This window comes from Cryobacterium shii, assembly GCF_004402595.1.
Lineage (GTDB): Bacteria > Actinomycetota > Actinomycetes > Actinomycetales > Microbacteriaceae > Cryobacterium > Cryobacterium shii.
In genome coordinates, this window is sequence record NZ_SOFY01000082.1 from 1 (window position 1) to 40,570 (window position 40,570).

Genomic DNA, 40,570 nt, shown 5'->3' on the forward strand with positions numbered 1-40,570 from the left:
CGCCACCCTCGACGACTTCGACCTCGCCGCCGCCTCCGGCATCGACCGCAACCTGCTCGCCGAGCTCGGCACCTGCCGCTACCTCGAGACCGCGACCAATGTGCTGCTGATCGGACCGCCCGGAGTCGGGAAGACCCACATCGCCACGGGCCTCGGCCATGCCGCAGTGCAGGCCGGCTACCGCACCTATTTCACCTCCGCGGCCGATCTCGCCGCCCGCTGCCACCGCGCCGCGATCGAGGGCAAGTGGGGCACGATGATGCGATTCTTCGCCGGCCCGACGCTGCTCGTAATCGACGAGCTCGGCTACCTGCCGCTGCCCGCCGAGGCCGCATCAGCACTGTTCCAGGTCATCAACCAGCGCTACCTGAAAACGTCGATCGTGATCACCACGAACCGGCCCGTCGGCGCCTGGGGCGAGATCCTCGGCGACACCACCGTCGCCGCCGCGATGCTCGACAGGCTCCTGCACCGATCCGTCGTCGTCACCCTCGACGGCGGCTCCTACCGGCTCCGCAACCACGCCGCCCAATCCAACGAGCTCCGCCGCNTGATGGGTGAGAGTTTCGCGAAGGTGCTCGACGGCGTTTGACGCGGGCAGCGCGTCGAAGGCCTCGTGGCTGATGGCCAGTTCCCTGGTGCCCAGTCGGGTGAGAAGCGCACTGGCGCTGATGCCGCGTTTTCAGGCATAGATGCTCTCGGGGCGCTCGGCGTCGGCGAAGACAGCGACCAGGCGTTTGAGCCGGAGGTCCGGGGGAGTGTTCGGTTGGAGGGTTGCGGTGAGGTCGGCGCGGAGGACGCAGCGAATGCAGTTGCCGTTGCGAAATCGTTCGGCTTCATCTCCGCAGTTGTCGCAGTGCAGGAGTGTGGTGATGCCCGCTCAGTCACGGCAGGTATTGGCGCTGTCCGCGTCTTTGCCAGGCAGTAGGCGTGTGTCGCCGCAGGTGGCGCAAGGGCCGCGGGTGTGTGTCGCTGTGGTGAAACAGATCCCGCAAATGGCGCCGTCTGGCCAATGCACTCGAATCTTTGGCACCTGGCGGCCGCAGCGGTCGCAGAGCAGGGTGCCTGGGGTTCGGGGTCGTCCGCGGGGCCGGTGCTCAGTCCTCATCGTCGAGGATTCGGGCGCGGACGGGTTTGTATGCGTCGGCGAAGTTGACGATATTCTCACCGGAGGCGATCGCTCGTTCTTGACGTTGGCTCTTGGCGTTCGCTGCGGTGAAGGTGACGAGCTCGTTCGCTTCAACGTTGAAGATGTCGCAGAGAGCGGTCAGGACTTTGAAGGAGATCCGTTCGGGATCCTGGGCGACGAGTCGATAGATCTGCGACTCCGAGAGCGTGATGCCGCGTTCTCGGAGCGGGGCAACGAGTTCTCGGTGTTCTTCATGCCGTGGCGCGCCATGAGCTCGCGGGCGCGCCAGCGGTACTCGATTTCTCGTTTCATGGTTTTTCCTCCCACGGGGTGCTGCTGGTGGTCGCGTTGATCGTGCGCTCGAGGACGCGGTTCAACGCCCGGGTTTGGTAGTCGCTGGAGACTGCCGTGTAGATGGATGTGGTCGACGCATGGAGGTGGCCAACTTGTTGTTGGACGAACGTGTGCTCGAAGCCGTGGAACTCGAACAGGTGGGTGACGTAGGACCGGCGAAGGGAATGCATGTCCAGGCCAGCCGGGAAGCCCAGCTCGTTGACGTAGGCGCGGAAGCGTCGACGCAGATTCGACTTCGGCACGATAAGGCTCTGGCTGGTGGGGAACAGGTCGGTCGGTTGAGCGGCAAGGTGAGGCAGTCCAGTGCGGATCCACCGGTGAACGGCCTCAGGCGACCACTCGAACACGGTCAGAACGGAGCGGCGCTTGGGCGCAGACCCCTTCTGGGCCTTCCCGTAACGGACGTGGAGGACACCGAAGTCGCCGAACTGGGGCGAGTGCGGGTTGCGGGAGAAATCGACCAGCTGCAGGTGGGTCACCTCATTGGCGCGAAGTCCCCAGGCGTAGGCGGTCTTGAACGCGATGGCATCGCGGTAGGCGGCGATGGCGCCCTTGCGACCCGAATTGATGACACGCTCGACCTCGACGTCGGCCAGATCGAAGAAGTCCTGCAGCTCACGACGCGAGAACGGTCGTTTCGTCGCCTGCTGTTCATTCTGTTGAGTGTCGGTGGCGCGGTTGAACTCAGTGATGATCTGAGTGACCGGCCGGCCAAACGAACGCCCGCAGACCTCGCTCCAGTCGTAGGCCGGATCGGTCAGGAAGTCGCAAAACAGTTTGAGGTTTGTTTGATACGCCCGGACGGTGGCCTGGGACAGATTTGATACCGAGCGGGTGTACGCGAAGTAGTCCTCGACATCCGCGAACGTCCATTCCCACGGGAAGTGCCCGGTGAAGTCCGCGAACTGACGGATCGTCCGTTCACGTCCAGAAATGGTCTCGTGCCGGAAATTGCGGGAGAGCTATTGGCGGCGCCAGCTGTCGACCATGTCGGTGCAAACGGCATCCGGGCTGCTCGCCTCCGGGCGCAGAGGCAGATGGGTAACTCGGCCCGATGCAACGCTCATAAGTACCCTCAACCTTTCTGCGAATTATGCTCTTCAAATGCAAAACATGCAAAACACGCCAGGTCAAACCGCGGAAATACGGGGATCCCGAGAGGATATGCGCCTCAAAATTCCCCACGTTGACTCAGAGCGCTCAGACCTTGCCCAGTGCAGATATAGCGCCCCGCATCCCAGAGAAACAGCGGAAGTTCCTGACGACGCCGGCACTCCGCCGGACAAATACCAGGGGAGTCCTATTCTGCAAATCCTGCAATAGATGCAATAGATGCAATACAACTTGACATAATGTGCATTATCGGTCATATTCCGCGAGGGTTCCGAGGGTCTGGACGCCGTGCATCGGCGCGACTAATCTGTGCTGCACAGGCGCCGTGCTGCACCGGCTTTGTGCTGCATCGTTTCGCCCGTGGTGACGCCCGGACCGGGTGCCACAGCCTCACAAGATTCGAGGGGTGAGTGACATGTCCAACACCACAACAAACACCAGAACGGTTTTTGATCTGTCGATGGATGCGAGGACTCTGAGCAAACCCGAGACCACGGGTGTCCGGGTCGCGCTCGGCGTGAGCGGCCTGATCGCCCTGGCGCTCGGCGTTATTGTCCTCGTCTGGCCCGACGCGACGGTGGCCATCCTCGGCGTTCTCTTCGGACTCTATTTCCTCATCAGCGGGATCGTCCATATCGCCAGGGGGCTCTTCACCAAGGGCGCCTCCGGCGGGAGCCGGGTACTGAACATTCTGCTCGGTGTCCTGCTCGGAGTCGGAGGAATCGTCGCCATCAAGAATCCGCTGAATTCCCTGGTCATCCTGGGCATGCTCATCGGCATCTCCTGGATCGTGGAGGGCGTCGCGGGCCTGGTCGAGACGGCGCCCGACTCCAGCCGTTGGATCGGCACGATCTTCGGTGCCATCGCCATCATCGCCGGAACGGTCGTGTTGTTCGCGCCCGTCGAGTCGATCAGTTTCCTGGTCATCGTCGGCGGAATATTCCTGGTTCTATCAGGTTTTTTTCAGATTGTTCAGTCGTTCATGTTCGGCCGGGGCAGTGGCCGAAGGGCGACGTCAGATACCGTCTGACCCGATGACGGCCTGGGCGGCGACTTCCCCGACGTAGTCGGCGATGTCCCCGACGTAACGGGTGTTGTTCTCCGGGACCGGCTCGACGGCGGCGAGGGCCACCTCGGCCGCGAATTCGTTGACGTTGTACAACCGGCCGGCGGCGTCCTTGCGGGCGTCCATCGTGCCCGGGCTGGCGCGCTCGAGCAGCACGGCAGTCACAGTGCCCTCGATGATGTCACCGGAGACGACGACGAAACCGATTCCGGCCTCGGCCAGTTCCGGGATCTGGGCGCGAAGGGCGTCCTCGCCGGCGCGCTTGCTGCGGGCCACCGGCTCGTACTCCGGCATCGTTTCCGCCGTCGCGACGAAGTGCGCCTGGTGGCTCGTGACGAAGACGACTCGAGCGCCCGGAGCCAGCAGCGGACGGGCCGTCGCCAGGAGGTTCGCCTGGGCGTCCCGGTTCAACTTCATGGCGTAATCGGCTTCCATGCCGCTCTCCATACCGCCGGAAGCATTCATCACCAGGATGTCCAGTCCCCCGAACTCCGTCTTGATGGCCTCGAACATGGCCGAGACCGAATCGGCATCCGTCAGATCGGCGCCGACCGTGATCGCCGTGCCGCCCGCCGCGCGGATCGCGTCGGCCACCTTGATGGCGCGCGCCTCCTTGTTGCGGAAATTGATCACGACGCCGGCTCCCGCGTCGGCGAAGTACCCGACTGTCGCCGCACCCACGCCGCGAGAGGACCCGGTGACGAGAACGCGCTTGCCGTTGAGCGAACCTGCTGCAAGTGGATTGGTCACGAGAACTCCTAAGAATAACGAACTGGGCCTAGCAGAAGACCTTACCAAGAAGCCTCCCTCCCCCGGTTCAGCCACCTGCTAGTTTCGAAGTGGAGAACAACCTGGAGGGGACGCCATGGACGCCTTTGCGTCGGAGTTCGCGTGGATCGTGTGGCTGGTACTCATCCTGCTGTTCGTGACGATGGAAATGGTCACCCTCGACCTGACGTTCCTGATGATCGCCGCCGGCAGCGTCGGCGGCCTCGCCTCCGCCCTGATCTGGGCCCCGTGGTGGCTGCAGCTGATCATCGCCGCCGTGGTGTCCATGGCACTCCTGTTCGGCATCAGACCGCCGTTGTTGCGCGTGCTCAGGCGTGGCGGAGACCCGGCCCGAACCAACGTCGACGCCTTACTGGGCATGGACGGGCGCGTCGTCAGCACCGTGGGGACGTCCGGCGGCCAGGTGCGACTCGCCAACGGCGAGACGTGGACGTCGCGGCTCTCCCCCGGTCTCGACCGACAGGTCGTCGAACCGGGCGAACGAGTTCTCGTCACTGCAATCGACGGGGCGACCGCAGTGGTCATCCCCGCGGAAAGGAAGCCGTCATGAGCGGTCTGGTCCCCCTCATTGTGCAGGTCGTGATCGGCATCGCCATCGCGGTGCTGGTCATCTTCGTCATCGTCACGCTGATCAAATCCATCCGGATCATCCCGCAGGCCAGCGCCGGCGTCGTGGAACGGCTCGGGCGGTACCACAAGACGCTGATGCCGGGACTGAACATCCTGATCCCGTTCGTCGACCGCCTCCGGCCCCTGATCGACATGCGCGAGCAGGTCGTGTCGTTCCCGCCCCAGCCGGTGATCACCGAGGACAATCTGGTGGTCTCCATTGACACGGTCGTCTATTTCCAGGTGACGGATGCCCGGGCGGCGACCTATGAGATCGCCAACTACCTCGGCGCGGTCGAGCAGCTCACCACGACGACGCTGCGCAACGTGGTCGGCGGGCTCAACCTCGAAGAGGCTCTGACCAGCCGGGACAACATCAACGGGCAGCTGCGCATCGTGCTCGATGAGGCGACCGGCAAATGGGGCATCCGGGTCGGACGGGTGGAACTGAAAGCCATCGACCCGCCCCTGTCCATCCAGGATTCGATGGAGAAGCAGATGCGGGCCGAGCGCGACCGCCGTGCGGTCATCCTCACCGCGGAGGGAACCAAGCAGTCCGCGATCCTGACCGCGGAGGGCGCCCGTCAGGCCGCCATCCTCTCGGCCGAAGGTGACGCGAAGGCCGCGGTCCTGCGCGCGCAGGGCGAGGCCGAGGCCATCACCACGGTCTTTAAGGCGATCCACGACGGTGACCCCGATCCGAAGCTCCTGGCCTACCAGTACCTGCTGACCCTTCCCAAGCTGGCCGAAGGCAGCGCGAACAAGCTCTGGATCGTTCCCAGCGAGCTCACGGAAGCCATGAAGGGCATCGGCCGTGCCTTCGGACAGAACCCGGCCCCCGGCTCCCCCGCCGGCCCGGCGGGTGCCGCTTCCGCCCCCAGCGCCCCCGAAGTGTAGGCAACCGGCATGACCCCTGGCGCCACGTCGCGTTTCCTGGACGGCGCCTCCCCCCGCGTGTTCGCCCACCGCGGCCTGGCTCTCGATGCGCCCGAGAACACGCTGCTGGCCTTCGCTCATGCGCTGGCGGCCGGCGCTACCCACATCGAGACGGATGTTCGCGCCACCGACGACGGCATCGCCGTGATCAGCCACGACGCCGACTTCGTGATCCCGGGCACGAGAATCCGGGTCGACAGCCTCACCATGGCCGAGCTCCACCGGATCAACCGGGGGCACGGCCAGTCGTTCTCCTCCCTGGGTGAGGGGCTGGACGCCTTCCCGGACGCCCGGTTCAACATCGACGTGAAATCGGAGGCCGCGATCGAGGCGACCGCTTTCGCGGTGCGGGACGCGAACGCGACGGGCCGGGTGCTGATCACGTCCTTCTCCGAGGACCGGCGGCGCCGCACGGCGGCGCTCCTCCCCGGGGTCGCGACCTCGCCGTCGGCATCCATCGTCGCGAGTGCGTTCGCGGCGGCCGAACTCGGACTCGGTGCGTCGCTGCGGCGTTCCCTGCACGGGTTCACCGCCGTGCAGGTCCCGGAAACGGTGCGCTTCCTGCGGATTCTGACCCCCCGCTTCATCCGCGCCGTGCACGCCGCCGGCGTGGAGGTGCACGTGTGGACCGTCAACGACCCCGCCGACATGAGCCGGCTGCTGGACCTGGGAATCGAAGGCCTCGTCACCGACCGGTGCGACCTCGCCGCAGCCGTGATCGCGGACCGAACCTGAGAGTTGTCACCGAGAAATTCCGTAACGGAAAGATAACGTCCAGCTTCATGGTTTAGAACTAGTAGTTGCATCGCGAGAGGAGACCACACGATGGCGGACCGCAGTTTGCGTGGCATGAGGTTAGGCGCACAAAGCCTTCAGAGCGAAGAGGGTGTCACCTTTTCACCACGAGTTAGTCACACGTATCTGTGTGCGACATGCGCACGGGAGACAGTCATGATCTTCTCGGCAGAGGCGGAAGCCCCCGACGAGTGGGAATGCCGCTTCTGTTCACAGACCGCTACCAGGCTGGTTGATTCCAAGCCGGTGATCGTCGACCACTCCGACGAGAAGGTCCCCCGCACGCACTGGGACATGCTCCTGGAGCGCCGCACCCGGGCCGAACTCGAGGAACTGCTCGAAGAGCGCCTGACGTTCCTGCGGCAACGCCGCGGCCAGCAGAAAATCGGTGCCTGACCGCATCCCTCTTCTTCTCATCTCACCTGCTACGCACCCGATTCCGTCGGGTGCGTAGTGCGTTAACCGGCGGCCGGACGCCACGTCGGGCGTTCACGGGATGCGCGTGCAGAATACACAGGGCCAATCCGGCCAGGCCGAGTCCGGCGACGAGCCACTCGACGCCCCGTCCCGCGGCCATGGCCGGGGTCACCACGGTGCTGAGCGGGACTTCCTGCACCATCGCGCCCGGGGTCCAGGTCGGCAGCCTGTCGATCGTGCGTCCGTCGGGGCCGATGATCGCGCTGGTGCCGACGGTCGAGATGTTGACGACGGTGCGGCCGGCCTCGATGGCGCGGAGACGGGCGATGGCCAGCTGCTGGACGCTCTCGTCGGTGTGTCCGAAATCGGCATTGTTGGTCTGCGCCAGGATGATCTGGGCTTTGTCGTCGATCATCTCGTGCACGAGCTGATCGTCGGCGATATCGAAGCAGATTGCGATGCCGGCGATGATCCCATTGATGTCGAAGACGTTGTCCCGGGTGCCGATGGCGTAGTCGCGGGAGATCAGGTCGATCAGCTCCGGGGCGAACGGTCGCCAGAATGCCCGGTCGGGCATGTACTCGGCGAACGGAACGGGGTGCACCTTGTCGTAGATGTCCACGGCACCCTCACCGTTTTTCCAGAGCAGCGAGCTGTTGTAGAACCGGTCCCCTCGAGCGGTGATGGTGCCGGTGATGATCGGCACCCCCATTTCCCGGCTGAGATAGTCCAGGACACGCGCCGCAACCGGCGATCGGAGCGGATCGATGTCGCTGCCGTTCTCTGGCCAGACCACGAAGTCGACCTTCTGGCCGATCAGCGGCAGGGTCGCCGAGGTGTGATCGGCCAGGATCTGGCCCGGGGAGTACTGCGCGAAGAGCCCGGCGTCGGAGGCGCCCTGCACCGCAGCGAGACGGGTGGTACCGGATTGGATGACGGGAAACGCCGGGATCACCAGGAGCACGGCGATGGCGCCGACCGCGATGCCCGCACGCACAGGGGCATCGACGTCGACCTCCCGCAGGAGCTGGACCACCAGGGCGCTGAGCCAGACCAGGAGGAAGCTCAGACCTGACATGCCCACCCAGGCGACGAGCCCATTGAAGGGGCTCTCTGACTGGGACAGGGCCACCCGTCCCCACGCGAACCCGCCATACGGCCAGACCGCCGAGATCGCCTCCCGCGCCGTCCACAGGCCGGCCACGACCACGGGAACGACGAAGAGGCGGCCGGCGACCCCGGGCCAGACCCGCGGGCCGACCCGGAGGACGATGCCGATCATCGCCAGGCTGAGCCCGAAGAAGATCGATTCGAGACCGGCCAGGGCCAGCCACGGCACCGGTCCGAGGTAGAGCGTGAGCCAGCTGATGTGGATCATCCAGAACGACGATCCCGCGACCATGCCGACCAGGAGCCCGGCCCAGGGACCCCGGCCGAGCAGGGCCACGAACATGAGGGTCACCCCGACGGGCGCCAGAATCCACCACGACCGGTCCGGGAAGCCCGCGTCGAGAATCGCGCCGGCGGTGGCAGCGAGCGGAATGGATGCCTGCAGCGGCAGGGCCAGCCGCCGTTCGGTCCCCTGGATCACCTGACCAGCCTAAACGACGGAGGAATAGGCGACGATGCCGCGCCGGATCGCGTCCATGGCCTGCCGGGCGGTGCGGCCGACCGGGTCGTCGGCGACGACGGAGAGCTGGTCTAGTAGATCGATCGTCTGCTTCGTCCACCGCACGAAATCCCCGGCGGCCATTTCCGCCTCGTCGAGCACGTCGACGAGGGAGCCTCCCCGCGCCCACTTCCAGATGGCGAGACTCAGTCCCACTGCCAGTGGGTTGCTCCCGGGGAGCTTGTTCTCACGTTCGAGGTCGTCGAGCCGGCTCCAGAGGTCCTGCGTATCGTGGAGGGCCTCCCGGAAGGGCCCCTTCGGCAGGTACCGTTCGTCGATCAGGCCTTCGTCGCGGCGGGGCTCGAAGACGAGCGCGCACGCCATCGCGGCCAGACCGGCCGGGTCCAGGCCGGACCAGAGTCCACGGCGCAGCGATTCGGCGACCAGCAGGTCCCGGTCCGCGTAGATGCGCCGCAGGATGAGCCCGCTCGGGCTGAGGCCGACCCCGGTGGGGACTTCTACGAGGTAACCGTACCCGAGGAGCACATCGGTCACCCGGTCGAAGATGCGGGCGACGGCGCCGGTGCGGGTCGTGATCTGATGGGTGAGCGCATCCGTGTCGCGTCTGAGCTTCCACCACCGCTGGGCCCACCGCGCGTGCTGCTCGCGCTCCGGGCAATTGTGGCACGGGTGGGCGCGCATCCGCTTGCGCAGGCCGGCCAGCTCGTGCTGGCGACGTTCCCGCGCGGCCCGGGCACCGGTCTCCCCGGCCGCGGTTTCCCGCTCCACCTTGGTCAGCCGGCGCCGGATGGCCGAGTAGGCGGTGAAGTCACCCAGATGGCACTCCATGGCCGTCGCGAACCCGGCCAGGGACTGCTCCTGTTGGCGCACCTTGCGGGCCAGGTCGACGACGGCGCGGTCGGCCTGGAACTGGGCGAACGAGGATTCGAGCACGTCGCGGGTGTGTTCCCGGCCGAACTGCTCGATCAGGTTGACCGCCATGTTGTAGGTGGGCTTGAAACTGGAGTTGAGCGGGTAGGTGCGCCGAGACGCGAGGGATGCCACGGTCTGCGGGTCGAGGCCCTGCGCCCACTGAATCACCGAGTGTCCTTCGACGTCGATGCCGCGGCGGCCCGCCCGCCCGGTGAGTTGCGTGTACTCCCCCGGCGTGATCGGGACCCTGGCTTCGCCGTTGAACTTCTCCAGCTTGTCGAGCACGACCGTGCGTGCGGGCATGTTGATGCCCAGGGCGAGCGTCTCCGTTGCGAAGACCGCCTTCACCAGCTTCTTCTGGAAGAGCTCCTCGACCACCTCCTTGAACGCCGGCAGCAGCCCGGCGTGGTGCGCGGCGACGCCGCGCTCCAGGCCGTCGAGCCATTCGAAGTAGCCCAGGACGCCCAGGTCCTCGTCGAGCAAGGTGCGGCAGCGTTCATCGACGATCTGGCGGATCTCCTCACGCTCCTGCGCGTCGGTGAGCCGGACCCCGGCGCGCAGAACCTGGCGCACGGCCTGGTCGCAGCCGACCCGGCTGAAAATAAAGAAGATCGCCGGAAGCAGGTGCTTGCCCTCGAGCAGGCGCACGATCTCGGAGCGATCCATCCGGCCGGCCTCGAATCCGCCCCGCTGATGCTGGGGCCCCCTTCCCCGGTCGCCGGCCCGGTCACCACCCCGGCGGCCGTTCGGGGACCGGAGCGCGGCGCCGCGCCCGCCGGACTGGGACAGGCGGACCAGCTCCGGGTTCACCCGGTGGGTGCCGGCCAGCCCGGCGGCGTCGAACAGGTCGAGCATCTTGCTCTTGACCAGCACGTGCTGCTCGAGCGGGACCGGCCGCTCCTCGGACACGATCACATCCGTCTCGCCCCGCACCGCCTGCAGCCAGTCACCGAACTCCTCGGCGTTGGAGACCGTGGCGCTCAAGGACACCATCCGCACCTGCTGCGGCAGGTGGATGATGACTTCCTCCCACACTGCTCCGCGGAAACGATCCGCCAGGAAGTGAACCTCGTCCAGGACGACGAAGGCCAGGTTGGTGAGCAGGTCGGAATCCGCGTAGAGCATGTTGCGCAGCACTTCGGTGGTCATGACGACGATGCGGGCCTGCGGGTTGACGTTCGTGTCGCCCGTGAGAAGGCCCACCTCATCCGCCCCGTACTCCGCGACGAGTTCCTGGAATTTCTGGTTGCTCAGCGCCTTCATCGGCGCCGTGTAGAAGACCTTTTTCGCCGGGCTCTGCATCGCCAGGTAGATCGCGAACTCCGCGATCAGGGTCTTTCCCGCACCGGTGGGCGCGGCGACCAGCACGCTGTTCCCGTCTTCGAGGGACGCGCAGGCCGCCAGCTGGAAGGGATCCAGCTCGAACCGGAGGCCGGACCGGAACAGCTCCAATTGCGGACGGCCAGCGCGGGCCCGGGCGGAGGCGTAGCGCTCGGCCGGTGACTGCAGGGAGGTCATCGGATGCACGGAATTGTCATAGTGGGGCGCCCTAGAGCGCCAGCTCCTGATCGAGGGCACGGGCGCGCCTAGCGGCGCGGCGGTCGTGAAGGAAAGCGATGCCGTAAGCGGCGAAGTAGAGAACGACCATCGGGATGGCCAGCAGGAACATGGAGACCACGTCCGCGGCGGGAGTGGCGATGGCCGTGAACAGGACGATCACGAGGATGGCCACGCGCCAGGACTTGATGATCGACGCGGCGCTGATCACGCCGGCCAGGTTGAGCAGCACGATGAAAACGGGCAGGACGAAGGCGACGCCGATGGCGATCATGAGCTTGAGAACGAAGTCCAAATAGTTCTGCGCCACGATCAGCGCGGCGTCTTCCTTCGGCGCGAAACTGGTCATCAGCCCGACGACGTTCGGCAGCACGTACCAGCCGGCCGCGCATCCGGCCAGGAACAGCGGAATAGCGGTGAACAGGAAGCCGAAGGTGTACTGCTTCTCCTTGCGGGTCAGCCCTGGCGTGAGGAAAGCGAAGATCTGGTAGAGCCAGACCGGGCTGGACACGATCAGGCCGACATAGAAGGAGATCTTCAGCTTGAGATCGAAAGCCGAGGTGATGTCCGGGTAGTTGAGCTGGGCGTTGCGGTTTTGCGCCTCAACGATCGCGTAGATCGGTTCGCGCAGCGAGTCCCACACGAAATCGGACAGGAACCAGCCGATGACCGCCCCGACCGCGATACCGGCCGCAGCCCAGAACAGACGCTTGCGCAACTCGAGCAGATGCTGCCCGAGCGACATCTTGCCGTCGTTGGTCTCACGCCGAGGAGTACGCCCCGCCACGGACTACGACTTCGTCGTGGGGTCCGACGGCCCCGCGGCCTTCGTGGAACCGTCAGCGTGGGGCGCCAGGTCGGTTTCGTCCTTGTCGCTCTTGATCTCGTTCTTGAAGATCTTCATCGACTGACCGAGGCTGCGGGCGAGGCCGGGAAGCTTGGGGGCGCCGAACAGAAGCAGAACGATGACGAGGATGATCAGGAAGTGCCATCCGGTCAGGTTGTTAAGCATCAGGGTCTGTCCTTCGGTTCAAGGGAACATGTTGCAACAGTTTACCTCTGGCGATCAAGGAGTCCCGACGCGCCTGTCGGCGGTGCTGCCGCTCATCGCGGAGGAGCTCGACGGCGAGCTGGAGGTCCTCACGGTTCTGGAAGATTCCCGGCCGGAATTGAGCCTGCTCCGGCGGGGCCTGGTCCCGGCCCAACGCGGCCACCTGGTCGCCCAGGTCCCTGAGCGCGTCCACCGTGGCCATCAGCTTCTTGAACAGGCTGAAGCCGAACCAGGCCAGTGTGCCGAGGAGGCCGAGAATCAGCCCGCTCCAGATCAGGGCCCATGACCACCAAGGCATCAGCGGATCCCCCCGACTGGCGGGGCATTGTCGTCGCCAGTGGCCCAGTCAGGCGCCTCGTCGTAGGCCTGTACGCCCGCACCGGCCCAGTCCCGCACCGCTTTCCGCGCCTCGGCCGGGCCGACGACGGTCACGACTCCGGCAAGCCCGGAGACGAGCCGCTTCAGCCCGTGATAGTGCGCCACCCTGACGGTCAGGCGCACCTGCTCGGCGGGGAGGCCGCTATCCGTTTCAGCCCTCTGCGGGGAGAAGTCGGCCAGCAGGGGCACGGCCGATATCGGCAGTTCGACCACGACGTCGAGGTCGGAGGCAGACCCCTCGAACAGGTTCTCCGGAAGGACGACATCATCGGGGCGCGGGGTGGTCGGCAGCGTAGTGGTCTGCAGGTCGCTCATCCGGTCAAGCCGGAAGGTGCGGATGGCGCCGCGCAGGTGGCACCAGCCGCGCAGGTACCAGTCACGGTCAACGGATTCGACGCGCCACGGATCGACCCGCCGCTTCTCCTGCGTGCCCCGGGCGTTGAGGTAATCGAATTCGACTTGCACCCCGTCGCGGACCGCGGACTGGATGATCGTGATCGCGGTGCCCGAATCGGTGCGGGCTACGGCGACCTGGGTGGGAGCGGCGGAAGCGCTGCGGGTGAGCTTCGCCATCAGTGAGGCGATCGCCTCGCTGTCGGCGTTCTCCGGCAGCGAGGACAGATATTGGAGTCCTGCGATCAAAGCGGCGGCCTCGCGGGCCGAGAATCGCGGGGAGTCGTCGATGGCCACGAGGTGGGTGAGGGCGATGGTGTCGTTGGTCTCGAACTCCTCCCAGTGGATGTCGAAGAGGTCGCCGTGCTGGTACTGCCGGCTCTCTCCGGGGACGCCCGACACCGCAATCAGACTCACCGCGTCGCGGACGAGTTGCGGCGCCACACCGAAGTGATCGGCGACATCCGTGACACTGATGCTGTCTCGGTCCATCAGGTAGGGAACCAGCGACAGGAGGAAAGTCAGCTTGTCGGATGCTCCGGGCATGACGAGGGCGCTCATCTCGGTTCTCCCTCGCTGGACGGGTCGGTGCCGGCGGGGTCGGTGCCGGCGGGGTCGGTGCTGGACGGGTCGGTGCTGGACGGGTCGGTGTGGGCGTCCCTCACACCGATGAGGCGAGTCAGGACCGCGTCCCGGAGCGACGCCGGAGAACGCACGAGCACCTCGGGTCCGTAACCGGCCAATTCGTCCGCGAGCACATTGAGATCCGTATAGTGCAGCGCGATGGCCGACACGGCGGCGGGATCGGTGTTCCCGGAGCTTCGTTTGGAGAGCCGGACCGCGGCATCGCTGCCGGGACGCACCGTGACCTCGGCGACCTGCGCGTGCCACAGCGCGTCGAGTTCCCGCAGGGCTTCCTGCCCTTTGCCGTCGCCGTCCGGCACGAAGGATTCACCGGGCACGGTGACCACCGGACCGACGATGCGCGACAGCAGGAACGTGCGGGTCGCGTCGGCCTCCGTGTCCCGGCCGAAGAGATGCCAGCGACCGTCGTGCAGCACGACGGCCTGCGGGGCGACCCGGCGTCGGCGCGGCGATTCCTCGCCCGGTTTGAGGTAGAGGAAGGAGACCACGTGGCCGCGGTCCATGGCTTTGCTGAGCGGTTCGAACGAGGCCTCCCTCACGCGAAGGGAGGGGGAATAGCCGAGCACGGGATCGCTCGCGTCAACGCCCAGCGAGTGGAGCTTGGTCAGGGCTCGCCTCGATTCCGCGGACAGCGACCCTTCCCGCCACACGGTCGACGCGAGCTTGAGCAGGGTCAGCTCTTCGGCGCTGAAGGACACGTCCGCCGGGAGGTCGTAGAGGCCTTTGGGGATCCGGTAGCGCAGATGGTGGTTGCTGCCGGGGTCGTCAGGCGGCTCCACGGTCTCGAGCGGGATGCCCAGTTCGCGGATGTCGTCCTTGTCCCGCTCGAACTGGCGCTCGAGGCTGGCGTTGTCCCCGCCCGGGGCATACCGCTGGCGGTAGCCCTGGACATTGGACAGGATGTCGGCCTTCGTCAGCCCGATCTCGGTCGCGATCAGCGCGAGTACGAGGCTGAACAGGCGTTCTTCGACCGAAACACGGCTGGGTTGATCGGGAATGGGCGGCACGCTGCGAGTCTATCGGCCCGTCCCCGTCGCGGGGTTTAGCCGATGCCGAGGATGTCGACGACGAAGACCAGCGTCGATCCGGCCGGGATCGAGCCCTGTGCCGAGTCGCCGTACCCCTCGTCCGGAGGGATGACCGCGACGATCTGGGAGCCGACCGTCTGCCCGATGAGAGCCTTCGCGAACCCGGGGATGACCCCGGCCTGCGTCGCTGATCCGACCGCCGCCACGAGAGTGGCCGGTGCGCCGTTGGCCCAGCTCGAGTCGAAGACGGTCTTCTGGTCCCAGACGACTCCGGTGTAGTGCACGGTGACGTTGTCACCCTCGGCCGCCTCCGCGCCGTTCCCCTTCTTGAGGACACCGATCTGCAGTTTCGCCGGCGGAGCACCGGACGGGATGGTGATGCCGGGCGTGCCGTCCTCGGCCAGCACGACGGCCGGGAGACCGTTCGCCACGGGCTGGCTGGCGCCGTCGGCGCGCGGCAGGTAGGCCTTGACGACATCGGCGACGAAGATCAAGGAATCGTCCTTGCCCACACCGAACTGTTCGCTGCCGCCCTGCGGCCCGAAAGCGTCTTCCGGAGCGACGACGACGACCATTCTCGATCCCACCTGGGCGCAGAGGAGGCCGTCCGTCAGGCCCTTGAGCGGGGCATCGGCCAGAACATAGTTCGTCTGCGAGGTGCCGTCATACGCGCTCTTTTCGATCACGGCGCCCGTGGTTCCGTTGTAGATGCTGAGTTCGAGCGTGACCTGCTGGCCGTGAACGAGGCCCGCCCCGCTGCCGTCGATGACCTCGCTGGCCTGGGTGGTCGTGGTCTTCACCGGCGTGGGGAAGTCGACCGTGGGGGCCTTGCCGAAGTCGCCGTCTACCGTGACGAGCTTCGTTGCGGCACCCGCCGAAACGGGAGCGTCGCAGTCCGCGGCCGAACCGGTGGTGCTGCAGCCGGTGAGGGCCGCGACCAGCAGTCCTGCCGAGGCGATGAGGGCAGAAGCTCTACGCACGAGTTCTCATTTCAGTCTGGGGCGCAATAAGTGCTGGATGGTGCGGGAAAGTGCCGGGGCCCGATGGCAGGCCGATATAATCCTATCCGGCGTCGGGGGTGGCCTCGTCGGCGTCCGAGGCCACGCCAGAGGGCACGGTCGCGGGCTCGCCCGGGTTGAGGTCCCTGGCCTTGGAGATGGCCGCGCCCGACTCCGCGATCCGCACGCGTTTGCGCATGACCTTCGAGCTCACGCTGCGTTCGCCGAGGGCGCCCGGAGTCCAGGCCTCCACGTCCGCGTCGGAGAAGTCGGTCTTGGACGGCCGGCGTTTGAGTTCGGGCAGAATCGTGTCCGGCGCGAGGCGTCGGGCGGTGATCAGAAAACCGGTGTGGCCGATCATGCGGTGATCCGGGCGTACGGCGAGACCCTCGACGTGCCAGCCCCGCACCATCGTCTCGTTGGAGTCCGGGTTGGTGTAGAGCCCGGTGCCGCGGATGGCCTCGGCCACCCGGGAGAGCTGGGTCACGGTGGCCACGTAGCAGAGCAGCACTCCCCCGGGCTTGAGGGCCTCGGAGACCGCCTCGAGGCACTCCCATGGGGCGAGCATGTCGAGCACGACCCGGTCCACACTCTGAGAGGGCATGGTGCCCGGCAGGGTGTCCGCGAGGTCACCGAGGGTGATCGACCAGTTCAACGGGTCGTGCCCGAGGAAGGTGGCGATGTTATCGCGCGCGACATCCGCGAACTCGCCGCGTCTTTCAAACGACGCCAGCCGGCCCGCCGGGCCGATGGCGCGCAGCAGCCACAGCGACAGCGCCCCGGAACCGACGCCGGCTTCGACCACCGTCGCGCCGGGGAAGATGTCCGCCTGGGCGATGATCTGGGCGGCGTCCTTGGGGTAGATGATCGCCGCGCCGCGCGGCATCGACATCACGAAGTCGTTCAGCAGCGGGCGCAGGGCCAGGTGCTCCACCCCGACGTTGTTCGTGACGACCGACCCGTCTGGGAGGCCGATGATGTCGTCGTGGGCCAGGATGCCGCGGTGAGTGTGGAACACCTTCCCCGGTTCCAGGGTGATCGTGTTCAGTTTGTTCTTGGGGCCGGTCAGCTGCACCCGGTCACCGATCCGAAAGGGTCCGCTGTTCTGGATGACCTGGTTGTCGCTCATGCGTGGATTACGTCCTTGTTCTTGGCTCATTCAGAATCGGTCACAGTCAGTGGCAGTGCGGCGGAGCCGCGGCGGGCGCCGAACAGGTCGGTGAACCCGTCGAGGGAACGGCCGGACAGGGTCGACCAGAGGTCGTAGTGCGCGCTTTCCGGCAGGGTGACCATGTGCGGTACCCCGAGGACGACCGCCCCGGAGGCCACCGCCGCGGCGATGCCCGGCACGGAGTCTTCCACGGCCATGCACCGGCCCGCGTCGACGCGCAGCCGCCCGGCAGCGGACAGATAGGCCTCGGGGTGCGGCTTGCTGTTGGCAACCATGTCCCCGGCGACGATGGCATCGAAGGCGGGGAAGCCGACGAAGTCGGCGACCTGGCGCGCCATCCGTTCCACCGACGAGGTCACGAGGGCCATCGGTATCCCCGCACCCTTGAGCGCGGTCAGCATCTCCAGCGCGCCGGGGCGCCAGGGGGCGCCGAGCTCCTGGAGGAGTTCCTGAACCCGGTCGGTCAGCGTCTGCACGATCACCTCGGCGTCGAGTTCGACGCCGCGTCCCTGCAGGATGGATGCCGAACCCCAGAGCCCGGCCCCGACCAGCAGCATCCCGTCGTCGTGGGTCCAGACTCCCCCGAAGGACTCCACCAGCTCCGTCTCGGCGCGCATCCAGTATGGCTCGGAGTCGACGATGGTCCCGTCCATATCCCAGAGCACGGCCGCGGGCAGGACGGAATTCGTTCGGATCAGGTTCACGGGGTTCAAGTGTAAGGGGCACGGCCTATCCTTGACTGATGGTGCGCCGCGCGGGGCACCACCAGTCGAACGGGGTTTCAGACAGTGACAGAGGCTAATGGGTTCCTCAACGGGCGACTCCTGGTGGTGGCGTTCGAAGGCTGGAATGACGCCGGTGAGGCGGCGACCGGCGCTGTGGACACCCTGAAAGACCTGCTCGATGTCGCTCCGCTGATGGAGATCGACCCGGAAACCTATTTCGACTACCAGTTCAACCGGCCCACGATTTCCGCAGGTGGAGAAGACGGCCGCCGCAAGCTCGAGTGGCCGGGCGCCGTGCTCTACGGGCCGACCACCCCCGCCGAGGCCGGGGCACCCCTGGCCGCCGACGCCGAACTGCGGGTGAGCGGCACGAACGCGGGCAACATTTACCTGCTCCTCGGTACGGAGCCGTCCCGCAGTTGGAAGAGCTTCGCCGCGGAGATCCTGGATGCGGCCCTCGCGGCCGACGTCGGAGGCATCGTCTTCCTCGGCGCGATGCTGGCGGATGTGCCCCACACCCGGCCGATCTCCATCTTCGTCTCCAGCGACAACCCGCAGGTGCGGATGGAACTGCAGATCGAACGCAGCACCTACGAGGGCCCCGTCGGCATCCTGAGCGTGCTTGCGATCGCTGCGGAGGAGGTCGGGATTCCGACTCTCTCGATTTGGGCATCCGTTCCCCACTACGTGCACAACGCGCCCTCCCCCAAGGCGATGCTCGCCCTGATCGACAAACTGGAGGAGATCATCGACGTCGTGATCCCCCGTGGTGACCTCGTCACCGAGGCCGAGGAGTGGCAGAGCGGCATCGACACCCTCGCCGCGGAAGACGACGAGATGGCCGCGTACATCGCGCAGCTCGAACAGGCCCGAGACACGGTCGACTCCCCCGAGGCCAGCGGTGAGGCGATCGCGCAGGAATTCGAGAAGTACCTTCGTAAGCGCGGCGACGGGCGCGACGGCCGCCCGGATGGCCGTGAGGGTCGTTCCGGCCCCGACGGGCCGCGCCAGCAGTAGACGCAGGCAGAAGGTCGCCGGGCCTTCAGTGCGGGTCGCGGGCCTTCAATGCGGTCAGAGCGCCACGCCGAGCAGGGCGTCGATGGCCACGGCCAGCAGCGCCGGTTCGGTGACCGGGCTGAGAACGGCGTCGTCCAGGATGCTCAGCGCGCCGGGGGTGTCCAGATCGGCACCCAGGGTCAGCCTGAGCTGGGCGATGACCGTTTGCGTGTCCACGACGCCGACCACGTGACCGGGGCCGAAGGCGACGCTCCAGGCTGCGAGACGCGACTCTGCCCGCAGCAGGTGCTGGTCGGTCCATTCCCAGTCGGTGCGGTAGTGCTCTGCCAGCAGGGCCAGGCGGATGGCTCGGGGGTCGGTGCCGGCCGCGCGCAGCGCCGACACGAGCACCAGGTTGCCCAGTGACTTGCTCATTTTCTCGCCCTGGTAGGCGACCATCCCGGTGTGGCTGTAGACGCCAGCGAGGGGATGACCCGACAGGGCTGCCGCGTGCCCGGCACTCATGTCGTGGTGGGGGAAGATCAGGTCGCTCCCCCCGCCCTGCACGGTGAAGTCCGTGCCGAGTTCCTTGAGGGCGATCACCGAGCATTCGATGTGCCAGCCGGGCCGGCCGGCCCCGACCCGGGACGGCCAGGACGGCTCGTCCGGCCGCGCTGAGCGCCAGAGCAGCGGGTCGAGCGCATCCCGCTTGCCCGGGCGGTCGGGGTCTCCGCCGCGCTCCGCGAACAGGGCGAGCATATCGCCACGAGCGAGGTTGCTCTCGTCGCCGAGTTTCCACGGCGCCTTGCCCTCGGCCGCGGAAATGTCGAAGTAGATGTCTGAGCCAGCCGCGCCGGAAGTCGGAACGGCGTAGGCGACGCCGGAATCCCAGAGCTGGGAGACCGCATCGGCGATCTCGTCGATGACCTCGGTCACGGCGACGTAGTCGTTCGGGGGCAGTATCCCCAGCGCCTCCATATCGGTGCGGAACAGGTCCACCTGGGATTCCGCGAGCTCTTGCCAGTCGACTCCGGTTGCGGCGGCCCGCTCGAGCAGCGGGTCGTCGACGTCGGTGACGTTCTGGGCGTAGTGCACCCGGTAGCCGCCGTCCAGCCAGATCCGCTGCAGGGTGTCGAAGGCCAGGTAGGTGGCGGCATGCCCGAGGTGGGTGGCGTCGTAGGGGGTGATTCCGCACACGTAGAGGCGCGCGACATCCGTGGGGCGTGCCTCGACCAGCACGTCGGCGGCGGTGTCGTGCAGCCAGGGTGCGCCGGACTGACCGGGGAGTGGGGGGATTTCGGGTCGTTGCCAGGCGCGCATCCCCCCAGCCTAACTACGCCGCGATGGTGTTCGTCGCCAACAGGCCCATCAGCAGGAACCCCAGGGCGATGCGGTAGATCACGAACGGAAGGAAGCTGCGTCGGGAGATGTAGTTCATGAAGAACCGGATCACGAACAGGGCTACGACGAACGCGATCAGCGTGGCCACCAAAGTCTCCCACGGCCCGAATATCTCCGGGGTGCAGTTGGTCGCGCCCTTTAGGCACGGCTTGGCGATGGACTTGTACATCTGGTAGAAGCCGCTGCCGAGGACCGCGGGAATCGCCAGCAGGAAGGCGTAGCGGGCCGCAGCGCGACGCTCGTAGCCCATGAACAGGCCCGCGGTGATGGTGCCGCCGGAACGGGAGACCCCGGGGATCAGCGCGAGTGCCTGGGCGAACCCGTAGATGACGCCGTGCGGCACCGTGAGGTCTTTCAGGCGGCGACGCTTCGCCCCGACGAAGTCGGCGATACCCAGCAGGACGCCGAAGACGATCAACACCGTGGCGGTGATCCAGAGGTTGCGCAGAGATGATTCGATCTGGTCCTGGAACAGCAGCCCGAGAACGATGATCGGCAGGGAGCCGAAGATGATCAGCCAGCCCATCCGGGCATCGGGATCCATGCGCGGCACCTTGCCGACGAGGGACTTCGCCCACTGCCCGATGATGCGCACGATGTCGCGCCAGAAGAAGATCACCACGGCGGCCTCGGTGCCGATCTGGATGATCGCCGTGAACCGTGACCCCGGGTCGGCCCCGGTGCCCAGGAACTCCCCGACGATACGGATGTGCGCACTCGACGAGACCGGGAGAAACTCGGTCAGTCCCTGCACGAGTCCAAGGATCATTGCGTTGATGAAATTCACAAGCCGCCCGCTTTGCTGGTCAGTAGTTCGAAAGCAGATCGGTCAGAACCCGCCTGCCAAACACTAACGCGTCGAGCGGCACGCGCTCATCGACGCCGTGGAACATCGCCGGAAAATCGAGATCCGCGGGCAGTTTCAGGGGTGCGAATCCGTAGCCCTTGATTCCCAGCGTGCTGAGGGCCTTGTTGTCGGTGCCGGCCGAGAGCAGGTAGGGCAGCACGGGGGCTCCCGGGTCGTGCCGTCCCAGGGTCTCCACGACCGCGTCGACGAGCGGCCCGCCGAACTCGGTCTCCAGGCCGATGTCGCGGTGCATGATCACGATTTCGATCTCCGGGCCGACCAGCGCGGCGACTTCGGCCAGCACGGCGTCTTCGTCGCCCGGCAGGGTGCGGATGTCGATCAGCGCCTCGGCCCGGTCAGGGATCACGTTGTGCTTGTAGCCGGCCTGCAGCACGGTCGGATTGGTGGTCGTGCGCAGGCTCGCCTGGATGAAGCCGGACGCGGTCCCGGTGGCCAGGGCCAGTTCGTCGGGGCCGACGCGCTGAGGGTCGACCCCCAGAACCCGGGCCAGCTCGGCCAGCAGCTGGCTGGTGGTGTCGGTCAGGCGGATGGGCCAGTTGCGACGGCCCACCTTGGCAACGGCCTCGGCAAGCCTGGTCACGGCGTTGTTGTGGATCAGCCGGGATCCGTGTGCGGCGTCACCCCGGGCGACCAGCTTGATCCAGATCAGGGCCTTCTCCCCCGTCTGCAGCAGGTAGGCGCGCCGTCCGCCGAGCGTGATCGAGTAGCCGCCCACTTCGCTGATGGCCTCGGTGGCGCCGGCGAAGAGCTCGGGGCGGGTGTCGACGAGGTGGTGTGAGCCCAGCACTCCCCCGGCTTCCTCGTCGGCGAAGAACGCGACGACCAGGTCCCGGGCCGGCTCGCTGCCTGCCCCGAGGATGTCCTGCAGGGACGCGAGGATCATGGCGTCCATGTTCTTCATGTCCACGGCCCCGCGGCCCCACAGCAGCCCGTCCTTGATCACACCCGCGAACGGGTCCACCGACCAGTTGTCCGGGTCGGCGGGGACGACGTCCAGGTGGCCGTGGACAACGAGCGCGCCGCGGCTTCGGTCGCGGCCGGGGACCCGCACGACGACGCTCGTGCGGCCGGGTTCCGGGTCGAAAAGCTCGGGGCTGAGACCGAGGCCGCGGAGGTTGGCGGCGACGTACTCGGCGGCATCCGTCTCGCCGTTGGAACGGCCTTCACCGTAGTTGGTCGTGTCGAAGCGGATCAGGTCGCGAGCGATCTCGGCAGTCAGGTCCAGTCGGTCTGCGGCGGGGGCATCTTCAGCGGAGGAAAGCATGGGTTTCACGCTACCGGGCCGCACTATCGGCTGGCGACGGTGCCGGCGGCCGGATGGCGTGAAAATCCGTGCTAGATTGTCTATTCGGCGGCCGGGAACGGCCACTGAAACACCCGGCCCGGGTGGCGGAATGGCAGACGCGCTAGCTTGAGGTGCTAGTGCCCTTATGGGCGTGGGGGTTCAAGTCCCCCCTCGGGCACACAGAGAAGTTCGGAGCACTTCGAGCTTCATTGAGAAATAGGTCGTGACATCGGATTATTCGTTGCACGGCCTTTTTTTCATGCCCGGATGCGAGATGTCGCCAGGTGGCCAAACGGCCTGCCCGGAGAACCGGGTCGCCCTCGCTGGGTCGATTCTTCGTCGCAGTCTGGAGCGAGGAAGGACCGAGATGGTTGAAAACCACCCCGGTCCTGGAGTTGCTCCGGTGCCGATCCGGAGCCGTTGCGCCGTCGAACGGCAGGTTATTCCGCAAACTCCACGTTGCCGCGGCAGGCTTCGCCCGGGCTGGGTACAGCGTCCTTAAAGCCGTGGCTGACATACCGCCCGTAACTCTGCACCCGCCCGTCGGTGACGAAGTCATCGTTGAACTGGGGCGGCTGGTTCTCCTGTGCGTCGGGCAGGTCCCGACCCGAATAGGCGCAAACCGAACTGGCCTTCTCTGCACCGGGGACCGGTTTCCCGTTACCGCTGGTCTCGCCGGCCTGAGCGGAACTGACGCCGACGAAGACGAGCCCGAGTGCGACGACGCACCCAATGGCCATGCGTTTCATGACTCTTCCTTTCCTCAAGAGGCGGCCCGCCTGGCGTCGAGTGAGCCAGCGCACCGCCCCACCTTCGGTCGAAACTACTCCTGGGAGGCTAGCGGGACAACGGCCAGCAAAGAAATTCTTCGAGATTCCGGCATCCATTCGGAAAGAGCTTGCGCGCTCTGGGTGTCCTCCGTGTCCCCGCCGTCGACACCACCAGCTTTGGCATTGCGGCCAGCGCGGGCCTGCCCGATGGCGGGCGGGCCCGCATGGTGGCAACATCCGCGCTTGCGGCGCACATGTGTCTCCTGCCCGTCCACGTCACGGCGGACATCGAGGACGGCTACTCCGACGACCCCGTCGAGATCGCGGATCTTGTGGCGAAGAGACACAGCCCGGACGTGTTCATCAATGCGAGGGTGGACAATTTTGGTTCGCCGAACAGGCCTCTGTGGATGCAGTCCTGCTCCGTGCCCGGGCCTACGCCGGCGCAGGGGCCGACGGGATCTTCGTCCCCGGAATTGCGGCACGGAGGACATCCGGAGCATCGCCGCGGGGATCGGTCTGCCTCTCAATATTCTCGCACATCCCTTACTGACAGTGGCCGAGCTGGGGCGTTGGGCGTGAGGCGTGTGAGCTCCGGCTCCCTGCTGTACCGCTCAGCAGTGGACACCGCTGTGAACGTCGCCAGGGCCCTGCGCAACAATAGGAAGGTGCCGGTCGCAACCCCCGACGGTGAGATGCAGTCGCGCCTCGTGGCCTTCAGTCAGGGGCGCGCGGGCTGACGGCGCCTCCGCCGACGTGGGTGGTGAGGAACTCTCGCACGTCGCCGATCTCGGCGCCATCGATGCCGTGCGCCAGCCCCGGGTACACTCGTTCCACGAGGGACGAGTGACGCGGCAGGTAAGCGGTCGTGCGCGCGATCGCAGGTTCCGCGATGACTCGATCCAGGGCGCCGCGCCCCCAGAACACGGGCGGCAGGATCGCTGCGAGGATACCGTCGCCTGGCTGTGCTGCCCCCAGCACGAATCCGCCGAGCACGACCGTGGCGAGTATGCGCTCGGGTCGTGTTCGCAGGAGCTGGCTGGCCATCAGGCCGCCCTGGGAGAAACCGATGGGGATCACCCGGGTGCGGGCATCCACATGTGTGTCGACCCAGGCCCAGATCGCGTCCGTTGCGTCAGCCACGGGTTGAGGCTCGGGGCTTCCCGGCGTGGTGATCGTGAACCACGCTGCGCCGCCGGATCCCAGTTCGACCGGCGCGCGCAGGGACGCCCACGGCAGTCGCAGGCAGAGCGCCGGGATGAGGCCGGTCAGGTCGCGCTCATTCGAGCCGAAGCCGTGCAGCAGGAGAGCGACGGCGGATTCGGCGGTGGCGTGGGCGGGCCATCCGGGTGAGCGCACGTCACGCAGCGGACTGATCACCGGGCCATCAACTCGTCGGTGGTCAGGTCGGGCAGCGCGACGGTGACGTGTGTGCCCCACGGGTCGGTGACGGTCACGGAACGACCGTTGCTGCCGAACGGGATCGATCGGGCCCGCAGACGGGCCGTGAGGGACTCCAGATCCGCGGTGTCCGGAACGGTCACCGCCACATCGCCGAGTCCGAGGCCGGCCGCGCGCGGTCCCGAGCCGCGGCTGTTCCAGACGTTCATCGCGAGGTGGTGGTGGTAGCCGCCCGCCGACGCGAAGAGCGCCCCGGGGTACTCGGTCTGGGTCGTCTCGAAGCCGAGCGCGTCGACGTAGAAGGCGCGGGCGGTGTGCAGATCCCCCACCTGCAGGTGTACGTGTCCCACCGTGCCCGCCTGCGACACGGCGGCATCCAGCGTCTCCTCGGTCAGGTGTCTCTTCAGATAGACGTTGGGGTCGAGATACTCGGTGGCCATCCGGATCTCGTTGCCGTGGCGAACCCACTGGTCGCGGTCCCTGTCGACGTACAGCTCGACGCCGTTGCCCTCGGGGTCGGTGAAGTAGAATGCCTCGCTGACAAGGTGGTCACTCGATCCCACGAATCGGCTGCGCGGGTCCTGCGTCGCCCGGTAGACGGTCGCGGCGAGACTGGCGGGGCTCTCGAAGAGGAAGGCGGTGTGAAACAGGCCTGCCTGACGCGGGTCGACACCGGGCAGATCCGGGGTGTGGACCAGGCGCACGAGCGGCGTGAGCCCGCGGCCGAGAACGCGGTGCACCTCGCGGTCCCGGGTGCGCTCCGCCACGGGCTCCATCGCGAAGGCCCGTGAGTAGTAGCTCGACATCCCCTCGAGGTCGGCGACCCGCAGGGTCACCGCGCCCATCGAGGTCTCGGGGGCGAGAAGGCGGTCGTCAAGTGAAACGGTCATGATGGCGTCCTGTCTATCGATGCGAGCGTGCCCGCAAATTACTTGTAGCTTCAACCTAACAGGGTTTACTTGTAGGTTCAAGTACTTCACCGGTTCGGATGGGGTCTCAAACGCGGCAGAGGCCTCAGATTGCCCAATGGGGCGACTTTCGGCGCTTTTCTTCTCAGTCGAAGAAGAAACGCAAAAGTTCTGTTCCGAATCTTGACGAAGACCTGTTGCTATTGCCGCAGTCTTCATGTAGCAGCCAATATCGGGCCGCCGATACAGCCGACCAGTGCTCTGCACAATTCAACGTCGAAGGAATGCACATGACCATCTATCAAGACGACACCGAGGCAGTCGAAGCCCTCAAGAATGCGTTCGGAAGCAGCTGGGATGCCATCAACCCCGAATCCGTTGCGCGGATGCGCGCCCAGAACCGGTTCAAGACCGGCCTCGAGATCGCCCAGTACACCGCCGACATCATGCGCAAAGACATGGAGGAATACGACGCGGACTCCTCCGTCTACACGCAGTCCCTCGGCGTCTGGCACGGCTTCATCGGCCAGCAGAAGATGATCTCGATCAAGAAGCACCTGAAGACCACGAACAAGCGCTACCTGTACCTCTCCGGCTGGATGGTAGCCGCCCTGCGGAGCGAGTTCGGCCCGCTGCCCGACCAGTCCATGCACGAGAAGACGGCCGTTCCCGCCCTCGTGGAGGAGCTCTACACCTTCCTCCGCCAGGCCGACGCCCGCGAGCTGGACCTGCTCTTCACCGCCCTGGATGGGGCCCGCGGCGCCGGTGACGACGCCAAGATCGCGGCCATTCAGGACCAGATCGACAACTACGAGACCCACGTGGTGCCGATCATCGCCGACATCGACGCCGGCTTCGGCAACCCCGAGGCGACGTACCTGCTGGCCAAGAAGATGATCGAGGCCGGTGCCTGCGCGATCCAGATCGAGAACCAGGTCTCGGACGAGAAGCAGTGCGGCCACCAGGACGGCAAAGTCACCGTCCCGCACGAGGACTTCATCGCGAAGATCAACGCCGTGCGGTACGCGTTCCTCGAGCTGGGCATCGACAACGGCATCATCGTCTCGCGCACCGACTCGCTCGGTGCCGGCCTGACGCAGAAGCTCGCTGTGACGTACCAGCCCGGTGACCTCGGCGACCAGTACAACTCCTACCTCGACGTCGACGAGATAACCGAGGCCGACCTGGGCAACGGGGACGTCGTCATCAAGCGCGACGGGAAGCTGCTGCGCCCCAAGCGTCTGGCCAGCAACCTGTTCCAGTTCCGCCAAGGCACCGGCGAGGCCCGGTGCGTGCTCGACAGCATCACCTCGCTGCAGAACGGCGCTGACCTGCTCTGGATCGAGACCGAGAAGCCGCACGTCGCCCAGATCGCCGGAATGATGAACGAAGTTCGTAAGGTGATCCCGAACGCCAAGCTGGTCTACAACAACAGCCCGTCGTTCAACTGGACCCTCAACTTCCGCCAGCAGGCGTACGACAACCTCCTCGCCGAGGGCAAGGACGTGTCGGCCTACGACCGGGCCAAGCTCATGAGCGTCGCCTACGACGAGACCGAGCTCGCCCAGATCGCCGACGAGAGCATCCGCACGTTCCAGCGCGACGGCTCTGCCGAGGCCGGCATCTTCCACCACCTCATCACCCTGCCGACGTACCACACGGCAGCACTCTCCACCGATGATCTGGCCAAGGGCTACTTCGCCGACCAGGGCATGCTGGCCTACGTGAAGGGCGTGCAGCGTCGCGAAATCCGCGAGGGAATCGCAACGGTCAAGCACCAGAACATGTCTGGATCCGACCTCGGTGACAACCACAAGGAGTACTTCGCCGGCGAGGCCGCGCTGAAGGCCGGTGGCAAGAACAACACGATGAACCAGTTCGAGGAACCGGCCCTGAGCCACTGACTCAGCAGCCACTACTCGACTGAGCAGTCGAAGTGACAACGAAGAAGCCCCAGTCCTGCGACTGGGGCTTCTTCGTTTGCTGTCACCCGGTCACCCGAGCCGGGATGGGGAACCAGGGATCGCAGCTCCCGCCTCGATCTCGATCAGGGCACCGGGTCGGGCCGGCGGGAACGATCACGCGTCTCGTACCGCAATCGAAGGCAGCGCTTGAGGTCCTCGAACACGTCCGTGATCGTGCACTCGTCCTCGGCGCGCTGCAGACTCGGCGCCATCAACGTGATCTGGTCGTGCGACACGCTGTAGAGGGAGCACCCGAGATGGGAATTGTCAGGCCCCGATCAGAACAAGTACGTGGTAGACGACGTAGACGGGCCAGACGATCGCCTGCAACAGTCCGAGGATGACGCCCCAGAACGAGCCGTCCGAGACAGAGACGAAGTAGATGGCGGCCCCGATATACGCCAAGAGAAAGGCAAAGCCCCAGGGTCCGTCTCGTACGATCACCCGTGCACGACCATCCGTACTCATCTGATCCTCCGTTTCCGCGAGGTGCGCCTGACTGCTGGGCACAACGGTAGCCGGAGTGTGCACGGCCCGACACCCCTTCGAGGCGATGTCAGGACAGCGCTCGGACGCGCGGTCTCATCGTCGGGCGAGCTGCGGCCGCGCCCTGGGGTTGCCGTCAGGATCGCTGAAATAGGCGTAGCGGATGCCGTCCACGTCCGTCGGGGGCAACGGAACCAGTTCGAGTCGCATGTCCACAATGCACTTCTTCTTTCACGATGAAATCTGCCGTAGTGCGACGCTCCAGCTGCCGCACGCGAGTACAGCCTGGCATTGCCCTCGGCCGATCCGCGCAGATTCGCCGCCGATCAGAGTCGCCGAGCTGAGCCGCCGCACGATTTCGTTCCGACTGTGGGAGGATGCCGCCGTGACCGCTCCACGCGAGCGCGGGATGCTCCTCGACACCGCCGCACTGTACTTTCGGGCGTTTCGCGCCCTGCCCGACACCGTGCGGGCACCGAACGGGATACCGGTGAACGCCGTCCGGGGTCTGCTCGACATCATCGCACGACTCGCGTCCGAGTTCCGGCCGAGCGAAATCGTGGCCTGCTGGGACGACGACTGGCGTCCGCAGTGGCGCGTTGATCTCATCCCGACGTACAAGACCCACCGGGTCGCCGGGGTGCAGCCGGCGGGGGGAGGTCCTCTGCTCGAGGAAGTCCCCGACCTGCTGATACCTCAGGTACCGGTCATTCGCGAAGTACTGGGCGCACTCGGCGTGCCGGTGGTCGGTTCCCCGCACCACGAGGCAGACGACGTCATCGGCACACTGGTATCGCACTCCCGGATTCCCGTCGATGTCGTCACGGGTGACCGCGACCTGTTCCAGCTGGTCGATGACACCCGCGACGTGCGGATGATCTACACCGGTCGTAGCATGGCCCGGCTCGAGGTCCTGACGGATGCCGCGCTCACGGCCCGGTACGGGGTCGCCCCGATGCAGTACGCCGATTTCGCGGCGCTGCGCGAAGACCCCTCGGACGGGCTTCCCGGGGTGCCCGGTGTGGGCGAGAAGACGGCGGCCACGCTGTTGTCCTCCTACGGGACCCTTGACGGCATCGTCGCTGCAGCGGCAGACCGAGGTCCGGGATGGCACCGCCCGTGCGCGCCAGGATCGCCGCCGCGGGCGACTATCTGAGCGTCGCCCCGGCGGTGGTCAAGGTGGTGCGAGACCTCCCCCTGACCCCGTTCGATGCGCGCATCCGGGTCAGCAGCCGGGAACAGGCCGCCGAACTGGACCGGCTGTCTGCCCTCTGGGGGCTCGGCGCCTCGATGACGCGCGCGCAAGACGCCCTGGCCGCACTGGCCGGGTAAGCCTCGACCGCCGACCAGGCCCCGTTAAGCACGCCGAACCGTGAGCTCCGACCCCTTTTCACGACCGTTCAGGGGGTTAACTCACGGTTCGGCGAATCCTGAAAGGTCTAGGCGACCTCGGTGAGGGCTCCGGAGAGCACCTCGTTCAACGCCACCACGGTGTCCTCCGGGGACGTGCCGAGCGCCAGTGCCAGCTCGGATTCCAGCAGCTGACGGGACTTGGCGAGCATCCGCTTCTCACCGGCGGATACGCCGCCGTCCTGTTCCCGGCGCCACAGGTCGCGGACGACCTCGGCGACGCGGGTCACGCTGTCGCTGGCCATCTTTTCCTGGTTGGCCTTGAAACGGCGGCTCCAGTTCGTGGCTTCTTCGGTGAACGGGTCCCGCAGAACCTTGTACACCTCTTCCAGCCCGGCAGCGTCGATGACGTCGCGGACTCCAACGAGTGCGGCGTTCGCGATCGGCAGCTGAATGGTGAGCTGCGACGAGTGAACGCGGAGCGTCATCGCCGGTTGCTCGACGCCTTTCAGGGTTATGGTGGAGAGTTCGGTAAGGGTGACCGCACCGTGGTGCGGGTAGACGAGGGTTTCCCCGACGATGAACTTCAAACTTCCTCGATTCGGTAGCGCTGTGGCCAACCTGTCAATGTTGCCACAGTCCCCTGAACATCTGCCTTACGCCACTCGGTCAGTTCACAGACGCCGTCCTGACGCACCGCGGGCAGCTCGAAGCGCCGGGAGACTAGCGTGCGGAGGGTTGCTGCTGGGTGATGCAGTGGATGCCGCCGCCACGGGCGAACAACGGCCGCGCTTCTACGGAGACGACCGTGCGGCCCGGGTACACCGAGGCCAGGATCTCCCGTGCGGCCCGGTCGGCCGTCTCCTCCCCGAACGAGCAGGCGATCACACCGCCGTTGACGACGAGATGGTTCACGTAGTTGTAGTCGACGAAGCCGTCGCCGTCGGTGAGGGCGGCCGGGGCCGGCAGGTCGACGAGGGTGAAGGCCCGGCCCGCGGCATCCGTCGATGCGGCGAGCAGGGCACGGAGCTCCCGGGTCACGGCGTAGTCGGGGTGGGCCGGGTCGTTCTGGGCGTGCACCAGCACCGTGCCCGGTGACGGGATGGCGGCGACCATATCCACGTGGCCCCGGGTGCCGTACCGCTCCTGGTCGCGGGTCAGCCCGCGGGGCAGCCAGACCACGCGGGTGGCCCCGATGGTGCGGGCGAATTCGGCCTCGACCCGGGCCCGGTCGGCATAGGGGTTGCGGCCGGGGTCCAGTTGAACGCTGAGGGTGGCCAGCACGGTCCCCTCACCGTCGACGTGGATGCCGCCGCCCTCGTTCACGAGCACCGAGGAGATCGCGGTCGCCCCGGCGGCCGTCGTGACCCGCCTCCCGATCCCGGCGTCGTTGTCCCAGGTCGCCCAGTCCTGGGCGCCCCAGCCGTTGAACGTCCAGTCCACGGCGCCGAGCCGGCCGTCGTCGCCCAGAACGAAGCTCGGGCCGATGTCACGCATCCAGGCGTCGTCGAGCGGCGCCTCGATGATCTCCACCTCCGACGACAGGTACCGACCGGCCAACGCGCGCTCGGACGGGTCGACGACCATGGTGACGGGCTCGAATTCGAGCACCGCGTGGGCGACGGCGGCCCAGCTGCGGCGTGCCTCGTCGGCTGATTCCGGGCCGTCACCCAGGGTGTATCCCGCCACCGGGAACGCCATCCACACGCGGTCCTGGGGTGCGGTCTCCGCCGGCATCCGCCAGCTCATGAGCGCGCCACGGCGCTGCTCGCCCCGAACGGATGCCCGGCGTCGACCGGAACCGTGAGCCCCGCATAGCTGTCGGGGCGGCGGGTGGCGAGAAAGGGGAACAGTGCGAGCCACTCCTCCCGCTGGGCCAGGTCCAGGTCGGCGACGAGCACCGCGGATTCGTCGCGGGGAGCCTGCACGAGCACCCGCCCGTAGGGGTCGGAAATGAAGGAGGAGCCGTAGAAGGTCAGGTCGCCCTCGTCGCCGTGACGGTTGGGCACCACCATGAACAGCCCGCTGGTGATGCCGTTGGCGACGATGACCTGCTGCCAGATGGGCTGGGTGTCGAGGGCCGGGAAGCCCGGCTCGGAGCCGATCGCGGTGGGGTACACGAGAAGCTGGGCTCCGGCGAGGCCGTAGAGCCGGGACACCTCGGGGAACCACTCGTCCCAGCAGGTGGGCAGCCCGATCCGCGCGCCGTCCAGCTCCTCCGGCGCGTACACGGGATACGCCTCCTCGGCCGGGCCCGGCCGGAACCAGGTGTCCTCGTAGTAGCCCTCGGTGACCGGGATGTGCAGTTTTCGGGTGCGGCCGATCAGCTGCCCGCCGGGCGACACCATGATCGCGGTGTTGTAGCCGCGCGGGTCGTCCGGGGCGTCGTCCGTGGCCGGCTTCTCATACAGCGACGCGTGCACGACGACCCCGTGCACCCGCGCCTGCTCGGCCGCGAGCGCGAAGGTCGGCCCGGTCAGCAGGTCTTCGGCGCCGCGTTTCGGCACCCCCTCCGCCCGGGCGTTGCCGGGGTACTTTCGCAGGGTCAATTCGGGCAGGAAGACGACCCGGGCCCCCTGGGCGGCGGCCACACGGATGCCCTCGGCCAGTTCCGCGCGCAGCTCGGCCTCATCGGCGTGCCAGCGGTGCTGCACGAGTCCGACCCGGAGGGGCGGGCCGACCTGGTCCGTGATGCGGGTCAGTGGTTCGGCGATGCCGGGGGCAAGGATCAGGCGCATGAGGGGTCTCCCTGGTGAGGTTAGGTGTGGATCCACCAATTGATTGATCAACTGATCAATAGACGATGACTAAAGATATATAGACTGTGGATTCATGTCAACCGTTCAGAGCACATCCCGCCGGAAGGCGCCGGTCGAGCGTGCGGCGGAGATCGCCCGCACCGCGAGGGAGATCGCCCTCGTCGAGGGCCTGTCGGCCATCACGCTGCGCGGGGTCGCATCCCGGATCGGGGTGACTCCCGCCCTGGTCAGCCACTACCAGCCGAGCATGGACGTTCTCGTCGCGGCGACATTCGGGGCGATCGTCGCGGCCGAGATCGGGGAAGTCGCCGAAGAGCTCGCGCCCTGCGAGACGTCGGTGGCGACGCTTCAGGCCCTGATCAACACGCTGCTCGGTCCCGAACGCAGCGCTGTGACCGCCGTCTGGCTCGACGCCTGGAGCCTCGGCCGTCGCCACGCCTCGCTGGCGGCTGAGGTCGGCGTGCAAATGGATGCCTGGCAGGCTTTCCTGTCCGGACTGCTGACCACCGGCTGCGCCCGTGGGGAGTTCCGGACCGCCGACCCGGATGCGGTGGCCTGGCAGCTGTTGGCGATCATCGACGGGCTGAACGCACACGCGATCGTGCGGTACGGCGACGCAAAACGGCTGCGCGGACTCGTGCGAACGGTCGCCGAACACGAGTTGGGTTTGCCTTCCGGGGCCCTCGGTCCGGCAGACGGGTCGGTCCTCTGACGGTAGGCTGACTCTCAGACTTCCGGGATCGGCCTTGCTGATACCGGACGAGCGCTGGTTGAGACAGTGCACGAAGCCCCGGCATTTTCGCCGGGGCTTCTTTCGTGCGGTTACCACGGCACTTCGGCCCGCCGTTCTGAGCGCCCCGACACGAGCCGATTCCGGGTCTCGGCCGGCCCGCGACGCGCGTTGACAACCGCATTGCCCCGGAGCAATGTGTGACTCAATTCGTGTCTGACGCTGCGGTCAGGCACCTTTCGACGTGGAGGCAATCGTGCAAATCCCGGCTCCCTTCGACTACGTGCGCGCCAGCACCGTCGACAATGCTTTCGCCCTCCTCGAACGTCACGGCCCGGAGTCCCGGGTCGTCGCGGGCGGGCACAGCCTGCTCCCGATGATGAAGCTTCGGCTGGCCAGGCCCGAGTGCCTGGTCGACATCAACGATGTGTTCGAACTCGACTTCGTGCTCCGGGACGGGGACACCCTCCGCATCGGGGCGATGACCCGGCACTCAACGCTTCTCGAGTCCGCCGAGATCGCCCGGCTCTTCCCGATCGTCGGCGACGCCGAGCGGGTGATCGCCGATCCCACCGTGCGAAACCGCGGAACCATCGGTGGTTCCCTGTGCCAGGCCGATCCGGCCAAGGACCTCTCCACCGTGTGCAAGGTGCTCGGAGCGCAGGCGGTCGTCCGCGGTCCCGCGGGCGAGCGCCTGCTCAGCATGAGCGAGTTCCACCGCGGACCGTACGAGACGGCCGTCGCCCACAACGAGCTGCTGTGCGAAGTGCGGATTCCGATCCGCGCGCGTTCGGGCAGCGCCTATGAGAAGGTCGAACGCCGAGTCGGCGACTGGGCCGTCGTGGCCGCCGGGGCATCCGTCACACTGGCCGCCGACGGCACGATCGACGATGTCAGGATCGGGCTCACCGCCGTGGGCATCGTGGGAACAGCCACCGAAGCCGAGGCCGTGCTCCGGGGCCGGCATCCCGGGGAAGACCTCTTCGTGGAGGCCGGCCGGCTTGCCGCCCTGGCCAGCGATCCCGTTGCCGACCAGCGCGGTCCGGTCGACTACAAGCGGCACCTCGCCGACGAACTCACTCGCCGGGTCCTGCGACGTGCGACCGCGCGCGCAACCGAAACACAGGAAGGCTGAAGTCGATGCAGATCAGCATGACCGTCAATGGCAAGGACATCACCGAGGAGGCCGAGCCGCGCGTGCTGCTCGTGCACTTCATCCGCGACGTGTTGCGGTTGACGGGCTCGCACCGGGGGTGCGACACCTCCAACTGCGGCACCTGCGTCGTACTGATGGACGGCCAGTCAGTGAAGTCCTGCACGGTGCTCGCGGCGATGGCCGACGGCCACTCCATCACGACCGTCGAGGGCCTCGCCTCCGGCGCCACCCTCGACCCGGTGCAACAGGGATTCATGGAGGAGCACGGCCTGCAGTGCGGGTTCTGCACGCCGGGGATGATGCTCACGGCCCGCGCCCTGCTCGACAACAACCCGCATCCGGATGAGGGCGAGATCCGCGAGGCGATCTCCGGCCAGATGTGCCGCTGCACCGGATATGCGACCATCGTTCGCTCCGTGCAGTGGGCCGCGCAACACCCGGCGACCCAGGAAGAAACCGCTGGAGAAGAGGTGACCGCATGAGCATCATCGAGGAACGCGCCGCGAACCCGGCCGCCGGTGACGACGACCGGCCCATCGGCTACGGCCGCATCCAGCGCAAGGAAGATCCGCGCTTCGTGCGCGGCAAAGGACACTACGTCGACGACATCGTGCTGCCCGGGATGTTGCACGGGGCCATCCTGCGCTCCCCCGTCGCGCACGCGCGCATCGTCTCGATCGACACGAGTGCGGCGCTCGCCCACCCGGGCGTGGTGGCCGTGATCACCGGCCAGGACCTGCTCGGACTCAAGCTCGCCTGGGCGCCGACCCTGTCCGCCGACGTGCAGGCCGTGCTCGCCACCGACAAGGTGCGCTTCCAGGGTCAGGAGGTGGCGTTCGTCGTCGCGGAGGACCGCTACGCCGCCCGTGACGCGCTCGAACTGATCGAGGTCGACTACGACGTGCTCCGCCCGGTGATCGACGTTCGCAAGGCCCTGGACCCCGACGCGCCCGTCATCCGGGATGACATCGAGGGACGCACCGACAACCACATCTTCGATTGGGAGGCGGGCGACGCGGCCGAGACCGACGCGGTGTTCGCCTCGGCGGACGTCGTCGTCTCCCAGGAGATGGTCTATCCCCGGGTGCACCCGGCGCCGATGGAAACGTGCGGGGCGGTCGCGGACTACGAACCGATCGAAGGCGCACTCACGCTCTACGAGACCAGCCAGGCGCCGCATGCCCACCGCACGCTGTTCGCGATCGTATCCGGGATCCCCGAGCACAAGATCCGCGTCGTCTCACCGGACATCGGCGGCGGCTTCGGGAACAAGGTCGGAATCCACCCCGGGTACATCCTCGCCGTCGTCGGATCCATCGTCACCGGCCGGCCGGCCGGTGAAGTGGATGGAGGACCGGTCCGAGAACCTGATGTCCACCTCGTTCGCCCGCGACTACATCATGCAGGGTGAGATCGCCGCCACGAAGGACGGCAGGATCCTCGCCGTGCGGTCGAGCGTGCTGGCCGACCACGGAGCCTTCAACGCCACGGCGCAGCCGTCGAAGTACCCCGCGGGCTTCTTCCACATCTTCACCGGCAGCTACGACCTGCAGGCCGCGCACTGCAAGGTGACCGGGGTGTACACGAACAAGGCCCCGGGCGGCGTCGCCTACGCCTGCTCCTTCCGGGTGACGGAGGCGGTCTACCTGGTCGAACGGCTCGTCGACATGCTCGCCCGGAAACTGGACATGGACCCCGCCCGGTTGCGGCTGAAGAACCTGATCAAGCCGGAGCAATTCCCGTACAAGAACAAGACCGGTTGGGAGTACGACTCCGGCAATTACGAGCAGGCGCTGCGGAAGTCGATGCAGATGGCCGGCTACGACGACCTGCGGCGCGAGCAGCGGGAGAAACGGGATCGCGGCGAGCTGATGGGGATCGGCATCTCGTTCTTAACCGAGACCGTCGGCGCCGGTCCGCGCAAGCACATGGACATCGTGGGCCTCGGCATGGCCGACGGGGCTGAGCTGCGCATCCACCCCACCGGCAAGGCCGTCGTGCGCATCTCGGTGCAGAGCCAGAGCCAGGGCCAGGGCCAGGGCCAGGGGCACGAGACGACCTTCGCCCAGATTGTGGCGGAGGAACTCGGCATCCCGGCGGAAGATATGGACGTCGTTCACGGCGACACCGACCAGACGCCGTTCGGGCTGGGCACCTACGGCAGCCGATCGCCTCCGGTCAGCGGCGCGGCCGTGGCGCTGGTCGCCCGCAAAGTGAGTGAGAAGGCGAAATTCATCGCCGCGGCCATGCTTGAGACAAGACCGGAGGACCTGGAATGGGAGACCGGCTTCACGGTGACCCCGTCGCCGCACCACCCGATCGGCGCCAAGGGAATCGGCGAATCCGCGACGGTCGGCTCCCCGCCGGCCATCGTGAACGCGGTCGTCGATGCCCTCGCGCCCTTCGGGATCACCCACATGGACATGCCGTGCACCCCGGCCCGAGTCTGGGAGGCCATGCAGGGCCGGCCACGACCGCCGATCTAAATGTCGGCGATGGGAGAGGCGCTCGCGACCAGGGCGCAGGAACTCACCGGCCGCCGCGAACCCTTCGTGCGCGCCACCGTGGTGCGAGCCCAGCATCCGACGAGCGCCCAGGCCGGGGACACGGGCCTGCTGCTTTCGGACGGAACGCTGGAGGGGTTCGTCGGCGGGGCCTGCGTGCAGTCATCGGTGCGCGAATACGGTTTGAAGAGCCTGGCCACCCGGGAGCCGATCCTGCTCCGGGTGGTCGCGGGCGAACCGTCCCATCGGCAAGAGGAGGGCGCCGTGCAGGTGTCCAACCCGTGCCTCAGCGGCGGGGCCGTCGAGATCTTCCTCCAACCGTCGGTGCCGTCGCCGCGCGTGCTCGTCGTCGGCTCGACACCGATCGCCCACGCGCTGGTGGCGCTGGGCGGGCCGCTCGGCCTGCACCTGCAACTCGTCGCGGGACTTGCCGCCTCTGCGGACATCGAGCCGCGGCCCAACGATGCCGCGCTCATCGTGGCGTCGCACGGGCGGGACGAGGAGCCTGCCCTCGAGGCCGCCCTGCGTGCCGGCGTGCCGTACGTCGGTCTCGTCGCCAGTCACGCACGGGGCGCCGCCGTGCTCGCTTCCCTGAACGTCACCGACGAGCAGCGCGCCCGCGTGCTTAGCCCCGCCGGCCTGCAACTGGGGGCCCGCTCCCCCGCCGAGATCGCCCTGTCGATCCTGGCGCAACTGGTCGCCGAACGAGCGGCTGCCCACCCCGCGGAAACCGAGGCGGCGAACGGCGTCCCCGCCGCAGACACCGCCCCGGCCGCGATCGACCCAGTTTGCGGGATGAGCGTGACCGTCGGCGACACCACACCCTCAGCCGAATTCGCCGGGGCGACCTTCCACTTCTGTTCGGAGTCCTGCCGGCGCACCTTCCTGGCCGATCCGGAGCGGTATGCGAACGCATCGTGAACCGCGCACCGCCGGACTCGTCCTGGCGGCCGGGGCGTCACGCCGAATGGGCAGACCCAAGCAGCTCCTCCCCTTCGGCGACGGGGTCGTCCTCGACGCCGTACTCGACACGAGTCGCGCCTGCGGCTTCGACCAGATTGTCGTAACGCTCGGCGGGGCCGGGGACCAGGTGCGACGCCGGGTCGACACCCGAGGCTGCGACCTGGTCGACAACCCCGCATTCGGCACCGGATGCTCGTCCTCGATCGCGGCGGCCATCCCGGCGCTGCACTCGGAGACCGACGTGCTCGTGCTCCTGCTCGGAGATCAGCCCGGGGTGCGCCCCGAGGCCGTCCGCGCGCTCCTGGACGGACGCGGTGACGCGCCCCTCGCCGTCTGCCGCTACGACGACGGCGTGGGGCATCCGTTCGCCTTCGCCCGGTCGATGCTGCCGGACCTGGCCACGCCGCACGGCGACAAGGCGGTCTGGAAACTCCTCGACCAGCGTGCGCCGGAGGTGGCGGAGGTGGTCGTGCCCGGACCGATCCCGCCGGACATCGACACGGAGGCCGACTACGAGCGGGCGCTCGCCGAACGGGAACGAACGCGATGAGCGGCGCGGCGCGGTCGGGAGCCGAGGACGACGTCCGGCGGCTGATCCCCGACGTCCCCAGCCTGCTGACCGCCCCGGACGGGGTCGACTACCTGGCCGACGACGGGCTGGCCACGGCGTTGTTCCTCGCTGTGCGCCTGCCCCAGCCGATCCTGCTCGAGGGGGAGCCGGGGGTCGGCAAGACCGAGGCGGCCAAGGCGCTGGCCCGGGTGCTGGACACGCCCCTGTTCCGGTTGCAGTGCTACGAAGGGATCGACGCGGGGGAAGCTCTGTACGAGTGGAACTACCCGCGCCAGCTGCTGGGCATCAGGCTGGCCGAGGCCCGTCAGGCCGACCTGGACGAGACGGAACTGTTCGGCCCCGAGTACCTGCTCCGCCACCCCCTCCTGCAGGCGCTCGAGCACCGCGGGCCCCGCCCCGCGATGCTCCTCCTCGACGAGATCGACCGTGCCGACGCCGAATTCGAAGCGTTCACCTTCGAGCTGCTGGCCGAGGCGGCCGTCACCATCCCCGAGCTCGGAACGGTGCGGGCCACGCATCCGCCGATCGTCATCCTGACCTCCAACCGCACACGCGACCTGCACGATGCCCTGACCCGGCGCTGCCTGTATCACTGGATCGATTACCCCACCCCCCAGCGCATCGCCGAGATCGTGCGCCGTCGGGTGCCGGACAGCGCCGGGCCGATCGCCCTGCAGGCAGCCTCGGCCGTCACCCGGCTGCGGTCGCTGGACCTCGCGAAACCGCCCGGCATCGCCGAGGCCATCGACTGGGTGTCCGCGTTGACGGTGCTCGGGGTGGAGACGCTCGAAGCCGGGCATGTGGACCAGACCTGGGGGTCCATCCTCAAGAACCGCGACGACCTCGACCTGGCCGTCGGCCGCGGCGCCGCCTGGGTGCTGGGGGGCGAACATGACTGAAACGGATGCCCGCGCCGGGCGTTCCAGCGTCGAGGCCGCAGCCCTGGCCACGGGCTTCACCACGGTGCTTCGACGCGCCGGGCTTCCGGGCTCCCCGGATCGTGCCGCCCGCCTGGCCGAGGCCCTCCGCCTCCTTCCGCACTCCGATCGCGACGCGTTGTATTGGACCTGCCGGGTGGTGCTCGTCTCCTCCCGGGAGCAGCTGCCTGTGTTCGACCGGGTCTTCGACGCCGTCTTCGGCGGCCGGCTCGATCCGGCCGACAGCCGCGGAGACCAGAACGCACCCCCGGGGATCGGGGGCGAACCTCGTACCCGCCCCACCCCCGGCGGACCAGCGGCCGACCGAATCGGCCGGCCGGGAGACGGAGCGGAAGGAGCCTGCGATGGCTCCCGCCGGGGACGGCCCCGAGAACGACGAGGCGCCGGAGCGGGAGTCGGTGCTGATGGTGGCGTCGGCCGAGCAGCGACTGCACGACACGTCCTTCGCGGAACTGGCCCCCGACGAGGTGGCCCAGATCCGCACGCTCGTGCGGCGAATCAGGCTGTCCACGCCGGAACGGGTCAGCCGCCGCGTCCGGAAGACCTCGACGACCACCCCACGGCTGGACCTGCGGCGTACTGTCCGCGCGGCGCAGCGCACCGGCGGCGAGCCCCTCCGGCTCGTCTACCGGCGCCGCCGCACCCGCCTGCGACGCCTGATCCTCCTCTGCGACGTGTCCGGGTCGATGGAACCGTACACGAGGGTGTTCCTCTCGCTGCTGCAGGGCGCCGTCTCAGGCGCCCAGGCCGAGGCCTTCGTCTTCTCGACCCGGCTGACCCGGCTCACCCGACAGCTGGCGGTGCAGAACCCGGACCAGGCGCTGGCACGCGCCGCCGCCTCGGTCGACGACTGGGCCGGCGGCACGCGTCTGGCGGAGAGCCTCCGCCGCTTCGTCGACGAGCACGGCCGGCGCGGCCTCGCCCGCGGAGCCGTCGTCGTGGTCATCTCCGACGGCTGGGCGATGGACGAGCCGGAGATGGTGGGCGCCCAGATGGCACGCCTGCCTCGCCTGGCCCACCGCATCGTCTGGGTCAACCCCCGGAAGGTGGCCCGGGACCACCAGCCGGCGGTGGGCGGCATGGCGGCGGCGCTGCCCTACGTCGACGCGTTCGTCAGCGGGCACAGCTACGCGGCGCTGACAGAAGTGGCGGCGGATATCCGCGCCGACCGCTCGGCGCCAGTCCAGAATCAGCCATTCCAGAATCGCCCACCCGAGAATCAGAGGACACGATAATGCAAATAGACAGCACTTTTTCCGTCGTCGCACCCATCGACCAGGTGTGGAAGACTCTGATGGACTTCGAACGTGTCGCCGGCTGCGTCCCGGGGGCGCAGGTGCTGAACAAGCTGTCGGATGACGCCTATCAGGTCGGTATGAAAGTGAAGCTGGGTCCGGTGACCATGCAGTACAAGGGGCAGATGACCGTCCTCGAGCGGGATGCGACGGCCCACCGTGCGGTGTTCGAGGGGCGCGCGCAGGAGACCCGCGGCCAGGGCACCTCGCAGGGCACGGCCACCCTCAGCCTGGTCGAAGAATCGGGGATGACCAAGGGCACGGTCAGCGAGGACGCCGCGCTGTCCGGCAAGGTCGCCGCCATGGGCCGGAGCATCATCGGCAGCGTCACCGACCAGATGATGGCCCTGTTCGCGGAGAACCTCCAGGCGATGGTCGGCGAAGGTCCCGCGGCGGTCGCGGGCAAGGCCGGCGAGGGCGGGACGAGCACGGAGCAGCCGCCCGCCGCACCGCCAGCCGCCGCACCCGCCGCGCCCCCCGCGGCGACGCCCCTGGCAGCCGCACCGGCGACCGTTCCACCGCCGCCGGC

Annotated in this window: 44 protein-coding genes, 1 tRNA gene and 1 pseudogene; 21 read left to right on the plus strand and 25 right to left on the minus strand. The window is 67.4% G+C overall.

Features of this window, described 5'->3' with window-relative positions; all coding sequences use genetic code 11:
• Positions 1 to 592: IS21-like element helper ATPase IstB (gene istB, locus E3O49_RS14865; RefSeq protein ID WP_134451840.1), on the plus strand; the 592-nt coding region annotated here is incomplete at its 5' end.
• Between the two features lie 505 nt (positions 593 to 1,097).
• On the opposite strand, the gene E3O49_RS17235 is transcribed toward istB, so the two are convergent.
• On the minus strand, positions 1,098 to 1,418 hold the full coding sequence (locus E3O49_RS17235) for a helix-turn-helix domain-containing protein (RefSeq protein WP_338145005.1): 321 nt from the start codon (positions 1,416 to 1,418) through the stop codon (positions 1,098 to 1,100).
• 19 nt (positions 1,419 to 1,437) lie between these two features.
• Positions 1,438 to 2,418, minus strand: coding sequence for a tyrosine-type recombinase/integrase (locus E3O49_RS19085; protein WP_420898208.1), 981 nt, complete (start codon positions 2,416 to 2,418; stop codon positions 1,438 to 1,440).
• A gap of 638 nt (positions 2,419 to 3,056) precedes the next feature.
• Here E3O49_RS19085 and E3O49_RS14880 point away from each other — a divergent pair.
• A complete protein-coding gene (locus E3O49_RS14880; protein WP_160141124.1) occupies positions 3,057 to 3,626 on the plus strand; it encodes an HdeD family acid-resistance protein in 570 nt (189 codons plus the stop codon).
• Here E3O49_RS14880 and E3O49_RS14885 read toward each other — a convergent pair.
• Positions 3,612 to 4,412, minus strand: a complete 801-nt coding sequence (locus tag E3O49_RS14885; protein WP_134451844.1) for an SDR family oxidoreductase — start codon at positions 4,410 to 4,412, stop codon at positions 3,612 to 3,614. The two genes, E3O49_RS14880 and E3O49_RS14885, sit on opposite strands and share 15 nt — an antisense overlap.
• Positions 4,413 to 4,527: 115 nt before the next feature.
• Between E3O49_RS14885 and E3O49_RS14890 the strand changes: the two genes are divergently transcribed.
• The 4 genes from E3O49_RS14890 (at position 4,528) to E3O49_RS14905 (ending at position 7,187) form a co-directional block, all read left to right on the plus strand.
• A complete protein-coding gene (locus E3O49_RS14890; RefSeq protein ID WP_134367165.1) occupies positions 4,528 to 5,001 on the plus strand; it encodes an NfeD family protein in 474 nt (157 codons plus the stop codon).
• Positions 4,998 to 5,957, plus strand: a complete 960-nt coding sequence (locus tag E3O49_RS14895) for an SPFH domain-containing protein (RefSeq protein WP_134402657.1) — start codon at positions 4,998 to 5,000, stop codon at positions 5,955 to 5,957. Before E3O49_RS14890 ends, E3O49_RS14895 begins: the two co-directional genes overlap by 4 nt.
• Before the next feature lie 9 nt (positions 5,958 to 5,966).
• Complete coding sequence (locus E3O49_RS14900; protein ID WP_134367169.1) at positions 5,967 to 6,731, plus strand: glycerophosphodiester phosphodiesterase family protein; 765 nt, start codon at positions 5,967 to 5,969, stop codon at positions 6,729 to 6,731.
• A gap of 90 nt (positions 6,732 to 6,821) precedes the next feature.
• The gene (locus E3O49_RS14905) at positions 6,822 to 7,187 is read left to right on the plus strand and encodes an RNA polymerase-binding protein RbpA (RefSeq protein ID WP_134367171.1); all 366 of its coding nucleotides are present in this window, start codon (positions 6,822 to 6,824) and stop codon (positions 7,185 to 7,187) included.
• Between the two features lie 22 nt (positions 7,188 to 7,209).
• On the opposite strand, the gene lnt is transcribed toward E3O49_RS14905, so the two are convergent.
• From lnt to E3O49_RS14955, 10 genes are all read right to left on the minus strand, one after another.
• Positions 7,210 to 8,799 carry an apolipoprotein N-acyltransferase gene (gene lnt, locus E3O49_RS14910; RefSeq protein WP_134451846.1) on the minus strand — a complete coding sequence of 530 codons (1,590 nt, stop codon included), beginning with the start codon at positions 8,797 to 8,799 and terminating at the stop codon, positions 7,210 to 7,212.
• A 9-nt stretch (positions 8,800 to 8,808) separates the two neighbouring features.
• Entirely contained in the window at positions 8,809 to 11,268 is a 2,460-nt protein-coding gene (locus E3O49_RS14915; RefSeq protein WP_134367175.1) for a DEAD/DEAH box helicase, read from the minus strand.
• A gap of 31 nt (positions 11,269 to 11,299) precedes the next feature.
• On the minus strand, positions 11,300 to 12,052 hold the full coding sequence (gene tatC, locus E3O49_RS14920) for a twin-arginine translocase subunit TatC (RefSeq protein WP_134367228.1): 753 nt from the start codon (positions 12,050 to 12,052) through the stop codon (positions 11,300 to 11,302).
• Positions 12,053 to 12,097: 45 nt separating this feature from the next.
• Entirely contained in the window at positions 12,098 to 12,319 is a 222-nt protein-coding gene (gene tatA / locus E3O49_RS14925) for a twin-arginine translocase TatA/TatE family subunit (protein WP_134367177.1), read from the minus strand.
• Positions 12,312 to 12,656 carry a hypothetical protein gene (locus E3O49_RS14930; protein ID WP_134367179.1) on the minus strand — a complete coding sequence of 115 codons (345 nt, stop codon included), beginning with the start codon at positions 12,654 to 12,656 and terminating at the stop codon, positions 12,312 to 12,314. Before E3O49_RS14930 ends, tatA begins: the two co-directional genes overlap by 8 nt.
• Positions 12,656 to 13,690 carry a helix-turn-helix transcriptional regulator gene (locus E3O49_RS14935; protein WP_134367181.1) on the minus strand — a complete coding sequence of 345 codons (1,035 nt, stop codon included), beginning with the start codon at positions 13,688 to 13,690 and terminating at the stop codon, positions 12,656 to 12,658. Before E3O49_RS14935 ends, E3O49_RS14930 begins: the two co-directional genes overlap by 1 nt.
• Positions 13,687 to 14,781 carry a helix-turn-helix transcriptional regulator gene (locus E3O49_RS14940; RefSeq protein ID WP_134451848.1) on the minus strand — a complete coding sequence of 365 codons (1,095 nt, stop codon included), beginning with the start codon at positions 14,779 to 14,781 and terminating at the stop codon, positions 13,687 to 13,689. Before E3O49_RS14940 ends, E3O49_RS14935 begins: the two co-directional genes overlap by 4 nt.
• A gap of 35 nt (positions 14,782 to 14,816) precedes the next feature.
• On the minus strand, positions 14,817 to 15,782 hold the full coding sequence (locus E3O49_RS14945) for an FKBP-type peptidyl-prolyl cis-trans isomerase (protein ID WP_134367185.1): 966 nt from the start codon (positions 15,780 to 15,782) through the stop codon (positions 14,817 to 14,819).
• Between the two features lie 82 nt (positions 15,783 to 15,864).
• Entirely contained in the window at positions 15,865 to 16,929 is a 1,065-nt protein-coding gene (locus tag E3O49_RS14950) for a tRNA (adenine-N1)-methyltransferase (RefSeq protein ID WP_134367186.1), read from the minus strand.
• A 26-nt stretch (positions 16,930 to 16,955) separates the two neighbouring features.
• On the minus strand, positions 16,956 to 17,675 hold the full coding sequence (locus E3O49_RS14955) for an HAD family hydrolase (RefSeq protein WP_255572859.1): 720 nt from the start codon (positions 17,673 to 17,675) through the stop codon (positions 16,956 to 16,958).
• A gap of 84 nt (positions 17,676 to 17,759) precedes the next feature.
• On the opposite strand from E3O49_RS14955, the gene E3O49_RS14960 reads away from it, so the two are divergent.
• On the plus strand, positions 17,760 to 18,713 hold the full coding sequence (locus E3O49_RS14960) for a proteasome assembly chaperone family protein (RefSeq protein WP_134367188.1): 954 nt from the start codon (positions 17,760 to 17,762) through the stop codon (positions 18,711 to 18,713).
• A 54-nt stretch (positions 18,714 to 18,767) separates the two neighbouring features.
• On the opposite strand, the gene mshC is transcribed toward E3O49_RS14960, so the two are convergent.
• The 3 genes from mshC to E3O49_RS14975 are packed head-to-tail and all read right to left on the minus strand — an operon-like array spanning position 18,768 to position 22,225.
• Positions 18,768 to 20,012, minus strand: a complete 1,245-nt coding sequence (gene mshC, locus E3O49_RS14965; protein WP_134367189.1) for a cysteine--1-D-myo-inosityl 2-amino-2-deoxy-alpha-D-glucopyranoside ligase — start codon at positions 20,010 to 20,012, stop codon at positions 18,768 to 18,770.
• Between the two features lie 13 nt (positions 20,013 to 20,025).
• On the minus strand, positions 20,026 to 20,880 hold the full coding sequence (locus E3O49_RS14970; protein ID WP_134367191.1) for an undecaprenyl-diphosphate phosphatase: 855 nt from the start codon (positions 20,878 to 20,880) through the stop codon (positions 20,026 to 20,028).
• Between the two features lie 19 nt (positions 20,881 to 20,899).
• Positions 20,900 to 22,225, minus strand: a complete 1,326-nt coding sequence (locus tag E3O49_RS14975) for a M20/M25/M40 family metallo-hydrolase (protein WP_134402655.1) — start codon at positions 22,223 to 22,225, stop codon at positions 20,900 to 20,902.
• A 116-nt stretch (positions 22,226 to 22,341) separates the two neighbouring features.
• Here E3O49_RS14975 and E3O49_RS14980 point away from each other — a divergent pair.
• Positions 22,342 to 22,424 (plus strand) — tRNA-Leu (locus E3O49_RS14980).
• A 262-nt stretch (positions 22,425 to 22,686) separates the two neighbouring features.
• On the opposite strand, the gene E3O49_RS14985 is transcribed toward E3O49_RS14980, so the two are convergent.
• Positions 22,687 to 22,995 carry a hypothetical protein gene (locus E3O49_RS14985; protein WP_134367195.1) on the minus strand — a complete coding sequence of 103 codons (309 nt, stop codon included), beginning with the start codon at positions 22,993 to 22,995 and terminating at the stop codon, positions 22,687 to 22,689.
• Between the two features lie 149 nt (positions 22,996 to 23,144).
• Between E3O49_RS14985 and E3O49_RS19090 the strand changes: the two genes are divergently transcribed.
• Positions 23,145 to 23,756, plus strand: a complete 612-nt coding sequence (locus E3O49_RS19090) for an isocitrate lyase/phosphoenolpyruvate mutase family protein (RefSeq protein ID WP_134411182.1) — start codon at positions 23,145 to 23,147, stop codon at positions 23,754 to 23,756.
• Here E3O49_RS19090 and E3O49_RS14995 read toward each other — a convergent pair.
• Positions 23,734 to 24,396 carry an alpha/beta hydrolase gene (locus tag E3O49_RS14995; RefSeq protein ID WP_160141125.1) on the minus strand — a complete coding sequence of 221 codons (663 nt, stop codon included), beginning with the start codon at positions 24,394 to 24,396 and terminating at the stop codon, positions 23,734 to 23,736. The genes E3O49_RS19090 and E3O49_RS14995 overlap by 23 nt on opposite strands.
• Positions 24,393 to 25,307 (minus strand): VOC family protein, encoded by a 915-nt coding sequence (locus E3O49_RS15000; protein ID WP_134451850.1) that lies wholly within the window; start codon positions 25,305 to 25,307, stop codon positions 24,393 to 24,395. Before E3O49_RS15000 ends, E3O49_RS14995 begins: the two co-directional genes overlap by 4 nt.
• Before the next feature lie 308 nt (positions 25,308 to 25,615).
• On the opposite strand from E3O49_RS15000, the gene E3O49_RS15005 reads away from it, so the two are divergent.
• Entirely contained in the window at positions 25,616 to 27,229 is a 1,614-nt protein-coding gene (locus tag E3O49_RS15005) for an isocitrate lyase (RefSeq protein ID WP_134367201.1), read from the plus strand.
• 143 nt (positions 27,230 to 27,372) lie between these two features.
• Here E3O49_RS15005 and E3O49_RS16630 read toward each other — a convergent pair whose 3' ends face one another.
• The 3 genes from E3O49_RS16630 to E3O49_RS16725 all read right to left on the minus strand — a co-directional run bounded on the left by E3O49_RS16630 (position 27,373) and on the right by E3O49_RS16725 (position 27,991).
• The gene (locus E3O49_RS16630; RefSeq protein ID WP_160141126.1) at positions 27,373 to 27,525 is read right to left on the minus strand and encodes a hypothetical protein; all 153 of its coding nucleotides are present in this window, start codon (positions 27,523 to 27,525) and stop codon (positions 27,373 to 27,375) included.
• Between the two features lie 31 nt (positions 27,526 to 27,556).
• Positions 27,557 to 27,694 carry a hypothetical protein gene (locus E3O49_RS15010; RefSeq protein WP_244285313.1) on the minus strand — a complete coding sequence of 46 codons (138 nt, stop codon included), beginning with the start codon at positions 27,692 to 27,694 and terminating at the stop codon, positions 27,557 to 27,559.
• Between the two features lie 177 nt (positions 27,695 to 27,871).
• Positions 27,872 to 27,991: a VOC family protein gene (locus tag E3O49_RS16725; protein WP_134367205.1), complete on the minus strand. Its 120-nt coding sequence runs from the start codon at positions 27,989 to 27,991 to the stop codon at positions 27,872 to 27,874.
• Between the two features lie 193 nt (positions 27,992 to 28,184).
• On the opposite strand from E3O49_RS16725, the pseudogene E3O49_RS15020 reads away from it, so the two are divergent.
• Positions 28,185 to 29,107 (plus strand): annotated as a pseudogene (locus E3O49_RS15020) (5'-3' exonuclease).
• 107 nt (positions 29,108 to 29,214) lie between these two features.
• Here the strand turns inward: E3O49_RS15020 and E3O49_RS15025 are convergent.
• The 3 genes from E3O49_RS15025 to E3O49_RS15035 form a co-directional block, all read right to left on the minus strand.
• A complete protein-coding gene (locus tag E3O49_RS15025; protein WP_134367207.1) occupies positions 29,215 to 29,715 on the minus strand; it encodes a CarD family transcriptional regulator in 501 nt (166 codons plus the stop codon).
• Between the two features lie 133 nt (positions 29,716 to 29,848).
• Positions 29,849 to 30,874, minus strand: a complete 1,026-nt coding sequence (locus tag E3O49_RS15030; protein ID WP_134402654.1) for an agmatine deiminase family protein — start codon at positions 30,872 to 30,874, stop codon at positions 29,849 to 29,851.
• Positions 30,871 to 31,863: a nitrilase-related carbon-nitrogen hydrolase gene (locus E3O49_RS15035; RefSeq protein WP_134367211.1), complete on the minus strand. Its 993-nt coding sequence runs from the start codon at positions 31,861 to 31,863 to the stop codon at positions 30,871 to 30,873. Before E3O49_RS15035 ends, E3O49_RS15030 begins: the two co-directional genes overlap by 4 nt.
• Before the next feature lie 94 nt (positions 31,864 to 31,957).
• Between E3O49_RS15035 and E3O49_RS15040 the strand changes: the two genes are divergently transcribed.
• The 10 genes from E3O49_RS15040 to E3O49_RS15080 form a co-directional block, all read left to right on the plus strand.
• Positions 31,958 to 32,596 (plus strand): TetR/AcrR family transcriptional regulator, encoded by a 639-nt coding sequence (locus E3O49_RS15040; RefSeq protein WP_134367213.1) that lies wholly within the window; start codon positions 31,958 to 31,960, stop codon positions 32,594 to 32,596.
• 274 nt (positions 32,597 to 32,870) lie between these two features.
• Positions 32,871 to 33,749 carry an FAD binding domain-containing protein gene (locus E3O49_RS15045; protein ID WP_134402653.1) on the plus strand — a complete coding sequence of 293 codons (879 nt, stop codon included), beginning with the start codon at positions 32,871 to 32,873 and terminating at the stop codon, positions 33,747 to 33,749.
• Positions 33,750 to 33,754: 5 nt separating this feature from the next.
• A complete protein-coding gene (locus E3O49_RS15050; RefSeq protein WP_134402652.1) occupies positions 33,755 to 34,252 on the plus strand; it encodes a (2Fe-2S)-binding protein in 498 nt (165 codons plus the stop codon).
• Positions 34,249 to 35,181: a molybdopterin cofactor-binding domain-containing protein gene (locus tag E3O49_RS18845; protein ID WP_241975869.1), complete on the plus strand. Its 933-nt coding sequence runs from the start codon at positions 34,249 to 34,251 to the stop codon at positions 35,179 to 35,181. The genes E3O49_RS15050 and E3O49_RS18845 overlap by 4 nt, the downstream gene beginning before the upstream one ends.
• Positions 35,117 to 36,256 (plus strand): molybdopterin cofactor-binding domain-containing protein, encoded by a 1,140-nt coding sequence (locus E3O49_RS18850; protein WP_256359928.1) that lies wholly within the window; start codon positions 35,117 to 35,119, stop codon positions 36,254 to 36,256. Before E3O49_RS18845 ends, E3O49_RS18850 begins: the two co-directional genes overlap by 65 nt.
• Positions 36,257 to 36,265: 9 nt before the next feature.
• Complete coding sequence (locus tag E3O49_RS15060; protein WP_241975867.1) at positions 36,266 to 37,195, plus strand: XdhC family protein; 930 nt, start codon at positions 36,266 to 36,268, stop codon at positions 37,193 to 37,195.
• Positions 37,179 to 37,787: a nucleotidyltransferase family protein gene (locus tag E3O49_RS15065; RefSeq protein ID WP_134402650.1), complete on the plus strand. Its 609-nt coding sequence runs from the start codon at positions 37,179 to 37,181 to the stop codon at positions 37,785 to 37,787. The genes E3O49_RS15060 and E3O49_RS15065 overlap by 17 nt, the downstream gene beginning before the upstream one ends.
• Positions 37,784 to 38,707 carry an AAA family ATPase gene (locus E3O49_RS15070; protein ID WP_134451852.1) on the plus strand — a complete coding sequence of 308 codons (924 nt, stop codon included), beginning with the start codon at positions 37,784 to 37,786 and terminating at the stop codon, positions 38,705 to 38,707. The genes E3O49_RS15065 and E3O49_RS15070 overlap by 4 nt, the downstream gene beginning before the upstream one ends.
• Positions 38,708 to 39,090: 383 nt before the next feature.
• Positions 39,091 to 39,981, plus strand: a complete 891-nt coding sequence (locus E3O49_RS15075) for a vWA domain-containing protein (RefSeq protein WP_160141127.1) — start codon at positions 39,091 to 39,093, stop codon at positions 39,979 to 39,981.
• A partial coding sequence (locus E3O49_RS15080; protein ID WP_134451854.1) for an SRPBCC family protein occupies positions 39,981 to 40,570 on the plus strand: 590 nt, incomplete at its 3' end. The genes E3O49_RS15075 and E3O49_RS15080, both read left to right, overlap by 1 nt.

What these genes read in the sequence shown, in the direction of transcription:
- E3O49_RS14950 (WP_134367186.1), bottom strand. Translation starts at nt 16,929, where the DNA reads ATGAGCGACAACCAGGTCATCCAGAACAGCGGACCCTTTCGGATCGGT.
- E3O49_RS18850 (WP_256359928.1), top strand. Translation starts at nt 35,117, where the DNA reads ATGGAGGACCGGTCCGAGAACCTGATGTCCACCTCGTTCGCCCGCGAC.
- E3O49_RS14900 (WP_134367169.1), top strand. Translation starts at nt 5,967, where the DNA reads ATGACCCCTGGCGCCACGTCGCGTTTCCTGGACGGCGCCTCCCCCCGC.
- E3O49_RS15040 (WP_134367213.1), top strand. Translation starts at nt 31,958, where the DNA reads ATGTCAACCGTTCAGAGCACATCCCGCCGGAAGGCGCCGGTCGAGCGT.
- E3O49_RS14905 (WP_134367171.1), top strand. Translation starts at nt 6,822, where the DNA reads ATGGCGGACCGCAGTTTGCGTGGCATGAGGTTAGGCGCACAAAGCCTT.
- E3O49_RS14895 (WP_134402657.1), top strand. Translation starts at nt 4,998, where the DNA reads ATGAGCGGTCTGGTCCCCCTCATTGTGCAGGTCGTGATCGGCATCGCC.
- E3O49_RS14930 (WP_134367179.1), bottom strand. Translation starts at nt 12,656, where the DNA reads ATGCCTTGGTGGTCATGGGCCCTGATCTGGAGCGGGCTGATTCTCGGC.
- E3O49_RS18845 (WP_241975869.1), top strand. Translation starts at nt 34,249, where the DNA reads ATGAGCATCATCGAGGAACGCGCCGCGAACCCGGCCGCCGGTGACGAC.
- E3O49_RS14915 (WP_134367175.1), bottom strand. Translation starts at nt 11,268, where the DNA reads ATGACCTCCCTGCAGTCACCGGCCGAGCGCTACGCCTCCGCCCGGGCC.
- E3O49_RS14985 (WP_134367195.1), bottom strand. Translation starts at nt 22,995, where the DNA reads ATGAAACGCATGGCCATTGGGTGCGTCGTCGCACTCGGGCTCGTCTTC.
- E3O49_RS15030 (WP_134402654.1), bottom strand. Translation starts at nt 30,874, where the DNA reads ATGAGCTGGCGGATGCCGGCGGAGACCGCACCCCAGGACCGCGTGTGG.
- E3O49_RS14975 (WP_134402655.1), bottom strand. Translation starts at nt 22,225, where the DNA reads ATGCTTTCCTCCGCTGAAGATGCCCCCGCCGCAGACCGACTGGACCTG.
- E3O49_RS15050 (WP_134402652.1), top strand. Translation starts at nt 33,755, where the DNA reads ATGCAGATCAGCATGACCGTCAATGGCAAGGACATCACCGAGGAGGCC.
- E3O49_RS15060 (WP_241975867.1), top strand. Translation starts at nt 36,266, where the DNA reads ATGGGAGAGGCGCTCGCGACCAGGGCGCAGGAACTCACCGGCCGCCGC.
- E3O49_RS15000 (WP_134451850.1), bottom strand. Translation starts at nt 25,307, where the DNA reads ATGACCGTTTCACTTGACGACCGCCTTCTCGCCCCCGAGACCTCGATG.
- E3O49_RS15070 (WP_134451852.1), top strand. Translation starts at nt 37,784, where the DNA reads ATGAGCGGCGCGGCGCGGTCGGGAGCCGAGGACGACGTCCGGCGGCTG.
- E3O49_RS15075 (WP_160141127.1), top strand. Translation starts at nt 39,091, where the DNA reads ATGGCTCCCGCCGGGGACGGCCCCGAGAACGACGAGGCGCCGGAGCGG.
- E3O49_RS15005 (WP_134367201.1), top strand. Translation starts at nt 25,616, where the DNA reads ATGACCATCTATCAAGACGACACCGAGGCAGTCGAAGCCCTCAAGAAT.
- tatA (WP_134367177.1), bottom strand. Translation starts at nt 12,319, where the DNA reads ATGCTTAACAACCTGACCGGATGGCACTTCCTGATCATCCTCGTCATC.
- E3O49_RS15065 (WP_134402650.1), top strand. Translation starts at nt 37,179, where the DNA reads ATGCGAACGCATCGTGAACCGCGCACCGCCGGACTCGTCCTGGCGGCC.
- E3O49_RS14935 (WP_134367181.1), bottom strand. Translation starts at nt 13,690, where the DNA reads ATGAGCGCCCTCGTCATGCCCGGAGCATCCGACAAGCTGACTTTCCTC.
- E3O49_RS15035 (WP_134367211.1), bottom strand. Translation starts at nt 31,863, where the DNA reads ATGCGCCTGATCCTTGCCCCCGGCATCGCCGAACCACTGACCCGCATC.
- tatC (WP_134367228.1), bottom strand. Translation starts at nt 12,052, where the DNA reads ATGTCGCTCGGGCAGCATCTGCTCGAGTTGCGCAAGCGTCTGTTCTGG.
- E3O49_RS14890 (WP_134367165.1), top strand. Translation starts at nt 4,528, where the DNA reads ATGGACGCCTTTGCGTCGGAGTTCGCGTGGATCGTGTGGCTGGTACTC.
- E3O49_RS14880 (WP_160141124.1), top strand. Translation starts at nt 3,057, where the DNA reads ATGGATGCGAGGACTCTGAGCAAACCCGAGACCACGGGTGTCCGGGTC.
- mshC (WP_134367189.1), bottom strand. Translation starts at nt 20,012, where the DNA reads ATGCGCGCCTGGCAACGACCCGAAATCCCCCCACTCCCCGGTCAGTCC.